The sequence below is a fragment of the Kordiimonas lacus genome, from assembly GCF_001550055.1.
Classification (GTDB): domain Bacteria; phylum Pseudomonadota; class Alphaproteobacteria; order Sphingomonadales; family Kordiimonadaceae; genus Kordiimonas; species Kordiimonas lacus.
The window spans coordinates 173,015-230,685 of record NZ_LRUA01000003.1 but is presented as its reverse complement, the minus strand read 5'-3'; the positions used below and the strand labels follow the sequence as shown (position 1 = coordinate 230,685).

Here is a 57,671-nt window from a genome sequence, read left to right as displayed (position 1 = left end):
GCCTCGACCTGATCGTTCATATCAATGAAGACGGCGTCAAAGAGGGCATCGGCCCCTTCACCCACGGCAGCCAGGTTCATACCGACGTTATGAAAACCCAGGCGCTGAAGGCGGCGCTGGATAAATACGGCTTCGACGCAGCCTTTGGTGGCGCGCGCCGGGATGAGGAAAAGTCCCGTGCGAAGGAACGCGTATTCTCCTTCCGCTCTGCCCAGCACCGGTGGGACCCGAAGAACCAACGCCCTGAGCTGTGGAGCATCTATAACGCCCGCAAGAACAAGGGCGAGAGCATCCGCGTGTTCCCGCTCAGCAACTGGACCGAGCTTGATATCTGGCAATATATCCACCTGGAGGGTATCCCGATCCCGGGGCTGTATCTGTCGAAGAAACGCCCGGTCGTGGAACGCGACGGCCAGCTGTTTATGGTGGACGACGAGCGTTTCCCGCTCAAGGACGGCGAAGAGCCAATGATGAAATCAGTGCGCTTCCGCACACTGGGCTGCTACCCGCTGACCGGCGCCGTGGAATCGACGGCCGACACGCTTGAAGAAGTGATCCAGGAAATGCTGCTGACCACAAGTTCAGAGCGTCAGGGCCGTGTGATCGACCATGACAGCGCAGCTTCCATGGAGAAGAAAAAGCAAGAGGGATATTTCTAATGTCGCACCAGTCTGACCTCATTGCTGAAGATATCTCGGCCTACCTGAAGGCCCAGGAAGAAAAATCCATGCTGCGCTTCATCACCTGCGGCAGCGTGGACGACGGTAAATCGACGCTCATCGGGCGCCTTCTGTACGACAGCAAGCTGATCTTCGAAGACCAGCTGAACGCCCTTGAGGCCGACAGCAAGAAGATGGGTACGCAGGGCCAGGAGATCGATTTCGCGCTTCTCGTGGATGGCCTGGCGGCTGAGCGCGAGCAGGGTATCACCATCGACGTGGCCTACCGCTTCTTCTCCACCGACAAGCGCAAATTCATTGTGGCCGACACGCCGGGGCACGAGCAATATACCCGCAACATGGCCACTGGTGCGTCCACTGCCGATGTCGCGATTCTGTTGATCGATGCGCGCAAAGGTGTTCTGACACAAACCCGTCGTCACAGCTTCATCTGCTCGCTTCTGGGCATCAAGCGTATCGTGCTGGCGGTCAACAAGATGGACCTGGTGGACTATAGCCAGAAGGTCCTCAATGACATTGAAGTCGAGTACCGCGAGTTCGCCAAGGACTTCGGTTTTAGCGAAATTGTCTCGATCCCGCTGAGCGCTCTCAAGGGCGACAATATTCTCGCAAAATCCGAGAACACTCCTTGGTATGACGGCCCGTCGCTGTTGCATTATCTGGAAACGGTTCAAGTGGGTGATGCCCGTCAGGCAGCGGATTTCCGCCTGCCAGTTCAGTGGGTTAACCGCCCGAACCTGGACTTTCGCGGTTTCTCGGGCACCATCGCTAGCGGCACCATCCGCCCGGGCGATCCGATCAAGGTTCTGCCAAGCGCGGTTGAAAGCACGGTCAAGTCTATCGTTACCTATGACGGCGACTTGGACGAAGCCGTTGCGGGCGAAGCGGTTACGCTGACGCTCAATGACGAGATTGACATCAGTCGCGGCGATGTGATTGCAGGCAAGGACCACCCCTGTGAAGTGGCCGACCAGTTCGAAGCCAAGATCATCTGGATGGCGGAAGAGCACATGCTGCCCGGTCGCCCGTACCTGTTCAAGACGGCGAACAAGACAGTCCCTGGCCTGGTGACGGACCTGAAGCACAAGGTGAATGTGAACACTATGGAGCATACGGCCGCCAAGCAGCTTGAGCTGAATGAGATCGGCATCTGTAACATCGCGCTCGATAGCCGTATCGCGTTCGACCCATACTCGAATAACCGTGAAACCGGTGCCTTCATTATCATCGACCGCATCACCAACTCGACCGTTGGCGTGGGCATGATCGATTTCGCGCTTCGCCGTGCGTCGAACATCCACTGGCAGGCGTTAGACGTTGACAAGATCGCGCGCGCCGACATGAAACACCAGCGCCCTGCGGTGCTGTGGTTCACTGGCCTGTCGGGTTCCGGCAAGTCCACCATCGCGAACATCGTTGAGAAACGCCTGTTCGCGCGTGGCCGCCATACATACACGCTGGACGGCGACAACGTACGTCATGGCCTCAATCAGGACCTTGGCTTCACCGACGCTGACCGGGTGGAGAACATTCGCCGTGTGGGCGAGGTGGCCAAGCTGATGGTCGACGCAGGCCTCGTGGTGATGACCAGCTTCATCTCCCCGTTCCGGGCAGAGCGCCGCATGGTGCATGACCTGATGGACGAGGGTGAGTTTATTGAAGTCTATGTGGATACGCCGATTGAGGTATGCGCCGAGCGTGACCCCAAGGGCCTCTACAAGAAAGCCAAGGCGGGCGAGATCAAGAACTTCACGGGCTACGATAGCCCTTATGAAGCCCCTGAGCGCGCCGACATCCATGTCAACACAGACAAGATGAGTGCCGAAGAGTGCGCCGATGTGATCATCGCGTACCTCGAGGAAAACGGCTACCTCAATGCTAACGGTAACGGCCAGCGCTAACCACCGTTTCATAGATAATCAGAGAGAAGGCCGGGCATGTCCCGGCCTTTTTGTTATTGACGTAAGTCATACACGGTCGCTACCGTCGAATTCCAATCTCAACTTGGGGGAGAAAACTTATGGGTTTTGGTAGTGCTGTCGCAACGGCATTCAAGAAATACGCGACTTTTTCCGGGCGTGCTTCGCGGTCGGAATACTGGTGGTTTTTCCTGTTCTATATTCTGGCCTTTATGGCGGCCAGCTTCATCGACGTGGCTATGGGGAATGTGGAAAGCGGTATCATGGGCTGGATCGTCCTGTTGATCCTGTTCCTGCCGACGATTGCCATTTCTGTGCGCCGGCTACATGACATCAATATGTCGGGCTGGTGGTATCTGGTTTTCCTGGTACCCATTGCGGGCATCTTCTTCATGGTCTTCTGGTTCACCAAGAAGGGCGACGAAGGCGACAACCGTTTCGGCAGTGACCCATTAGGCACGGACGTAGGCGAAGTCTTTTCTTAAGACAGCTTGAAAAAGTCGGAGGAAAAGGCTGGGATGTTCCCGGCCTTTTTTATGGGGAGATGGCGTGAATATTTTGCAGGCGAACAAGGCGGTGTTCAGGCGGGTGCTGGATTTCACCGGACGGTCCAGCCGATCGGAATATTGGTGGAGCCAGCTGACCGCCGTGCTTCTGGCTTATCTGGTGCTGTTGCCGCTTATGAAGGTGGGGCCGCCGTGGGCGGTCAAAATCGCCATGGTGCTGGTCGCCGTTTATGCGCTGCCGTTGCTGGCTGTGTCCTTCCGCCGCCTGCAGGATACCTCGATTTCCGGCATGTGGATGATGGCCTTCGTTGCCGCCGGGATCATGGGCGGGCTGATACAGGCCTTTGTCTGGCTGCTGTTTCTGGGGCTGATGTGCGTGGCGTCCACCGATGGCAGGAACCAATATGGGCCGTCACCGCTGGAGCCAGACGGGCCGGCAGGCGAGCCAGATGAAGACACCGAGCCAGCGTCTGAACGCTTGGCTGAAGCGGTGGTTGCGGCACCTGCCGCGGGGCCTGTGCTAGAAGATCAGCCCAAGCCCGGTCTGGAGCCACAGCCACAACCACAATACAGGGCACCGCGCCGCACCATTGGCTATACGCTCAGCCATGTCTTCGATTTCACCGGCCGGGCCCCGCGCCATGAATTCGTCGGGTTTTTCCTGGTGGCCATGTGGGGCTATCTGGCGCTGGTGGCGGTGGTTTATAACCAGCCCTCGCGGCTTGGGGTGGTGCTGCTTTATGTCTATCACTATCTGTTCATTTTTGCGTCGCTGGGCCTGCAGGTGCGCCGCCTGCATGACATGAACCTCTCGGGCTTGTGGCTGCTGCCTTCCTTCCTGCCGGCTGTGCTTATGCTGGTGCCGTTTCTGGGCCAGTGGTTGGACCCGGATTTCTGGGCCAGCGCACTTTCGCTTCTGTATTTCGGCTGTTTCGCGGCGCTTGCGGGCACTGATGGCCGCAACAGCTTCGGGGCTGATCCGTTGACTTCTGACACGGCGGCAGACATCGCGGTTGAAATGCAGACAACCACAGCAGAGGATTAATCGTGCGCTTGATTGGCAAGATTGGTTTTTACGTGGCGGTGGCAATAGCCATGTATCTCACTGCCCTCTGGGGATGGGGGATTTGGCTCTATGTTCTCGCAATTCCTGTTGGGTTAATAGCATTTTTGGTCGGCATCCTGTTACTTATTGTTGCGGTTGGCGGCACTAAGCACTTCTTTTCAAAACGCAAGACTCATCCCTTCATTCGGCAGCCTCAAAACGAAATGGAAGCCGCTATGCTTCTGCAAAAGATACTCAATACTGCGGAAGATCCAGCTTATTCCGATTGGCCGGTTTTTGAGCCGAACCACCTAGCGTGGGCAAGGTTCATCTGGGATCAGGGTGTTGACTGCTCTGGTCAAGTATTGAAAGCACTCATCCAAGAGGTCGCTGACATTGAAGCGCGATATGCCTATGAAAATGAAGACTATGATTATGAAACCGGGGCAGCATATTCCAGTGACGAAATTCGAACCGAGTTGTATGCTCTGGTCTCCACTTGGTTTGAAAGAGCATCAAAAGTAGGTCATTGCCCAAGTGGGCAGTTCGATTATCTGAGGCAGGATGAAAAGATACTGCCCTCGCCAGCAAGCCGGATAATGAACCGAATCCTTCAGCGACAACCGTAGTCTTAACCTTGCTTTCACCCTTTTCGCGCCATAGTGTCATGGACACAGCCTGTGGGGAGGATACATGGCCAGTTTGAAGTCGCGTTTGTTCGTGTTGATTTTGAAACTATTGGACCGGAAGGGGGACCTGAAGGACGGCCCTACAATCCGTGAGACCATCAAGAAGCGGCGTGCCAGCGTTGACTATCGCCCCGGCCCAAAAATCCACCAGAGGCTTGATGTTGAGGAGATGGAAATCGGCGGCTTCCCCACCTATGTGGTGAGCCCGAAGGGCAAGAAACCCGATCATCATGTCTTCTACCTGCACGGCGGCGCCTATGTGTTCGAGATCATCCCGCCGCACTGGTCTTTCATCGCCGACTTCGCCCATCAGGCAAACGCGACCATCATGGTACCCATCTACCCGCTGGCGCCCGAGCATGACATGGAGGCAGCCCTTGGCTATGCCGAGGCAGCCTGGAAGGCGTTCGAAGCCCGCGCGGGCGACGAGCCTGTTCATCTGATGGGCGACAGCGCAGGCGGCGGGCTTGGCCTTGCGTTGGTGCAAAAACTGGTAGCCGATGGTGCCCGTGTGCCCGAAAACCTGTTCCTGATTTCACCCTGGCTGGATGTCGCGCTGGACCGCCCAGAGATTGACCTTCTGGACGCGGATGACCCGTGGCTATCGATTGGTGGGCTGCAGGAAGCGGGGCGCATGTATGCGAACAAAGTGCCCATTTCAGACCCGCGCGTCAGCCCGGGCCTCGGACCTATCGAGGGCCTGCCGCCCTGCCATATCTTCATTGGCACGCGCGACATATTGATGCCCGACTGCAAACGATTTGCCGACCGGCTGACGGAAGCCGGGCAGGCCATGAGCTATCATCAGGAGCCCGGCATGTTCCATTGCTGGCCGCTGGTGAATATGCCCGAAGCGCAGCGTGCGCGGGCGTCGATCATTCGCCTGATGAAGGGGCTTCCCTGAAGCCTGCGGCGGTGAGCATGTCATCGCCCAGGTTTTCCACTCGCTTGCCGTCTTCGCCTTTGAGTGGGGCCTCGCTTGACCAGAGCAGATAATCAACCGCCTTGCCGTCTATGCCGTTTGCGCTGAACAGCTCGTGGAAAGCGGGCAGGTGGTCGCCGTAGAAGGCCATGGCGCGCGGGCGGTCGAGCGTGTCTTTTGCCCCAGGCCCAAGCCGGTCAAACAGGTCCAGCAGATGGTCCATATGCTGGCGGTAGAGCGCGAAGGAACGGTCCTTTGTCGGGTCGGCGGCCTGTGCCTCGGCTTCATCAATCCAGCCTTCCAGTCGCCCAGGCTGCCATGGGCCGTGACTTTCGATTGAAATCACAAACACAAACAGCGGTTGGTCGTTTTTGGCTTTATGGTCCGCAATCGTCTGTTCGATCACGTCCCCGAGCGCCTTGTCTGAGACATAAAGGCCGAACCGCTCGGCGTCCTCGAATGCTTCGAGGCCGATAAAGTCATCGAAACCCAGTTTGGGGATCACCGTGTTGCGGCGGAAGAATTCTTTCTTTGCCGGATGGATGCACAGTGTGCGGTAGCCCTGAGCCTTCAGCCGGGTGGCCAGCGTTTCCAGGCCCGAGTGGGCCGCGCGCTGGTAGGGGTTGATGCAGTCAATACCCAGGTCTTCATTTCTGGTTGCGGTCAGGAATGCAAACTCGCTTTGCATGGTTGAGGCACCCCAGGCCGGGACCTCCAGCGTGCCAGCTGCCACGCCCTTGTCCCGCAGCGTCGCAAGCGGCTGCCAGACATGGTTATGGTGGCCATCAAGCTTGCGGTAGAGCCGGTCGATATCAAAATAGCTTTCCGCCTGGATCGCGATCAGGTCGGGCTTCACCTCGGGCGCCTTCAGGGCAGGGCGCTGCTGCTGCAGGGCTGGGTTCTCGGCCTTGTCCATCAACAGAACGGCATAAAGCGGCATCAGCGGGAACAGGCCGAAGCGAGCTGTGTCCGTGTTGGTATCAAATTGCATGCCCCGCTTGCGGGCGCTGTCTTGCGTCAGGAAGCTTGCTGTGGCATGGGCCAGGAACCACAAGAACAAGATCCACACCATGAGCCCCAACACCCACGCCACAGGCGCGGGCAGCAGGCTTTGCTGGCTGGCGAAAGATGTTTCAAACACAAGCCCTGCGGCCAGGCCGATCAGGAAGGTGGCAACCACCAGCATCAGCCGCCCGCCACCCACATAGGCGACATAGAATTCCGGATAGATGAACAGGTGGCGCACGGTCTCCAGGTCCGGGGCATTGAGGGGTTCCCCCAGCACTTTGTTTTTCACATTCGAGACAATGGTAAAGCCGCCATAGACCAGGAACCAGAAGCCGAGGGCGATATAAGGGTGGCCCAGAAGCGCCGCCCAGCTGAGATAGACCAGCACGGAAACCACAGGTGTCAGCACATAAAACAGCCAGTGGCGCCGGACGGTTGGCCGCGTGAATCCAATGGTTACCATCGCTTCCAGAAGGAAGGGCAGAAGCACGAGGACTGCGGGTATCAGGAACATATCCAAAGGCGCCGGTTATCCGTTGTTTGAGTATGCCTGAAGGCCCAAGGCCTGTCAGGCAGTTGGCAGGCGGGGCAGGGCCCCGGCGATCACGCGGGCAGCTTCATGGCTTGCGCGTTCAATGCCGGCTTCCGAGAAAAAATCCCCCCTGACTTGCGTATATGTCTCTACAACGGTCAGGAATTCCTCCGCAAGCCTTTGTTGGGGCGGTTGGGGATTTTGCCAGAAGGCATCCAGTGGTTGTGCGTCTGTGAGGCCTTCGATGTCATAGACAGCAGTGCCGAGAGCCTTCAGCGGGCGTGTGAGCCGAAGTGTGGCAAAGCCCACTGTGCTGTTCACCAGCACTACGCCGCGAGCATTCGTGATGATACGGTCCAGGTCCCCACCCGCCGCAAAGGAGACCCGGCCCGTGATGCCGAGCGCTGCCGCCTTCTTCGCAATGATGCTGCGGTAGTCGATGATACCGTTATCCAGCGGATGGTTCTTGAAAAACAGATGGCACTCACCAGGTGCGTTGGCAGCGAAGGACTGCATGATCTCGTCAATGAAGGCAGGCATGCCGTCAAAGCGGGAATGAATGCGGATCTGGTAATCGCTGTTCAGCTGCAGGGGCACCAGGAAATAGGGCACCTGTGCGGCCTCAATATGGGCGATGGTGGCCTTGTTGGCGCTGCCGTGCATGACCGACCGCGCCCCGCGTTTGATCCAGCCGCCCGCTTCCTGCCAGATGGAGGCGGGTCGGTGGCTTTGAAAATGCGGGAAGCGACTGCGGTAAATGATGTTGGCGCCATGGGCCAGGATATCCATACGCGCGCGGCGGCCCATGTTGGTCTTGATCGGGGTGCTGGCCTCCTGCCTGGGGCCATCCGCCGCCAGCTTCGATATCACGTCTGCATCTTTTGGCATGTGCGAGTAGCCGTTGGTGCCGCCCGCTTCCATAGTCACGAAGCCCGGGCGGATATAGCCCTCGTCAAATGCGTACAGCGTAAGCCCGCGATCTGCTGCGATCTGCCGGGCGGGGGCATGTATAGGCCTGCAATCACCCAAAAGAATAATGGTGTCGATGCCGTGTTCGGTGATCAGGGCTTCATACCAATCCGGCAGGCTGTCCAGTGTGTCACCGTAAGCATGGTGGCTGACACCTGCCACCGTCCCGCCGCGGAAAGCCCAGTCCCCGCCGCAGAAATGCGCCCGGTGAACAGACGCGCCAGCGCGCGCGAGCTTGCATGCAAGTGTTTCGAAAAACGGAGTGGCCAGGCCCTGCAGGAACAGGATGGACCGGCCTTCTAGCGCCATGTCTGCCATGGATGCCGGGTGGTCGGTATCAGTGGCCGGTATGCCATTTTTCATGGTGTGTTCCGCCTGCTCGTGCGCCCTGATCCCTGCGCTCAGTTTATGGCCAATTCTGGGTTTCTGATGGGAAACAGAATTGTGACCTAGCAAATGCCCTTATGGCATTCAAATGCTTTTTAGGCGAAATAATTCGCTTTAGAGGTGCGGTTGGGCGGCAGGTGCGGCGTCTATTAACCAAGGGTTCATGTTTGGCCCGCTATCGGATGCCTGTGTTTTTCTGTTCTGACGGCTCTGGAAATCAGATAATAATTTGTTAACAAATTTGACGAACGGAAAAAGGCAGACTAATCATGAAGATACTTTAACGAAGGATAATCCGTTTGTTGACGTAAATTCATGTATGATGCTGAAAACCTGGGCCGAACCGGCCGTTTGTTTTGAGCATATGATGGGCGGCATGCAGGGACCTGCGGGGGCATGCTTCAAATGTTACGGGTTTGTTGAGAAGCGTTAGCGCATGTGCTAGCTTGCCGCGATTTTTTATGAATGCGAACTTGTTTGCACCAAAATTGCCACATTTAGGTCTTTAGTTCAGGGGCTTGGTACAGGTAGTTCACATAATAACAACGACGTAGCTTTGGGGATATTTTATGAAAAGCACGGCGGACGAGCAAGCAGCTCGCGAGAATATCCTAGACCTTCCCAATAGCGTGAAGGCCGACCTAACCGATACTCTGGAAAATATTGGCGGTAGCTTCCTCAAGCAGGGGCAAGCGCTGGAACGACTTTCCCAAACCTATGACCATGATGCCTATGCTGAAGCGATCCGTATCGCGCTTCAGACCCGTGGGCACCTGATCGTCATAGGTATGGGCAAATCGGGCCACGTGGCACGCAAGATTTCGGCAACGCTGGCATCCACCGGCACGCCGTCTTTCTTCCTGCACCCGGCCGAGGCATCGCACGGCGACCTTGGCATGGTGACGCCGGGTGATACGCTTCTGCTGATTTCCTATTCCGGTGAAACACAGGAGATCGTGCAACTGCTGCCATCCCTGAAGTCATTCGGCAACAAGATCATCGCTATCACTGGCGCGAAATCCTCAACTCTCGGGCGTGCGTCCGATGTGGTTCTGGAAATCCCGATCGCGGAAGAAGTGTGCCCCAACAATCTGGTGCCCACCACGTCGATCGTTGTAACTGTGGCGATGGGCGACGCGCTCGCTATCTCGCTGATGACGCTTCGTAACTTCCATGCCCGCGATTTCGCGCGCTATCATCCGGGTGGGTCGCTTGGCCGTCGCCTGCTGATGAAAGTGTCTGACCTGATGCTGACAACCAGCGTGCCTGTGGTAACGCCCAACATGGTGCTTCTGGAACTGGCGGCCGAAATGGCCGGCGGTGCGGCCGGTGTGGCTGTTGTGGTTGACGAAGACCGCAAGCCGATCGGGGTTGTCACCAAGGGTCAGCTTGGCGTGGCCCTCAGGGTTACCCGCCGGGTTCGCGAAGTGTCCGCGCACCAGTGCATGAGCAAGGAGTTCTCGGTGATCCGCAAGGATGTGATCGTGGACGAAGCGGAAAGCATGATGCGCGGCGACGAGGTGAAGTTCCTTGTTGCAGTAGACAGCGAAGGGCGTTACGCGGGGATCTACAAACACGAGGACGCCTAGGCGGCAGTTGCCACCATCAGGCGCTCGACAGGAGATAGAGCCGGCGCATGAGGGCCCGTTCCGCATTTTCCATCCAGAAGGATGTTATCTTTGCCATTTTTGTGCGGGAGATGAACGCGAAGTTCAGCTCCTACACATTTGGTAATGTCTGGCTGGTGCTTGAGCCGCTCCTGATGATCGTGATGTTCATCGTGCTGTTCGGCCTCAGGGGGCGTGGCGAGTTTGGCTATGTGGCGCCCCCGATTTTCGTGTTCGCGGCCTTCCTGCCTTTTAAAATCCTGTGGCAACTGACCATGCGGCAGAATATGGGGGCCGTTTCCGGCGCCCGGGGACTGATGGGTTTCCGGCAGGTCAGGCTGTTCGATGTCTTCATGGCCCACAGCTTTCTTCAGGGCTGTCTGTTTCTGGTTGTGGGTCTGCTCATGGGGCTTGCGCTCTATTGGTTCGGGTTTGACGCGACACCGCGCGATCCGCTGTTGCTTCTGGCCTGGTGCGCGGTTTTGTGGCTGTTCGCGTCATCGGTGGGCATTCTGGCCTGCGTGGCGTCCCAGTTCGCTCGCGAGATCGAAAAGGTGATCTCCATGATCCAGATGCCGCTCCTGTTCATATCCGCGGTGTTTTTCCCGATGACGATGGTCCCGGAACCCTACCGGACAATATTGGCCTGGAACCCACTGGTGCATGCGATGGAACTGATCCGCGAAGCCTGGTTCCCTGTTTATGTCAGCCCGGTTGCCGACGGTTTCTACCTGTTCCTGTGGACCATCGGGGCCATGGCGCTGGCTATGTCCAGCTACCGGCTTTCGTGGCAGAGGATACTGGCGCAATGATCCAGCTGGAAAATGTGTCCAAATATTATCCCACGCGTTTCGGCCCGAAATATGCGCTGAAGAATCTGAATATCGATATTCCGGATGATCGCGACGTGGCCATGCTGGGCGTGAACGGCGCGGGGAAATCAACCCTGATGCGCCTGATCGGCGGCATTGACTTCCCGTCGGCGGGCCGCATCAAGTCCGACCGGTTCATTTCCTGGCCGCTGGCGCTGTCCAGCGGGTTCCAGGGCAATATGACGGGGCGGGAAAATGTTCGCTTTATCTGCCGGATCCACGGTGTGCGCGGCACCCATGAAATTGAAGAGTTCGTAAAGGAATTCTGCGAACTGGGTGATATGTACGAATTGCCGGTGAACAGCTATTCAAGCGGCATGCGGTCAAAATATTCTTTCGCCGTTTCGATGGCTTTCGACTTCGACACCTATCTGATTGACGAGATCATGTCAGTGGGGGATGAAGGGTTCCGGAAAAAGTGCGAAAAGGCCATTTCAGAGAAGCGCGAAAACGCCAATATCATATTGGTTTCTCACAATATGGGCACGATCAGAAAGCATTGTAATGCCGCAATTTTGCTTGCATATGGTCGGGCGGAATTTTACGAAAGTGTGGATCGCGCCATTTTTAGATACCAGAGCCTTTAGGGCTCGTGGTTGCTCGGGGAAGCATGAAACAGATTTTGGAAAAACTCAGAGGCGCAGTAGCGCAGCGTCTTGACCAGCGTAAAGACCTGGCGATAAGGCAGGAAGGGATGCTGTCCGCAACCTATACTGATGTGCGGGCTGCTACGGTCAATTTCGGCAGCTACAAGTGGGTGCTGGCGATCACGCTTCTGGCTGCTGTCTATTATGGATTGTTCGCGTCTGACCGTTATATCACCGAAGCCCAGCTTTATGTGAAGTCCACAAAGAATGGCAGCGGCGCCTTGACCCAGCTGTCGATCCTGGCCGGTGGCGGTAGTGAAGCACGGGACGCCTTGCTGCTTAAAAGCTATATCCATTCCTCGGACATGGTTCGGTACCTGAACAAGGAAATCGCGCTGAAGACCCACTTTACGAACAGCCAGTGGGATATGATCGCGCGCCTTGGAAGTGAGCCGACCGAAGAAGAATTCCTCGATTACTACCGGGGTAAGGTGGGGGTTTCGATTGACCCTGAATCGGGCATTCTGACGGTATCCGGCGAAGCTTTCACGCCTGAATATTCCCAGAAGATGGTGAGTGCGATCCTGACCGAATCCGAGCGCTTCATCAATGGTGTCAGCCAGAAGATCGCAAGTGAGGAAATCCAGTTTGTCAGCCAGGAACTTGAGCGCGCACGCGACCGCGTAAACCTCGCGCGTGACGAGATGCTGGCTTTCCAGAATGAAAACGAGCTTCTTGACCCGGCGGCAACCGGAGCGGCCCTGCAGGCCACGGTCAACAGCCTTGAGGCCCGCCTGGTGGAACTGCAGACTGAACACAAGGTTCTTTCAAGCTATCTGAACAGCACGGCGCCACAGCTTGTATCCGTGCAAAACCGGATCGACAGCGTCGCCCAACAGCTTGAGGAAGAGCGCGCCAAAATTGCCAGTCAGGACAATGAAGCCATCAATGATGTGAACGCCCGATATCAGCAGTTGGAGCTTGAGTTCGATTTCGCCAGCAAGCTTTATCAGCTTGCCCTGCAAGGGCTTGAGCAGGCGCGGGTAGACAGCTACCACAAGATGAAGCACCTTGTAGTGCTGCAGACGCCGTCGTTGCCTGATGAGGCGCTCGCGCCACGAAAACTCTATAATCTGATCACGCTCTTCGTCTTGTTGAGCCTGGCCTACGGGATCGTCACCATGACACTCGCAACCATTCGGGAGCACCGCGATGTTTAATGCTTTGAAGAAAAAGCCTCTCGAAGCCCTGAAAGTGGGGCTCGCGGCCCTTGTGCTGATGGGCGCGTCAAGTTCGGTACTGGCGCAGGCCGTGCCGCCGCTCACCCAGAACGGTGCGCCGGTGGAGGAAAACACCAATGAGGTGATCGACCGCCATGAAGCTTTCGGTAACTGGATCTTTGGCGGCCAGTTCGCCAACCAGTCTTTCATCGGCTTCAATCCGTCCTATGAGATTGCTGTGGGCGACAAGATCAGTCTCAAGATGTGGGGCGGTTTCGAATTTACGGGTGAGCTGGTTGTCGACGCACAGGGCAATGTCTTTTTGCCGGAAGTTGGCCCGATCGCCGTGCAGGGTGTCAGGAATGAAGATCTCAACGCGGTGGTGACAGAATCGGTCAAGCGCGTGTTCAAGAAGAATGTTGGCGTCTATGCCAGCCTGGACGGTGCTGAACCAGTGAAGATTTTCGTCACCGGCTTTGTCGAGCAGCCAGGCCTTTATGCCGGGCACGCATCCGACAGCGTCTTGTTCTTCCTGGATCAGGCGGGCGGCGTTGACCCGAACCGTGGCTCCTTCCTGGAAATCAAGGTGCTGCGTGGCGGGCAGGTGTACCGCACCGTCAACCTCTATGACTTTATCCTGACCGGGATTATGCCGGTGTTCCAGCTGTCTGACGGGGACACGATTGTGGTGACGCCGGTCAAGGCACAGGCAGGCGTACTGGGGGACGTTCAGAACAGTAACCTGTTTGAATTCACGACAGAGACCGTTGCTGCCGGCAAGTTGCTGGCGCTGGCCCGGCCACAGCCGCAGGCAACCCATGTGCGTATCAGCCGCAACAGTCAGGCGAAGTCCGAAGTGGAATATATCGCCATCGCACAAGCGGCAAATGTACCGATCTATCCGGGCGACGTGCTGCATGTGATGTCTGACAAGTCCAACGGCACCATTTCGGTGCGCGTTGAAGGTGAAACCGATTCCGCGCGTGAATTTGTCCTGCCGTACGGCGCCCGCCTTGGCGACCTGATCGAACAGATCGACTTCGGCAAGAACGCACAGCGCAATGCTATCCAGCTGATGCGCAAAAGCGTGAAGATGCGCCAGAAGGAAATGCTGGAGGCCCAGTTGCGGGCTCTTGAAAGCAGCGTGCTGACTGCCCGGTCCAACACCACCAAGGAAGCCGAGCTCCGCAAAAGCGAGGCCGAGCTTATCCTGAAGTGGGTTGAGCGCGCGCGCAATGTAGAACCCAACGGACAGGTGGCACTTGCCGGGGCTTCGTCGGTAAACGATATCCTGCTGGAGCCAGGCGATGTGATCCGCATACCGCGCACCAGCAGCCTTGTGATGGTGCACGGGGATGTCTTGTTCCCAAGTGCCATGGCGTTCCAGGACGGCCGTACGGTTGAAGAATATATCGAGCAGGCGGGTGGTTTTACCCAATCGCGGCGCAATACCAATGTGCTTCTGCTGCACCGGGATGGCAGCTTCCAGAAAGTCAAAAACGGTGACCTGGACAGCAGGCGGGTACAGCTGGTGCCGGGAGATGAGATTTTCGTCCTGCCGCGGGTCGCAACCAAGCATGTTCAGATTGCGTCTGATATCATCAACATCTTCTACCAGCTTGCGCTGTCTGCCGGCGTGGTGCTCAGGCTCTAGGGCCGGTCGGAGACACCCATGACGCTTTTCATTCGACGGATGCGCAAGTTAGGCAGGGACCCGGTCGGGTATTTGCTGGATAGTACCCATGGCCCCTTGCGGGCACTGGGCGCGCGCCTCTATGCGAATGAGACTGAGCGTTTCCGAAAGCTGGGAAAAGCGGCCGCGGATCGCAAGATTACCGTCATCATGACAGCCTTCAACACAGGCCATCTGATCGAGCGGGCGGTCAAGTCCGTGCTGGCGCAAAGCCACAGGAACCTGGAGCTGATGGTGATCGATGATGCCAGCAGCGACGATACATCTGCCATCCTGGCAGCGCTGGCTGCAGAGGACGAGCGGCTTCGGGTTTTTACTTCGCCCGCAAACCACGGGACCTACTGGTCGAAAAACTGGTGTCTGACCAAAGCCACCGGCGAGTTTGTCGCCTTCCATGACAGCGACGACTATTCAGACCCCGACCGGCTGATGATCCAGATGGGTGCCCTTCTGGCAGACCCGGGCCTGATGGCCTGTACCTGCCGCTGGCGGCGCGTGGATGAAGCAGGTGACATGCAGTTGATCGACGGTGCGGAGGAGCGCATGGCGGCCATCAGTCTGATGATCCGCCGGGCGCCGGTGCTCAAGCAGGCTGGCTTTTTCGATACCGTGCGCATCGCTGCAGATACGGAATATATCCGCCGCCTGAAGGAAATATTCGGCTGGAAAGGTGTGCGTCATTTGCGCCAGTGCCTGTACATAGGGCTGCTGCGGGACGGGTCGCTGACCACTGACGTGGGTTCCGGTTTTGACTGGCAGCGTCAGGGAAACAGCCACAAGCGGGCCGTGGGCGGCAGCCGGGCAGCCTATTATGATGCCTTTACCAGCTGGCATAACGCCTGCGGCGGCGACCGTACCAAGCTGAGTATTTCATTCCCGGCTGAGCGCCGACCTTTTGATGTGCCCGCTGATATACTGCGAGGCTGCAATGATGATGATCTGACCCAGGTGATTGAGCTGGACGCCAGCCAACCACAGACAGCGAGAGGATAGCCATGAAGCCGCAGTCGAAAGTTCGCCTTGAGCGCTTCGTCCGCCAATCCAGGGCCTGGACCTGGCCACCGCTGTTTCGTGGGTTGCGCGAAAATGCGCTGGTGGTGATGGACGGTGACATCCTGCGGGCATTTGACAAGCAAATTGATGGTTTCCAGTGTCAGACAGCCACGCCGAATACGGTAGACGCCGCGATTATCAAATCCGTCAAACGTATCTTCGTTCTGTGCCGGGAAGGCGAGTTGGCGCTGGTACGCAGGCTCCGGCGCGCCTATCCGCGCAAACGGATCTTTTCCTGCACCTATGACATCGCCCCCAAAAGCCTGTTCGAGCGTCCCAAGCTTATGCAGCAGCCCGAGGCAGACAAAGCAGAGAAAAAGCAGCCGATCCTGATCGTCGGCGCACCCTATTCAGATGCCGAATTCCTGGCAGAAATTATACGCCTGAATGGTTTCGGAAACCCGATGGAGTACCTGGACCGGGCGCTGGGTGCCTGGCTTGCGGAACAGAAGGACTTCCAGATCGCGCGCTATATGGATGCGCTGGATAAGCTTTATCGCCAGGATGGTGTGTTTGACATGGTGCTGCATACCGATGTGATGAAGGCCCTGTTTGAGAACAGCCGGGCGAGCTGGAAGACTCTGCTGGAATGGATCCGCCGCAATGATGCCAGGGTGATCTATTTCACCCGGCGGGACAAGATGGCCCAGGCGGGTATCGCCGGGTCGCTTGATGGTTCCCGTTTCCGTTCAGTCTGGAACATGACCGACACTCAACGTAAGAATTTCAATCCGCCGACCCTTGGTTTCGCACAGAGCAACGCCTGGCTTCAGGACGTGCTTACGCAGGAAGCGCTCCTGGAGGATTTCCTGCGGGATGAAGTGGAAGATTTCCGGTCGGTGACGCTGGAAGAACTGGTGGAACAGCCGGTTGAGGTCCTGAAGGCACTGGCGATGTTCCTCGGTGAAAAATCACCAAAGGCTTTCTCTGTGCCGGACTATCGCGCGCCCTATCAGGCCATGCCACAATTGTGGGCTGACGCTGTGAAATTCCGACATGAGTTAATCGACCGGCTGGGCCTTCATGTGAATGCGGCCGGGTCATTGGTGACCTACACAGATGACCTGATCAAAGGCGACAAGAAAACCGCCAGTTAGGCTTTTTCAGCGGCTTTGTAATTTACCACACTGAGCGCCAGGCTGGCGTGGGTGTCCGGGCCCTTGTCGAAAGGTCTGATGCCACTTGTTTGCAGCCGCAGGATATGGAAGGGCCGACCAGCCAGCGCAGGAACACGCCCTTCAAAGCTCCAGCCATTGATGCCCTTGCGCACGGCCACGCCCTCAACGGGCATATTGTCCAGCCAGACAGTCAGGTCATCCACATAGCGGCGGCGCAGGTATCCCGTGCCGGTCAGGCGCACGATGCCGCCCCTGGTCGCATCTGCAGCGAACAGCAGCGTGCCGATACGCGCCATCCAGCGGCGGCCGATTCCCTTCTTGGTATGGTCAAGTTTGCCCCAACCGCTGCCAGCAAAGTCATCGCCTTCGGCCATAAGTTCCAGCCGCTCCGGCAAGGTAGGCCAGGCTGGCTCTTCTCTTGGTGTCGCGGCGGCTGCCAGCTCTTTTTCAAACCGTGTCCGCTCCACATCGAGGAGTGCGTCGATATAGTCGACCGCAGCTTTCGGGAAACGGCTTTCCGGTCCTTTCATTGGCAGATCAGCGGGCGTCGGGGATGTAGGTTTCTTCGTCATACGGCAGACCATTCCAGTAACAGGCCAGCTTGCGCAAGCTGTTTTCTCAAGTCTTCTGATGCCAGGGGTGTGCCCACGCTGTTGTCCAGCGCCATCAGTTTGAATTCAAGGAGGCCCAGTTGATCCGACGTCAGCGTGGCCGCCGTGCCGCCGCTGACAGCGGTACTGCAGTCGTGCCCGGCAACCATGAAGCATGTATCCGCCGCTCCGGCCTTCAAGCGGAACGTACCAAGCCTGTGGCCGACCACGATCACACACTGCAAGGCATGCCGTACCGTGTCGTGGCTCCAGAACAGGCCGTACTCTGGCAGGAAGCCCTGTGTGGGGGCATTCCTGTCCTTTTCATCATAGTCGATTCGCAAAGCCAGCTTCGGGGCTATGCCTGCGCCGTCCAGAAGATTGTCGCCGTCCACGCCTTCGTCCAGGCTGCAGCCGAAGCTGATGGCTGTCTTCGCCTTCAGGCCGTGCTTCAGGCTGCCGAAGGTGACAGGAGTGCGGTGGACAGCGGGTGTGCTTTTGCCGTCAAAAATAAGCGGTGCTTCATACCCGATCCGGGCCAACAGGCTGGCCGGGGCTTCGCCTGTCAGATCAGCAAGCCGGGATGCCAGTGCCGGGGTGCAGAAACGCGGGCACCGGTTGATGTCCAGTTGGGGCAGTAGCTCCTGCAGGATTGCCGGTGGTGGCACAGCACCGATCAGGGCGGCTGTCCGGGTGCTGCCTGCCAATGTGCCCGTGGTGCTGTTATCAGTATTCTCCACCGATTTTTGCCGCGGCGCTGAAAGGTCTGCGCTTGGCACCTCTGTGTCCTGCAGGCATTGGGCCAGTGAGGCGGCCCCTCCGGCTTTGGTCCGGTGGTCCACAAAATGGTTCATCAGCCCTGGCTGTGCCAGGAGGGCCGCCACGCTGGTGGCCAGCGTGTCATGGGCTTTTCCGTGAGGCAGGGCGATATGGCTGCCTGTGGGCAGGTGCTGCGCCCAGGGCTGCCTGGCGGTGATGATGGCCTTACCCATGCAAGCCGCCACGGCAAGGCCGGGGCTGCTGGCATGATCATGGCCGTCCAGAAAGGCGACGATGTCCGCCTCTGCGATTGATGCCGCCAGATGCCGCGCCGCCGGATGGACACTGAGGTGCGATACGCTTTCAAAGGCGGGAAACACCGACAGGCTTGCCCGACAGGTCTGGGCTGCGGCGGCTTCTTCCGTGACATATAGAATTACCGATGTGTCGCCCTTCGCCGTGGATGGCGTTTGCGGGGCTGGCGCCATGTCCAGGACGGCTGACGGCGTCAGGCTGGATGCTGTCATCATGCGGGCCATTGCCGGGCTCGCGGCCACAAGCGCAGTCGCCGGGGCCAGCAGCAGATCAAGGGCCGGGGTGATTGTGCCTTGGGCCAGTGATTCCCGCCTGTGGTGCACTCTTGCGGCATATAGGGCCTTGGCGTGCGCGCCTGTGCTGTCCTTCAGCCACTGCCAATAGGCGTCCGGCCAAAGGCCTGTGGCCCGGCAGGTCGATTCGGCCAGTGGAAACAGGGACAGGGTTGCCGGCATCACAATGCCTGGTGCCTGGCGCAACAGCTCCAGCGGGAACAGGCTGTCGCCGTCCGCGCCTGGAATGTATAGCCGGCGATGCGTCTCATATGTGCCCCAGTTTGCGCGAAGGTCCCGAATGCGGATGACCGAAAAGGTCAGGTCTGCAGGTGGGGCGGGCGCCAAATCATCAATGACGAAGGTGATATCATGATCTGCGGCCAGGGCTTCGGCGGTGCTCAGCCCCAGGGCAGCCGCAGCGCTGCGGAAAGGGGGCAGGGACCCAAAGACCAAAATGGGCAGGCGGCCGGTCATTGGTTTGCTGCCTTGGGCGCATCCACACGCGGGAACAGGAGGTCCAGCGTTTCAAACTGGGCCTTCAGGTAGGCGTTATAGATTTCCTGGCCGGACTGCTGCAGCACCGCTACTTCGCATGGGTCTGTGACGAGTGTCATAAGGCCGTCGCACAAGCCGTTGATGCTGGGGCAAGCGTGCAGCGGGTGTTCTGTCGGGATGCCAATCATGGCGTCGCTTGTGGCCACCAGGGGGCGCCCGAACCTGAGCGCCTCAACCGATTTGATCTTGAGCCCGGTGCCGCCCACATTGGGGTTCAGAACGATGTCCATGTCGGCGTAAAAGCCTTCGACGCTGGGGACAAAGCCCAGGCGATTATAGAAGGCTTCTTCGGCGGGCCCGGTGTTACAGATGGGGCCAGCCAGATTGAATTCGCACTGTTCCATCAGGGCCGGCCGGGCCTTGAGGGCGTCGCTCAGTCCCTTGAGCGCATTCACATTGATCGGGTTGTCGCTGGCGATATAGCCGACCTTCAGCTTGGCGCCTCGCTCTGGCGCTTTGGCCTTAAGGAAATTGGGCGGGTCAAAAAAGCCCAGAGTGCAGACGGGTGTATCCGTCAGGCCGCGGAAGGTTTTGGCTTCCTCATCCTGAATAGCAATTACATGGCTTGCGCGCGCCAGCGCCTTGGCTTCTTCCTTGGGGGTCGTATAGAACCATGACGGTTCAAGTCCGTCGCGCTTGAGTGCCTTGTGGCGATTGCCGAACACATCGTGGGTGTCAATATAGCGCGGCATATCGGCAGGCACTGCATCAAGCCAGGCGCTCTGCCAGACATAATTGGCCAGGCACAGCTTGATGTCCCAGATGTCCAGAATGCGGTTTGTCAGCTTGGTCACCGCCGGGGAGTGCCAATCATCGATCAGGTGATGACGGCGCTTGGAGCGTTTCTTGATCACCAGTTCACGCGGCAGGACATACACATGCTCCCATGCCTCGCGCATGGCTTGTTCCTGTTCCTCGCTCAGCCCTTCAAGGCCGGTATAGACATAATGCAGCTGGTAGCCCCGCGCCTGGATTTCCCGGCACACCGCATACACGCGGGCACGGTTGCCGTGATTTTGCGGGTGGCTGGGGATCGGGGCTGTGACAAGCGCGTGCATGGGTGCCTAATGGGTCCTTCTAGAAATCGAACGTGATCGCCGGGTCTTTGCAGTGCTCGGCAATCATGGTCTTTTCAGCGTCTGTCAGCTTGATCTTGTTGGCGCTGGTTTGGACCAGGCTTTTTTCACGCACCTCGGGCGGCAGGGTGGAAAGGTAATGTTCTTTGGTCAGGGTTTCAACTGGCGCCGATAAGCCCAGTTTCTCGCCAATGATGTCTGTCTGGGCAAAGTCCAGGAAGCCGGCAGTATTGTCGGCGACCGACTGATATTGCACCATCTTCAGCTTGGCCCGGTTGTCTTCAATGATCTGGACATATTCTGGCCAGCGTTTGCAGAAATTCTGCAGCATCTCGCGGCGCAACCCGAAGTCCGGGTCATCGAATTTTTCGTTGCGGTGGTCACGCATGTGGCGCATCAGCGATGCGAACACTGGGACCGCATGTCGATATACACAGACATTTATCGCTGCCGGGAAGGTGAAGGTAAGTTCCTTCAGGCGGAAGATATTGTGCGGTGATTTTTCAACGATGGCCACACAGTCATCAGGCACGGGCTTGCCAGCGAAAAAGAGGTGAAAGAAGATCTTCTGCTGCAGGAGCCTCAGTGAGCCACGGTCAACGGGCGGAATGCTGCCTAAGCCGTCATAAACTTCACGATTCACGACTTTGATGTTGCTGTTGAATTCTCTGACGAGATTAGTCACGCCGTGAAACATGAGGCGGAAATAGTCTTCCTCGCCCTTCGCATAAACACCATTGATTATGTCGAAGGCGCGGCCCACGAAGGTTGTGCCGCTCTTTGTATAGCCACCGACAAAAATCTTCTTACACCGAAAGCTCATATATCTGTCTCTGTTCTTCAGTTTGGCTGCCCAAGTAACGGATGTCGGGCAACTATTGTCAGGATTGGCCCATAAAATTCCAGGCGTGGGCGACCATGTCCTCAAGCGCTGGAATGGATGGCGACCATCCCAAAGTTGTTCGTGCCTTTTCCGCGTTGGCGACCAGTACAGCCGGGTCGCCTGGGCGACGTTCCTCTTCTTTTACAGTAAAATCGACGCCGGTCACCTGTTTCGCGGCATCGACCACCTCGCGCACAGAAAAGCCCTGACCGTTCCCCAGGTTGAAGGCATCATAGAAGCCACGCCGACCCCTGACTTTCGAATCGTCCTGGGTAAACAGATGCTCCAGCGCTTTCACGTGGGCATCTGCCAGATCCGCTACATGGATATAGTCCCGGATGCAGGTGCCGTCGCGGGTGTCATAGTCGGTGCCGAAGATGCTGATGGCGTCGCGCTGGCCACTTGCTGCCTGAAGCACAAGCGGGATCAGGTGGGTTTCCGGGTCATGCCGTTCGCCCAGGCGACCCTCAGGGTCTGCGCCAGCGGCATTGAAATACCTAAGCGCAATGGCCTGCAGGCCGTCGGCGGCGGCTGTATCCCTGAGCATGCATTCCACGGCCCATTTGGTCTGGCCGTACGGATTGATGGGGACCTTCGGCAGGTCTTCGGTCAGGGGCGCATCGGTCGAATCGCCGTACACCGCCGCAGTAGAGGAAAAGACCATCTTGCGAACACCGTGACGCACCATCGCCCTGACCAGGTTCAGGCTGCCGGCAACGTTGTTGTCGTAAAACTTCATTGGATCACGCACGCTCTCGCCTGCTTCAATGAAGGCCGCAAAATGCACAACAGCGTCGATGGCATGATTTTCGAACAGCTGGTCAAGAAGGGCTTCATCGCGGATGTCGCCTTCTATGAAGTTGGCATCCAAGACTGCGTCCTGGTGACCATTTGAAAGATTGTCCAGCACCAGGGGAGTATATCCAGCGGCTTTCAGGGCAAGCAAGGTATGGCTGCCGATGAAGCCGGCGCCGCCCGGTACCAGGATTGTTTTTGCCATGATCGCCCCCGACTGACAGTAATTAGAATTCTGAATGCGAGGCAGGCCTCGTCTCGCACTCTGTTAAAGTCTTCTCCGCCTGTGTCAAGCCATACAGTCACAGGCAGGCCAGTGCGACCTGTACAGACAACGCTTTCTTGCATCCGCCCCCTTTTTTGGCTAACAGCAGGGAAATCTTATTTTTTGGGGACTTGTCATACTCATGCGTATCCTTTTCATGCACAATAACTTTCCCGGCCAGTATCGCCGCATTGTCGATCATATTAAAGACAAGCCCGGCATTGAAATGGTGGCCGCGACGCTGGCGAGCAACGAACAGAAGTTTCGTCCGAAGCGCGTGAACTTCAAGCCGCACCGCGATGCGTCGACCAAGATTCATCCGGCCCTTCATTCCGTTGAAAAAGCGGTCCTGATGGGGCAGGCGGCATACAAGTCCCTGATGCCGCTTCAGGCAAAAGGCTACAAGCCGGATGTCATCCTGTCGCATTCCGGGTGGGGCTCGAACATGTTTCTGAAGGACCTGTTCCCGGATTCGAAACTGCTGACTTATTATGAATGGTATTACCACAGCCGTTTCTCTGACGGTGACTTTCTGCGAGGCGAGCCATATGATGCCAACGGCCAATTGCGGATACGTATGAAGAACACGCCGATCCTGCAGGACTTGGCGGCCATGGACTGGGGGCAGTGCCCCACGCAGTTCCAGCACAGCAAGTTTCCCGACATCTTCAAGGACAAGATCAGCGTTCTGCATGACGGCGTGGATACCGATTACTTCAAGCCAGACCCGGATGCGAAGGTGACGATTGGCGATCAAACCTTCACCGCCGAAGATGAAGTCATTACCTATGTCGCTCGCGGCATGGAGCCCTATCGTGGTTTCCCGCAGTTCATTGAGACGGTTGCCAAGCTGCAGAAGATGCGGCCCAAGCTGCAGGTGGTCGTTCTTGGCAACGACCGGGTGGCCTATGGCGCTGAGCGCCCCGATGGAAAAACCTGGAAAGAATGGGCACTGGAAGAGTTCAAGCCGGACATGAGCCGACTTCATTTCCTAGGATTGCAACCGCTCAAAGCCTTCCGGACCCTGATGCAGATTTCATCGGCGCACGTCTATCTGACTGTTCCGTTCGTCCTGTCGTGGTCTATGCTCGAGGCCATGAGCACCGGCGCGCTGATTGTTGGATCGGATACCGACCCGGTGAAGGAACTGATCACCGATGGCGAGAATGGTGTCCTTGTTCCGTTCAAGGAGCCTGGGGCGATCGCAGAGAAACTGAATCATATTCTGGAAAACCGGAAAGACTATACGGAACTCAAAAAAGCGGCCCGCGAACACATTGTTGCCAAATATTCGGTGAAAGATCTGTTGCCGCAATATTGGCAGCTGATAGAAAGTGTTGCAAACGGGTCACAGATTTAGCCCCTTTAGAGGTTTTATTGCAGCGACATAAAAAGCACGGTTGAATTGACAGGCCCGTAATGGTGTTCTGTCCGCTGTGTAGAAGTACGGACGAAACTTTGTAATTTATATTGACTATATAAATGTCTAACACGATTATGCGGTTGACATCATTGGCATTCTCTCGCTAGAGAGTGTGCAGGGGGCTATAAGACCTACGTTCGTGCCTCACAATTAAACGATGTGTTTGCTTTTTCAGGAGGAAAGCTATGGCAGACAAGATTTTTGGTACATCTGCGGATGAGAACATTGCTGGCACGGAACTAGATGACTTCATCAATGCCGGCGGTGGTCAGGATACAGTTGCAGGTGGCGATGGTAATGATACGCTGAAGGGCGGCTCTGGCGACGGAACCGGTCTTTCGGCTAACGACATTCTCGACGGCGGCAACGGCGATGACAGCCTTGTTGGCGGCGATGGCGACGACCAGTTGATCGGCGGCGATGGTAACGACGACCTGCTCGGCGGTACTGGTGATGACGTAATCACTGCCGGTTCCGGTAATGATGATGCTTCCGGCGGCAACGGCGACGACAGCATTGTTGGTGGTTCTGGCGACGACACGCTGTCCGGCGGCAACAACAACGATACGCTCGTTGGTGGTGACGGCGACGACATGCTGATTTCTGGTGGCGACGACGGCTTGACCGAAGAGCGTCTGTTCGGTGACGACGGCAACGATACGCTCGATGCTTCCGATAACGACACTGGCGCCAACCTCGACGGTGGGGCGAATGATGACCTGCTGATCGGCGGTGGCTGTCACGATACGATTGATGGCGGTGCAGGCACTGACGTTATTCGCATTTCTGGCGAAATCAACGATGCGGGTACTACTGATTTCAGTGGTGACGGTACTTTGGCTGCTGCTAACGTCGATGGCGATGACCAGTTGTCCAACTTCGAATCCATCGAGTTTGACAACGTAACGCTCGATATGACTGTAACGACCGAGCAAGTCTTCACTGCATCCGAGACGATCGATGTTGATGATGCTGAGGGTGCAGAGTTTGCTAACGCTGACCTGAACGACAACATCCTTGGCTACAACACGGATGGTGATCAAGTTTACCTCGCCGGTGGTGAGAACGAAGATGGTGTGGTTGCTGCAGACTTTGCTTGGACCATCACGCACATCAACGGTACTGCAGTTGACGACGGAGACAATGATACCTACACGCTGAGCACTGGCTCAACCGTGGTGGTTGATGAATCCACTATTATCGTTGGCACGCCAGATGATCACCTTGTTTACACGCCAGACGAAAGCCTGGGTAATGATGTAGCGGGTGGTGCTGACGAAAGCATTACCGTTACAGTTACTGATGCTGACGGTAATACACGCGACATCACTGTGAACCTGACAGTTAGCCAGGATGACAATGTACTCTTCGCTGATGAAGGCGGTTCAGTTCTTCAGGGCGGCGACGACAGCAATGATATCCTTAATGGTGACGATGGTAACGATCGCCTGAAAGGCGAAGGTTGTAATGACCAACTGTTCGGTGGCAACGGCGACGACACCCTTGTTGGTGGCGGCAACGATGACATTGGGCAAGGCGGTAATGACGACGACGTTATTTGGGCTGGTGCTGACGATGCGGGTGCCGACTCCTTGTCTGGTGACTCGGGTGACGACACCATCGGTGGCGGCGCAGGCAATGACGTTATTGTTGGTGACGGTACCGATGCATTCGGTACGGTAGACCAAACTGACCAGGCTTCTGGCAGCGACGTGATCTTCGGCGGTGCTGGCGATGACACCCTGATCGGTTCCACTTGGGATGACGCTGGCGTAGCAGGCACTGTTGAAGCTGGTGAAACCGGTAACGACTCCTCTGACGGTGCTGACCAGATCTGGGCCGGCGCTGGAGCCGATGACGTATATGGCGGTGGCGCAGGCGATGTGATCGGCGGCGGCACTGGCGATGACGATATCGACGGCCAAGGTGGTGATGACACTATCTACGGTGGTGCCAATGGTGAAGAAACGATTGACGGCGGCGACGGCGACGATTTGATCTTCGGTGGTGCTAATAATGACATCATCAACGGTGACGACGGTGACGACGTAATCTTCGGTGGTTCCGGCGATGACGATGTGTCTGGCGGTAACAACGCTGACGAAATCTACGGCGGTACTGGCGATGATGCCCTTGACGGTGACGCAGGCGTTGACACCATTCGCGGTGGCGACGGCGACGACACCATGGACGGTGGCACAGGCGACGACATTCTGTTGGGTCAAGACGGCGAAGACTCCCTCATTGGTGGCGACGGTAACGACGACATCGACGGCGGTGCTTGTGACGACGTGATCAGCGGTGGCCTTGACGATGATACTATCGAAGGTGGCGACGGTTGTGACGATCTGAGCGGTGACGATGGCGATGACGTAATCTCCGGCGGTGCTGGTTGTGACGACGTCGACGGCGGTGTTGGTGACGACGTTCTCGACGGCGGTGCTGATAATGATACCTTCATCATGGCAGCTGACGACGATGACGACACCATGACTGGTGGCGACGGTGCTGACACCTTCGCTTACGGTGGAACGTCAGGTGACTTCGATGCTACAGATGACACCGGTAACGATGTGATCACAGACTTCAACACTGATGAAGACACCTTCCTGGTTGATGAGGACCTCGTAAGCGGTACGATCAACGACTGGGCTGAAGAGACTACGCAAGGCGGCGTTGCTGGTGTACTCGTTACCTTTGAAGGTGGTGGCACGGTATTCCTGCAAGGCATCACGCTTGGTGACTTCTCTACCGCAGTTACGGTTGAAGCTGACATCTAAGTCAGTTACCTACAAGAAATTCGGAAAGGGAGGCTTTGGCCTCCCTTTTCTTTTGGCCTGCTGGCGACTTGAGGAAGCCGGTCAGGCCAAATCTGGGGCACAATAACGTTGACTGAACACTAATGAAAAAGTTCAGCTTTGATGCGGCCTTCCGGCGCACGATGAATTTGATCAAAATATCGACACAGTCCTAGCCATATGCTACCACTTCGCCCATAAGGGTCGTCTTGCCGGATAACCCTTGTTGTGCGGGGGCGAGATTTATACCATTTTGGATTTCTCCCAGTTTGGGATTCTGACCAGAGCAAGGTTTTTGCTGAATGTCACTTATTGAAGATTACAAGGCTGAAGAAGAGACTCTTAAGAAGTCGCTGAAGAAGGCCGCACTCTATTCCGTACTAGCCAGCTTTTCCATGTTGGCAGTGCCGATGTTCCTTTTCCAGGTTTACGATCGCGTGCTTCAGTCACGCAGCATGGAAACTCTGGTGGCCATGGCTATTTTCGCCATTGTCGTGCTGATTGCCTATGGCGTGTTTGATTCCGTCCGCAACAGCCTGCTCACCAAGGCCGGTGTGGACATGGAAGCCAAGGTTTCCGGTCTGTTGCTGGCTGGCGAGCTGTCCCGGCAACATGGGGCAAATGCCCAAAGCTTGCGTGACCTGGCGGCGATCCGCCAGGCTGTGGCTTCGCCGGCATTTGGCGCCCTGTTCGATCTGCCCTTCATACCTGTTTTCATGCTTCTGATCTTCATGATCCACCCGGTTCTCGGGGTCGTGGTGATTATCGGTGCATGCATCCTGGCCTTTATGGGGGTCTGGGGTGACCGCGCCACAGCCGCGGAAAACCAAGAGCATATGCAGGCGATGGTGAAATCCCACCAGGTGCTTGAAATGCATATGAACTCGCAAGAGATCATCCGCGCACAGGGCATGTACCGTGAAGTTGTGGAGCATTGGGGCGAGCACCAGGGCAAGGCGCTGGACCGCTATATCAATTCTGCCCTGAGCATGACCAATTTCAGTTCCGCAACAAAGGCGATTCGCCAGGTCATTCAGGTGTTGATGATTGGCAGCGGTGCGCTTCTTGTGCTGATGAACCAGGCAACAGCCGGTGTCATCTTTGCTACGGCCATGATCGGTGGCCGTGCCCTGTCGCCGGTTGAACAGATTGTTGGCGGCTGGCGTATTCTGAAGCAAGCGCACGGCACGCGCGCGCGTTTGATGACACGCCTTGAAGAAATGTCTCTTCCTGAAAACCGTACAATGCTGCCACGCCCGAAAGGGGAGCTGAGGCTTGAGCGTGTGGTTTATGTTCCGCAGCCTGGCGTGCCGCCTATTATCAAAGGCGTAAACGGGACGATCCAGGCAGGTGACAGCATCGCAATCATTGGCCCCTCAGGGGCGGGTAAATCGACCCTGGCGCGGCTGATAGTCGGCTATCTGCTGCCAAGCGCGGGTGTTGTGTCCCTTGACGGGCAGGACCTGAAGGTCTGGGACCCGGTCGCGAAGGGCCTGCATATGGGCTATATGCCGCAACAAAGCACCTTCTTTGAAGCCACAGTGCGGGAGAATATCGCGCGGCTCAGGAAAAACGATCCCGAGGAGCTGGCCATTGAGGCGGCAAAACGCTGCGGTGTCCATGAACTGCTGCTGAAGCTGCCGCAGGGTTACGATACGGTTATTTCAAAGAACGGCTTCTACCCATCTGGCGGCCAGGCGCAGCTGATTGCCCTCGCGCGCGCCTTCTATGGCAACCCGGCGGTACTGGTGCTGGACGAACCGAACGCGTCCCTTGATACAGCAGGCGAAAAAGTATTCCACCGGGCGCTTCATACCGCGACGAGCAGTGGTATCACCACCATTGTGGTTACTCAGCGCCCTTCCGTGCTGCAGCATGTGTCCAAAGTGATGGTCATGCAGGATGGCACCATTAAGGAATTCGGGCCGAAGGAAGAAGTAATGAAAAGTGGGGTCGTCCAGGCTGTACCGGGCAAGGCTCCGCCAAAAGCAGCCGCCAAACCTGGCACGGCTGCGGCGGGGCAATCGGCTGCTGCGGACAAGCCGAAAACAGATGCGGCTAAGCCGCGCAAGGTGGCTGTCAAGGTAGACGCCAACAACGCCAAGAAGAAGGAGGCGTAAATGTCTAAAGAACTTGCGCCCGCGTCCGGACCACAGCTGCCGGCTCTGGCCAATGACCGCTTCGAGCGCGAATCCCTACAGGCATGGCATGACCAGGTAAACACTGATGCAACGCCGATCCTGAAAAGGGCGATGTTGGTTCTAATCCTCGTGTTCGGTTTTGGTGGCATGTGGGCTGTTTCTGTCGATATTGGCGGCGCTGTTATTGCAAGCGGTCGTGTGATCGCGAAAGACCGCAATCGCGTGGTGCAGCACCTGGAGGGTGGTATCCTCAATGAAATAATGGTGCGCGAAGGTGACAGGGTGAAGAAAGGCGATGTCATCGCCCGCCTCGATGATACCCAGATCAAGGCCCAACTGGACGCCGCCGAACTGCAACGTGCTGTGTTTGACGCTCAGCTTGCGCGTCGGCGTGCTGAAACCCAGTTTGCCGACAGCATCAATTTCCCGGCCGATGTTCCTCCCAGCATCCGCAATGCGGAACGCTATAAGGAAACGGTGGAAAGTGAGCGCCAGGAGTTTGACGCACAGCGTCGGTTCTACTTGGCCAAAATGGATATCCTCGATACCAAGATCGAAGGCCAGAAGGTCAATATCAAGGGCACGGAAGCCGTTCTTGATGCTTATGAGCGTCAGTTGGTGTCCTACCGGCTTGAGCTCAAGGACTTTCGCGAGTTGCTCGAACAGGGGCTGATCAAGCGGACACAGGTCTTTGCCACAGAGCGTAAGGTCGCTGAAGTTGAAGCCCAGTTGGCCAATGCCAAGCTCGATATCGAGAATGCGCGGAACAACATCGACAACCTGACCCGTGAAAAACGTCAGACCAGGCTGTCTTACCTGAAAGACGCCAACTCGATCCTCGTTCAGATTCAGCAGCGTATCAACCAGGCTGAAGCGCAGATCACGCGGTACCGCGACATGGCTGCGAGAAGCGAAATCAAATCGCCAGTGGATGGGACGATCTTCCGGATTGCCACCCGCACGCTGGGTGCCGTGGTGCGGCCGGGTGAAACGATTATGGAGGTCTTCCCCCATAATGATGCATTGACCATCGAAGCAGCCGTTCAGTTGAAGGATATTGAACAGGTCCAGATCGGACAGGAAGTTCAGGTGGTGTTCCCGTCTGACCGGGAAAAGAGCATGACGCCCATCCCGGGACATCTGATCTATTTGTCGGCTGATGCTGTCGTGTCTGAACAGAACCCGATGGGTAGCTATGTGGCACACATCACCATCAACCCGGGTGAAGATACCACAGACCTGCTTCCGGGTAATTTCGCCGAGGTTTACATCAAAACCGAGCCAAAAACCTTCCTGGAGCATATCTCACGGCCATTCACGCGCTTTGCGTTCCGTATGTTCAAAGGCTAGTCTGGCACGGACATCGGGGGAGAAAACACGGTGAAGATTGAGCTGACGGTCAGTGCGTTCAGGACGGCCTACTCTGGAGCATCTTTGTTCCTTGTGGGCGAAGATGTACTGCCTGCGCTCCAGGATATGCTGGGGAACGACATCCGCTTCCTGCTTCTGGGGGCCGACGGCTGCATCTATAGCGCTGGCGAAGAGCGTGGTGGATTGGACACGCGACGTGCGCCAGTTGGCATGGCCATCGGTGTGCGCGGTATGTTGGTAGGCAAAGCGACCCATGCCGCCGCCAAGGCCTGGGACGAGCACGCCCGCCGTCAGCAAATGTTTACCCCGGCGCCGATCAGGCTGCTGACCGGTATGAAAGGCCGCATGAGGCTGGATGGTGCCCGCTTCATGCTGGACTGTAAAACCAGCGAAGCAGCAGACCTCCAGGCCCAGATGGCCGACAAGGAAGCCGGGATGTCCTATCTGCGGCGGAAAAACGAAAGCTTGCTGCTGAACCTGGAAAAAGCCCGCCGCATGATCCGGGGCGCCGGCTTTGGCCTGCAGCATATTGCCGCTGAACTGCCCGTAGGGGATGAAACAGTCGGTCCTGGCGGCACCGTGAACACTTGTCACTTCAGCCAATTCCTGCCCGCAGACGCGTCAGGCCTTTGGGCTGTAGCGCTTTATGTGATGTCTGCCGATAGCGAGACTGCATCCCCCGATGGCTATCTGGAGGTGCGGGTGTTACGGGCAAGCGATGGAAAATGCCTCGCCCAGGACGCAAAACCTTATGTTCTGTCAAAAGGCTGGTTGCAGTTTGACCTGAGCGGTGCCTGCAGTGCCGTCTTTGGCGACGCCGTACTCGAAGTATCCTGGAGCAGCGATGCGGATAACGCGCCGCTGCTGGCGCTTGCGGGCGTCGACGCGGACCGTTTTGGCGATGACGCCGGGCAGACATTGGCGCTCCGTCTTATGAAAGGCCTTGCAGACCCCATGGGCGATGTAGGAACCGGTGATGGCTATGACCTGTCGCCGTTCAGGCATTGTCCGGTAGCGCCGCATGTCCTTCGGCGCCGCGCGGCTTGGGCATTTGGCGACCTGCTGACTGACATCCCTTACGGGGAATCGCTTGTCAGTACAGGTGCTGACGGGGACAATTGGGTGCAGACGCACCCGCATGAAAAGGGCCCCTCGGGTGTCAAGGTCCGCGGCGCATTGGCCGCAGGTGTTGCTGAAGTCAGTATCTCCGTTCTGACGGACCATGAATCGGGGCCAAACTGTCTCTACAGCATTCTGGCCGTTGAGCACCTTGAAGGCGAGGACGATGCCGCGCGCAGCCGCAAGGTCCTGGCGTGTCTGGCGGGAAACACGGCCAACCAGGACAACGGAATTCATGCAGCCCAGGCCATGGTGGCCCCCAAGCAGACGAAAACCCTGACGCTGAACCTGGAGGCACCGCTGGAAAATCGCGCGGACCTCTATCTGGTGGTGGAAGTGCCAGGCGGGAAAGCCACATACGGCTGGTGTCGTTGGTCCGGGCTTGAAATCGGCCTTGAATGGGGCGCGCTTGAGGTCAGGGAAATGCCGACACCAAGTAACAGTGCCGCAGCGCTACGCATGCGGTCGCTTAAATTCCCGGCTTTGGCAGGACGGATTGAATTCGTGTCTGGCGCCAAGAAATTGGACGAACTGTCGAAGAGCCTTGGATTTTCACCGCTCCTGGTAAGTGAGGAAACGGGCAGCTTGCAAACGCACCCCCTTCAGGACGGCCTGTCAGCAGCGATTTTCGAGGGTGGGGTGCCGACCACGACCCTAAGGGTGGCGAGCGAGGTTGAAACCGCGCATGATGCTGCACCAGCATTCTTGTATGTGTTGGCTGTGGTTTCTCCGTCTGTGACCGAAAAGGCTCGTGCCATTCGCAATGTCATGTCCCGGATAGACCCGCAGAACCCGGCAACCTGGCAGGGCATTAATGGCCGCAAAACGGTCCAGTGGCAGGCCAAGGTGCTGTATGCCCGGCAGGCGGCCACCATCGAAATCGAACTGGCGCTTGCCCTTGACGCCCCTGGCGATGCAGTTTTTGCCGTTAAACCTGCGGGTCAGTCTGTAAGCTATGGATGGTGCCGCTGGTATTCGCTGAATATAACCACAGCGCCTGAAACACCGCTTTTGGCTGGTCCCGTTGATCATGGCTGAACTGCTGCCAGATAGGGCTGCAGATGCGCCCAAAGGGCAGGGGACGATTGGTGTCGTGATCCCAGGCTATGGCCATCCGCAGTTTTTGTCCGAAGCCATCATCAGTGCCTGCACGCAGGAAATTGACCAACCGCTGCAGGTGGTTGTCGTGGATGATGGATGCCGGTTCCCCGAAACCGGAAAGGTTGCGACAAACCTGATGGAACGGTTCCCGGGCATGCTCTATTACCTTCGCCAGGAGAACACCCGCCTGCCTGGTGCACGTAACGCCGGTGTGCGGTTCCTGATGTCGATGGTGCCAGACCTGGATGCCGTCTTCTTCCTGGACGCAGACAATCGCTTGTCACCCTATTCACTGCAGCGCTACCGTGAAGTGCTGGGTGATGACCCTCTCGTTGGTTGGGCTTACCCTGATATCTCTTTCATGGGGTTGACGTGGGGGGAGGAAGGCTTCGATACCCGCGAAACAGCCCCTGATTACAGCAAGCTGAAGCATCTGGTGGGGAACATCTCTGAAGCTGGGTCGCTGGTGCGGGCAGACATGTTGCGCCAGGGCGTGCTGTTTGACGAAACCATGCGCTATGGCTTTGAAGACTGGGATTTCTGGCTGACGGCGCTTGATGCCGGCTATGTGGGGCGCCGCGTGCAGCATGCCGGGTTCCTTTACCGCCGCCGTCCGGAAAGCATGCTGGCCGATTCCCGGCGACAGGAAGACGAGCTGATTTCAAAGATGCGGCGCAAGCATGCGGCACTGTTCAAGCCTCGCAATGTGATGGCACTTGAGCACCGCGAAGCGCCTTATTTTGCGCTGGTGCTTGCAGGCACTGGCGACATATTGCTTACAAGTGATCCACAGGCGGATGGCCACTGCCTGACGCGGGAGGAGTTTGTGGCACTTGTCCGGCGCTGGCACCATAACCGGCGCGAATTCTTCTTCCCAGATAGCCTGATCATCCTGACCCAGGAGCAATGGGACCAGATGAAGGCTCAGCCGCAGTACTTGCGTTGGCTTTTCTGGGCCGTCAAGGAGCAGCCCGGCAATTATCATCGTTGGCTGTTTGAGGCGCGTCCGCGGCCCTATTTTGAAGGCTTGCCCGCAGACACGCCAGATATGGTCAACAGTATCCTTCATGTCAGCGCCGAAGGCTTTTCTGATCTCTTGCGTGACGCCGCGAGTGATGACGAAGCTGGCCCTGTAGAATTTGCGCCCGCGGTATTCCAGACGCCTGAGCCGCTTGTGTCAGGCCAGACCGCACCACGCTACCAAAGCCTGTTCGCCAGCCTGGAGAAGCTGGTTGAAGAGGCCGCACCCAAGCGGCCACGAGTTCGCCATGCCGGCCGTAGGTTTGCTGGCCCAGGTGCTGCGGCCTGCCGCCTGAACCTGGTTGACGAAGTCTGCGCTGAAGAAGGGCGAAAGCCGTTCCCCGTTGCCACAGGCACCAAGCGAACCCTGGTTGCCGTAGATCAGGATATTCTGGCGAATAAAGCTAAATGCAGTCGCTTTGTCTGGCTTTTGGAGCAATTGCGCGAAGCGGCTGAGGAAGTCCTGCTTGTGATTGAGCGCGGCAAGAAGCAAGACCTGGCGGGATTGCATCCAGAAACATGGCTGCCGCTGGTAAGCGATATGGTGATGTTGGACCGGGTACCAAGTGGCCTTGAGTATCGCATCTATCTGGGACGTCGCATATACAGCCTGTTCACACTCAAATCGAAAGAAGACGGAGCCATTCTGGCCCGGTCGGTTGATCGGGTTATCACCGTTGGGGCCGCCGCATTTCTTGAAGTTCTGGGTGATGCGCGCCAGCAGGGTGTGAAGGGCTACGTGTTTTTTGATAGTATTTTTGCTGACGCAGGGCCGCTTGACTCAGAAGATAGTGCGAAAATTCTGGCATTTGAGCACGCTGAAGAGCTGGTTGTATGTGATAATGACGAAATGGTCAGGGCGCTGGCGGCACAGGGCTTCCCCCCCGCCAAATTTATCGGGCCTCAGAATTTCTTCGATATGTTGCAAAACCAGTGAAACCCGTGTGGTATTTGGATATATGCGGCATATATTGAAAAGCTGCTATTTAGCTTTTATAGAAGGTCAGTCTCAGTCGCCCATTGGGCGCTTTTTTTAGGGTACTCATTTGTCGACACCATACCGCATACATTGCCTTGTGCCTGATCTTCCGACCCCGGAAGCGGTCTTGCCGTTTCTCGAGGAAATGCATGAAAACCGATGGTATTCAAACTTTGGCCCTCTGGTGAAGCGTTTCGAGGCTGAACTGACGGCTTTTCTGGGGCGTGAAAACGGCGCTGAAGGCTGCCATGTTGCGACTTTTTCTTCGGCAACCACGGCAATGGAACTGGCGCTTAAGGCGATGAAGCTTCCGGCCGGGGCCAATGTTCTGGTGCCCGCTGTTACCTTCCCGGCGACGGCACTGGTGGCAATGAATGCCGGATTGACGCCGGTGCTGGCTGATGTGGATTTGGAGAGTTGGGAGTTGACGCCTGATATTGCGCGGGCAGCTCTGGCGCAAGGTGAATACGCTGCAGTTATTCCTGTTGCAGCATTTGGCCGGCCTGTTGACCCGGCACCCTGGGTGGCTTTCCAGAAGGAAACCGGTGTGCCGGTTATTCTGGATGTTGCGGCGGCGCTCGGCCAGCAGGATATCCACAAGGATCTGACCTATTGTTTCAGTCTGCATGCTACCAAGCCGTTCGGCGTGGGTGAGGGCGGTCTTCTGGTTAGCAGCGATGAGGCAATGATTACCCTCAGCCGATCCCTGTCCAATTTCGGGTTCCAGGGGCCTGCAGGTGTGGTGCTGGAAGCCGGAACCAACGCTAAGTTCCCAGAATATTTTGCATCAGTGGGCCTTGTACAAATTGCGCGCTGGTACGAAGTATCAGAACGTCGTCAGGCTGTTTTGGATAAATATCTGACGGGGCTGAAGAAAGCGGGAAACAGCATTGTCCTGCAGCAAGGCACGGGTGACTTCATCCCGGCTGTCTTCCCCATCTATATGCCCGGCAAGGCCGAAAAACTGGTGGCCCGTATGGATGCTGCGGGTATCCAGACCCGCCGCTGGTACCTGCCGCCACTTTATGACCATCCTGCGCTTGGCCACCTGCCATACGCAGACAAGACATCAGATATGCCGTTTGCAGGGTGCGAGAAGCTGCGGACCGGCCTTGTGGGACTGCCGTTCCACGCCTTCTTAAGTGACGAAGATATCAAGGAAATTTGCGACATAGTCGCGGGGGTATATGTGTGAGTAAAGAAGCTGAACTGAAGCTGATCGAGCGGATCAAACGCTTTGACCATAATGTGCGGAACAAGAAGTTCGAATCTGCGAATAAGTCGCTGGAAGGCATCCTGAAGATACTGGAACGCGGCAGCGAAGGCTTTGGGGGCGCGCTGGTTGCCCGCGGTCCCTTGATGGAACGCGAAGCGACGATGCTTGCCTCGGCTGTTACATCCCTGCTCGCGGATCCCGACTTCAAGATGACCAACCTGACGTTCCGCCTGTTCACTCAATTTAAGCGGGCCCTGATGCAGGTTTTTGAAGTGAGCGGCTATCGCGGCACAGACCACTTGCTGGATGTGATCGGAACTCGCGACAAGGACGGCAAGGTCAGCTTCAAAGGCTATGAACTGCCCAAGCTGTTCGCTGGCCTGTCCATCAATGCCCTGACATCACAGCTTGTGGCATTGCTGAAGCGTCAAAAGCCGGAAATTTCCTGGCCGCTGGTGATTGGTTATCTTTCTGAACAACTCCTGTGGTCCCAAAAGGCCGAGGACGCCCGTTCGGAAATGCTGACGTGGAGCGACACTTGGAAGAATGTGCCCGGGTCGTTGCAGGCCATCCGCAACCTTGGGCCTGCCTATATGGGCTGCAGTTATGCGGATGCACGCCATAAGCATCAGATAAAGTACGCTATGAACCACATGGCGCGCAGCTATCTGGAAAGCAGAGGCGTGACAGACGCCGATCTGCCTGCTAAACGTCGCGCGGTCAAGCGTCGTCCGACGGTGATCGTGATGGCGGAGCTATATGATTCCCGCCATGCAATGCACCGATGTTATGGCGGGGCGATCCGGTCTCTCAAGCGGGATTTCAAGACGATCTATATGTCGCCGTCAGGCGAGTGCGACGAAGTGATCCATGACATGTTCGACAAGGTGGATAACACCAAGTTCAACGCCAACACGCCGGAGATTTTCATCAACAAAATGAAGTCCTACCGGCCTGACATCGTCTACTACCCGAGCATTGGCATGCGCCTGGTCAGCATTCTGGCCTCCAATGTTCGCATTGCGCCTATTCAGGTCATGACGTTTGGTCACCCGGCAACCACATTCTCTGAACATATTGACTACAGCATCCTGGTGGAGGGCCAGTTGGGGGCCGAAGATGTTGTCAACGAAACCATACTATATCGCCCGTCTGCACCGCGCTGGCATCGCCGCCGTGATGCAGAAGACATAAAACCAAATATCCGCAAGAATCCTGAAACGGTGCGTATCGCGGTTCCGGCCTGGTCCCGGAAAGTGACGCCCCGCTTCCTTGCGACGTGTGACGAAATAGCCAAGCGCTCGAAAGAAGCTGGTCGATCCGTTGAATTTCATTTCTTCCCCAACGGGGTGGGAGCGCTTTATCAGGCGGTTGCACGCCGCGTTGAGGAAATGCTGCCAGCAAAGGTTTGGCCGCGGACTGGTTACAACCAATATATCAATCGGTTGAACCAGTGCGATATCTTCCTCAGTTCATTCCCCTTCGGTGCCACCAACGGCATTATTGACGCTGCGCTTCAGGGGCTGCCAGTTGTGAATCTGCGGGGAGATGAAGTGCATGCAAGAAACGACTCAGACATTGTTGCCAAGTTCGAGCAGCCGGAATGGCTAAGCACCGATACTGTCGAGGATTATGTCAAGGCTGTGGTGCGGTTGGTAACCAATGACGAAGAACGGGTAGAGATCAGTGAAGCTATTGCGAACTTTGATCATGAGGTGGGACTTCTTGTGCCTGACGATGATCATAGTGAAGAGTTTGCAACTGTTATGAATGCGGCTTATAAAAACCATGAAGTAATCCAGCGGTCGTCTGATCATAGCTGGTCGTTCGAACGATTGAGAGCAAGCCTTACTCCTGCGGCATAGACCGGGGAAGTTGGGAGGCCCTAGAGGCCAGAGACAATGTGGCGGTGCCAAAAGTGGACGTCGCGGCACAGGACCCGGGAGCGCTTATGAAAAATGCATCTGACTTTCCGGAGGGGCTTGTTATTGAGCATGCGAATTCGAAGACTATCTTCGAAAGCGATAACAATCTCTTCTGCCTTCTGACGATGAATAACCACCCGGTTCATACCAACGTGGTCCATGCCGAAGCGTCGCCTTTTGGCAAGGTTCTGGTGGTTGGCACGCTGGTGTTCAGCCTTAGCGTCGGTTTCACCGTTCCTGAGTTCAGCTATCATTGCATTGCCAATCTCGGATATGACAAGGTTGTTCATCATGAGCCGGTCTTTGTTGGGGATACTTTGCGCGCTCGCACGATCGTGACCGGAAACCGGGTCAGCAATTCAAATCCGGAAAACGCAGTGGTTTCAGTCAAGACCGAAGTCCTGAACCAGGATGATATAGTGGTGTTGAGTTTTGAGCGCAGCGCGCTTTTCAAAGCGGGTTAGCTGCCAAAGAAAAAGGGGGGAGTGCCATGCGCAGTGTGCTTTTTGTTCCGGCCCATCGGTATGACTATTTTGCCAAGGCCATCGCGACAGCGCCGGACATTATTGTTTTCGACCTTGAAGACTCTGTACCCGCCGGCCAAAGCAAGATCGACGCCAGAGAGAATATCGCCCGCTTGCTTGAAGAAACCGGGGCGGACATTCGGAGCAAGGTTTACGTGCGGATCAATGATATTGATTCCAACCTGATGTTCGATGAGCTTGAGTTCTTCGTTGGTACTGCCGTAGACGGCTTTATGGTGCCCAAGTCTTACCGGGCGGAAGACGTTGAGACAGTGGCCAAGATGTTGACTACTTTTGAACGACGCAAGAGCTGTGAACGGCGCTACGCCTTGATGCCTCTCATCGAGACTGCAGACGCTGTGGTGAATGTGCATGAAATTGCCCGCGCATCGGACCGGGTTTCGGGGCTTGCGCTCGGCTCGGAAGACCTCCTGGCGGCTCTCGGTGCGGTGGCGTCTCCGCATTATTACAATGTCATCGACCACGCTCGTTTTTCCATGCTGCTGGCTTGCCGGGCCGCAGGTATCATTGCGATCGATACAGTCTATATCGCTGTACATGACTATGACGGGTTCAAGATCGTTGTCACCAAGACCAAGGAATATGGCCTGGACGGGGTGCTGTGTCTTAATCCTCGGCAGGTGCAGATTGCAAATGACACCCTTACACCGTCGGACGAAGAATATGCCTCTGCGCTGGCCATCCTGCGGGCAGGCGAAGACAAAAGCGATGGCACGCCGGTGAAGATGGCAGACAAGAAGTTTATTGGTCCGCCAATCATTCTGCAGGCGAAGCGGGTCGTGGAAAAATACCAAAGATACAGGGGCCAGAAGAATGGCTGACACCAAACGCAAACTGGTTATCTTTGGCGGCAACGGTGCAGGTATGATTGCTGCCTCCATCGCCGAACGCTTCTATGATTATGAAATCCTAGGGTTTCTGAACGACAAGCTTGATAAGGGTGCTTTGGTTGGAAACCACAAGCAGTTCCCTGTGCTGGGGGGTATTGCGGATTATGCCGACTTCCTGAGCCTGCCAGACGTGGACTTCTTTTTCGCGATTTTTGGCATGTCCAATCCTGCCGGTACATGGCAGTTGCTGCGGTCACTGGAAATTCCTGAAGACCGATTTCCAACCTTCATTCATCCGCTGGCCGAAGTGCCCGATGGTTACTGTAAGGTCGGCTACGGCAGCCTTGTATGCGCCCATGCCGTCCTGTCGGCCGATGTTACGCTGGCACCTCACGTTTGCCTGATGGCGGGCAGTTTTGTAGGGCACGATACTTCCGTGGGTTCTTTTACGCATTTTGCCACTAATGCAGTAGCGGGCGCCAGTAATGAGATTGGCTCGGGCGTTCATATGGGGTCGAATTCGACAACGCGAGAATTCGTCCATATCGGCGACTGTTCCATGATTGGCGCCGGTAGTGTCATTCTAAAGTCCGTGGATCCTTATTCGGTGATGGTGGGTAACCCTGCGCGGATGATCCGTAAGAACAGCGCTGGCAACGCTTAATTTGAAGGCTTGTAACCTACGCGGGCCATAAATTCTGCCAGACATTCCTCAATTTGGCTGATTTGCTCTTTTGTGAGCAGATCTTTATAGGAACCCGTGCGTTTCGTGGTAATGGGGGCGCCGCGCATCAGGTCAGAAATCCAAGGCTGGACCGGTGCTTCGTCCTTGGTCCTGGCCGCCATCAGTGTCGGGTGAATTCTTTTGGTGGGGCTCTCAGGGTCAAACTCGGCCAGCTTTAGTCCGGTAAAGGCGTGCAATTCTTCCATAACCGCGGCTGGTTGTGAGACTAACTCTTCATATCTAACCCATTTGGTTGCCGCTTTGAATTCCTTACTGAGGTCGCTTGCGAGTAGAACCTGACTATAGAAACCACGCATATGTTTGGCTATTTCAGGAATCGAATGGGTATTGAATGGATGGTTTTGTCCTTGTGCCGCCATCTTTTTGCCGACTTGAAGCATGGAGGCGATTGTGTCTCTCGGGTCCCGGATTGCTATTACGAACTTGCTTTCCGGGACGAGATTCCAGAGGGTTGGGAACAATAATGTCAGGTGTGGCTGCTTCAGAACCAGAGATGTGGCTGGCGCGTTTGCTGTGAGCACGTGGCTCAAATAGCCGCGAATGATGGTGGAGTGGTATTCCTTCATGGCGGCTTTTGAACCGAAACTGAGCTCATTTTCGCCGTCGAAGTTCTGTTCCATAAATTGGATAGCGAGCAACAATTGCCGCAGGCTTCGGCATTCACCCAAATACATGTTGGTTTCTTCACCAGCACAAAGCGATGCCGTTAGAAGGGACGTACCGGACCGTTGCGAGCCGCCCACAAATATATATGCCATAAGGGTTCACCTGACTTGTTGTTTCCGGTTCCTTAGCAGTGAAAGGCTCCCCGTGCAACTACCCGTGCAATACCAGCCAGCGCACATAGGCCCTTGGCAGGCTTGGCAAAATACGCGATAAGAGCGCGGACCAGATCAAGGAACAAGGAAACCATGACGGACTGGCAGCCAAAAGACGGATATGTGTTTGTCGTCACCTACGGACGCTCGGGATCGACCCTGTTGCAGACAGTGCTGCAGTCGATTAACGGTTACTTTTTCCGGGGTGAAAACAATAATGCCATCCTACCGCTTTTCCGCAGCTTCAAGCGTATCAAAGGGGCGCTGGAAGAACATGGTTACCGCGAAATTCCTGATCATGGCCCCTGGTTCGGTGCCGACAAGTTCAATCCGGACCGTTACGCACAGAAGCTGCTGCAGGTATTTCTTGAGGAGGTGATCCAGCCGCCCAAGGATGCGCGCGTCGTGGGTTTCAAGGAAATCCGTTTCAATGAAACCGGCCCGATCGAGTTTGTCGATCTGCTGAATTTCATGGCAGACCATTTCAAGCCTGCAAGGTTCATTTTCAACATGCGCCGCTGGGAGGATGTGTCCCAATCGGGCTGGTGGAAGGATTATGAACCGGAAAAAGTGCGCCGCGAGGTGGAAAAGAACGACCGCCAATTCATCGCCTATGCAGAAGCCCACCCGGAAAGATCCTACCTGATGCGCTATGAGGATTATTCGGGCAAGCCGGAGCAGTTCGAAGGGCTGTTCGATTTCCTGGGCGAGCCGTTTGACCTTGAAAAGATGCGTGCGATATCTGAGCGGCGTCTCAAGCATTAACGCGGCCACATAGCAGCCTTACCCCTTTGGGGCTGGCCAATCTAGGCGATGTTGGTGCGTTTTTCCTGCGCCGCCCTGGAAAGGCGATAAAGCTCAGGCAGCTTGATGCGACATGGAAAACCTTCAGGTTTCAGAACATGCTGCAGGTATCGGCCTTGACACCAGCCAGATAGCCCTTCAAACGGGCTTCGTTCAACCGGTGGCGGGCTTCGATGTCTTCTGGAGCAACGCCGTTTGCTTTGCCCCAATGGCTGTCGTTGGCATTGATGCCCGCGAGCGTTTTTTCCAGTTGTGTTTCATCCTTGATCAGCTCGTAGCCGAAGAAGTGCTTGAAGAAGGCGCTTTCTGTCATGTTGCGCTCAAAGGTTTCCTCGGCCCCGAAGTCATGGGAGTGGAAGACAATTGCCTGCGGCGCATAGACCTTGCCGTATCCGGCGTCGATAACGTCAAGAGCCCAAAGCTGGTCCTCGCCGAATTTCGTCGGGCGGTAAGGAATGTCTTTCCAAACCGACCGGCGCATGCAGCTGTTGTTGTCACTGTAAAAGTGCAGCAGCTGCATCCATTGTGGGTCTTTGTCGTTGAACCTGCGGCGGTTGGTATCGCGCGATAGATAGATGGGCTGGGTTCCCAGCATATCGAAATGGCCGTTGAGGTCTCGCTTGGTGAAGGCGCAGGCGTCCGGCCAGGGCAGATGTTTCCCGAACGCACCAGCTGCATTCGGGAAATGCTCGATCGACGTCACAAGATTAAACAGCCAACGGTCATTCGCGGGCAGGGCGTCGTGGGTCAGGAAGGCGATAAATTCACCTGATGTCAGTTCCACCCCCAGGTTACGGGTGTCGCCGTGATTGAAGTCTTTCTTGTCAATCTGGTGCAACTTCACATCCGGATACCGCGCCACGATCTCCAGTGTTTCGTCGGTGGAGCCGCTATCGATCACCAGCACCTCATAGGGCCATGGCGCGCGTTGGGTCGTGGCAGCCGCCAGTACCTCGTCCAGAATGGGCCCGGCATTCAACGTTGGAATCACCACCGAGGCCCTGATTTTTAGGGCGGCGTCCTTCTCTTTGTCGGAGACAGTATCCGTACCAAATTCGCGTAGCCGTTCAACCAGCGCTTCTTCCACCAGGTCGGCGGACGCGGCCCAGGAAAATTGCGATACCCATTCCTGTGCAGCTGCCGCCTGTGCTTCACGTTTTCCAGTGTCACGCAGCAGCGCTTCAATACTGTCAGCAATTTTGACCGGGTCAGGTTCCGCCAGTGTGACGGTTTCCACTGGGAAGATACAGCTCGTGTTATCGCCCTTCAGTTCCACAATCGGCAGCCCACAGGCCATCATCTCCTGAGGCACCAGCGAATAGTTGGTTGCGGAAAAGACAACGCCCACGTCGGCCTGCTGGAAAAGGTCGGCCAGCTGCCGCGGTGTTGCGACGCCATGGTCCACGAACGGGAAGGGCGCTACACCGAAGGTCAGTTTGGCGCCGAAGAAGTCTACCGCGAACTCAATGTCGCGAGTTGCCAGTTCCTCAAGCGCAAGCATGGCCAGCTCCACAGCCCTGCGGGCCGTGAAGTGGCGGGCATAAAAGGCGATGCGTGGTACCGTATTCGCGCGCGGCTCTTTCGGCGGTGCGTAGATGTTCTGGTCAGCCGCCAGCCAGAAATGGCGTGCCCAACGACTGTATTTTTCCTGCATCAGGCCGGAAAGCCAAGGGCCGGCGCAAATACAGTCTATATCTTCCCGGTAGGTGGCTTCCGCCGCCAGATAGGATGAACCCATGGGGTGGAAGCTGGGTTCGAAATCCTGAACAAAATAGAAACGTCGCTTGAAATTGGTGGGCGTCAGTGTTGGCCAGACGGTCCAGCAATCGGTGGCGATGATTGCATCACCGCTGGCGTCTCTGAAGCTGTCGTCGAGAAGCTTCACTGTGCCGGCGAAATGCTGGAAGTGTTTGACGATATCGTCATAGGCACCTTCGGCTGTCTTGTGAACAGTCGGGTCGTTGATCCAGATGGTCTGCCTGTGGCCTTTCAGCTCCAGGAAGTGCGCCATTCGGAAGATGGTCATGTGGCCACCGGCGCCGGCGGAAAAGTCAGGGATCACCCAGTGGATATCCATGTTGGACGAGTCAAAGTCCGGACTGTCGGGCGCCAGCACATTGCGTTCAAAATCCAGCATGTTGCGCAGCTGTTGCGGCAGCGGCAGTTTGACGGACTTCTCCTCGGTCCCGGAGATGGAAACCGACCCATTGGGCGACGGAAGTCGACGCTTTTCCTTGAGGCCGAAATGCAGGTAATGGCCCAGGGCATCTACCTTATCACGCATAATGTCGTCATTTTCGGCGAAGTAAATCTCAGGCGAAAAATCTGGCGCAGGCCAATGACCTATCTGCGCGCCCTTACGGATATAGAAAGCCAGAGGGTTCTCATCGCCGACAACGTCACCATAGGTATCCATGTACCAGCGGGTATTGAAACACGGGTTCGGGTTGCGGCCCTGGCGTGCCCCTTGGCGAATGAAGTGCATCAGGGGGTCCTGATTCTGGTGCCAAAGGTCAGTATGGAAGGTCTTGTACCAGTCAGCAAAGAACAGCCCCGATTTGGCGATCAGGTCCATGTCCGCAGCCATGGAAGAGAATTTTTCCCGCTCGAACATCCGGGGCATCGCAATGCGCCCCTTTTCTGCCCCGCCTTCAAGGAAATCCCTCAGGGGATCGCGTTTGGCTTTGGCGACGTCCGGGTTGAATTTCAGGTAAAGCGGTACGGAAAAAGCTTCTGACGGGCTGCGCCCTTTGCGCCAGCCATTTACCGCATAATGGACGGCCGCAGGTGCCGGGAAACGAACTGCTGCCGGCGATCGTTTAGTGTACCAGACCTGATCGAAATAGGGGTTGGGATTATATCCCTTCTTTTCTCCAATGCGGACAAAATGCTCGATCGGGGAATAGCCTGACGCGCTGACATCGTCATAGGTGGCAACGTACCAATCGGCCTGAAACAGGCCTGTTTCCTCAAGCGCTTTGATGTCTCCCTTCACTGAGCGCAGCAGGGATTTAACATGTTTTTTCAAAGCTGGTGACATTTGTTGACCATTTGTCTGTGAGGAACACCTTCGATACGCGACCTAGCGGATTCTAGAGGGAAATACAAGCAGTCTGTGGCCGTTGGGCCTAGTCAACGGCTACGATGGATTGGCTGATTCCAGTATGGGTGGTGCGAGGCATGTGAAGGGGCTACCAGTGCGCGCAAAAGCCCTGGGGTAAAAGGGGTCTCCGTGGAATTGGTGCTGCCACCGACCTGCCATCAGGGACGCTTCCTTAAGCGCCCGTGCCCGCTTGGCTTCGTCTCGGGCATCATTGCCCCTGCTTTCAGACTGGAAATGCTGGAAGGTGATTTGGGGTTCATAAAGCACCCGGAGGCCCTGCTGGCGCATCTTGAAGCAGAAATCCACATCATTGTAGGTAACGGCGAACGCCTCATCAAAGCCGCCAACAGCGTTAAAATCTGTGCGGCGGCAGGCCAGAAATGCGCCGGTCACAGCAACGCAGGCATGACACCGCCTTGTACGGTGCATTGGGTGGGGTGCATTGCATGGGTCGCCCATGCCCTCGTGGCGCACATCATCAAGCCCATAAAGCACCATGCCGCCATGCTGCAGCGTGCCGTTGCGGTAAAGAAGGCGGGCGCCAACGGCTCCGACACTGTTGCGCGCCAGCTGGCCACGCAGAACTGTGTCCCAGCCCTTGTCCATAGCCAACGTATCGTCATTGAGGAACAGCAGATAAGAAGCATCTGTCGCAGCAGCACCAATATTATTCAGGTGCGACCAGTTGAAGGCCGTGTCAGACCGTACCACGGTGACGGTGCCGTTTTCCTGCACGTCAGCAAACCACTGCAGGACAGCCTGGTCATCAGATCCGTTGTCGACAATGATGATCTCTGTGCGGTCAGGATGGTCGAGCGTGGCTAGCAGGCTTTCCACACACGGCTTGATCAGTTCAATCCGGTCTTTGGTCGGGATGATGATGCCCAGTTTGGGCAGGCTTTTGTCCACTGGCCAGGACAGCATGAGCGTGTCATCCACCGGCCCGGCATAGGGGTCGTTCATCGGGACGGCGGTGGCTGTAATACCGCGCCGCTTCAAGTGGCTTTGGCAAACTCGAATCTGGTCTTCTTCAAGCAGACGTTGCCGCTGTGGGTCAGCGGGGCGCTTCTCCAGGTGCCAGAGCATGCGCGGAATATGATGAAAAGCCTTGTCGCCGAACATTTCATAGTGCCGCATGAGCAGATACTGGTGGAAACACTGGCCGGCATTCTCGTCGAATGCTCCCAAGCTCAGCAACTGCTCCCGTTCTATGGCGAAGGCACGGCTGAAACTATTGTGTTGCAACAGCATGTCATAGTCGAACGCATGTTGGAAGCAGGGCTCCAAATGAGGATGTGCGCCGATTTCATAATGGTCATAGTCGGCATAAAAGACATGGGCGCTTGCATGGTCTTCCACGCTGCGGGCAATCCAGGCCAGGGCATGCATGGCCAGTTTATCGCCCGCTTCCAGCATCAGGATGTGGGTGCCCTCCAGTCCGGGCACGGCGCTGGTGTAGGCGGCAGCCGGGTTCTGCGTGCCTTCCTTGCCGACAATCACGACAGACTGTGCCGGGAAAGACTGACGCCTCGCACTGGTAAGGGTTGCCTGCAGTGCATCGGCGTCGCCAGTGTCATACACCAGAATATCAAAGCGCACATCGCACCGCGCCAGCCACTGTGGCGGCGCCAGAGGGAAGGTTTCCTTGAACAGGGCATATTGCGATAGTGGGAAGGATGCATATTGCTGCAGGCGCGGCAATTGCGCTTCTATCTGGTCGAGGCGGGCCAGGACGGCATCACTGCCATGGGCATGGTCCCGCAATCCAGCCAATTCTGCGGACAGTCGCTGCATCACCTCCACGCCGAGAGTTGGGCTGATCACCACCTCGCGTGCGCCAATAACGGGTGCGCCGCTTTCTTTCTCGAAGATGGACAGGGTCAGGCGGTCGCAGGTTTTCAGTGCGTCAGGCACGGTAAATTGGTGGCGGAAGCCCCAAGGGGTCAATCCGCCGAAGTCACCGGCAAACTGGTCGCACGGTAGGTCAGCGTGGGTTGTGCCCGCATACAGGCCGTTGAGGTAGAAATCCAGCACCAGTGGCGTATCAGGCGTCAGGCGATTGATCACCTGGCCAACCACTTCCTGCCCGACCACGCGGGTGATCCGGCCTTTGATGTCGACATCTGCCTTGCCCTTAAGGCCTTGAAGCCCTTGCCGGAAAGCATCCAGTCGCAAGTGGCTGAAGTGCGAGAGAAAGGCCTTTTCAAAGCGCGATGTGTTGGCGGTCGCAATCAGGATGTCCAGCCAATGCAGGGGTTCCTTGAAGGCCTCCAGGCCGAAATGCGCCTGCAGGCCCGCGGCCAGGTCGCATAGCTCAAGCTCGGAAAGGCTGGCATGCGGTGGTTGTTTGCCAAGCTCCAGCCGAGCCAATACAGAAAGGCGTGTTTCCTGCTTACCAAGCAAAAGCTTCAGGGTTGCGAAAAAGCGGGCCCCAACAAGCGGTGAGATTTCATCACCGTCCAGCGGCGCGCGACCAAGACACAGCAGATAGAGGAAGTGGACGTCCTCGGCCGTGCATTCAGTCGGTTTGCGTTTGAACCAGTGCCCAATCAAATGCCTGTATCCCATGCTTGACCCCGGGATGGGGCAGTTGCGCCAGTGGTATCGTGCGGTCAGGCCTACAGATAGCCGTCAGCACCAAACTTCAAGATGCCCTTCAGGTAGGTGCCGTAGCTATTCTTGTAGCCAGCGGCGACTTCCTCAAGCTGGGCGTCGGTGATAAAGCCGCCCCGCCAGGCCACCTCTTCGGGGCAGGCGATTTTGAGGCCCTGACGGGCTTCAATGGTCTGCACGAAATGGCTGGCCTGAAGCAAGCTGTCCACTGTGCCGGTATCAAGCCAGGCCGTGCCACGCTGCAGCTTGATCACATTCAGGTCGCCGCGCTGCAGATACACGTCATTGACACTGGTGATCTCCAGCTCGCCGCGGGCGGAAGGCTTGATCGATTTCGCAATATCCACCACATCTTTATCGTAAAAGTAGAGGCCGGTAACCGCAAGGTTGCTTTTTGGGTTTTCCGGCTTTTCTTCAATCGACAGCGCCCGGCCGTCCTTGCTCATTTCCACAACGCCGAAAGCTTCGGGGTTGCCCACTGGATAGGCAAAGACATACGCGCCATTTTCAACGCGCCCGGCTTGTTTCAGGTAGGTCGAGAAACCGGCGGCATAATAGATGTTGTCGCCCAGCGCCAATGCGGATGGTTGCCCCCCCACGAACTGTTCGCCGATCAGGAAGGCTTGTGCCAGCCCGCCCGGATCAGGTTGTTCGGCATAATGAAGCTCAATGCCCCACTGCGATCCGTCACCCAACAGGCTTTGATAAAGGGGAAGGTGTTCAGGGCTTGAGATGATCAGGATTTCCCGTATGCCAGCCAGCATCAGTGTGGTCAGCGGATAATAGATCATCGGCTTGTCGTAAACCGGTAGCAGCTGCTTGCTGATGGCTTTGGTGATCGGATAGAGCCTTGTGCCCAGACCACCTGCCAGAATGATACCCTTCATGGTTTCCCCCGTTTAATAAACTCGTTACCCCGTCTGGGGTGTTTCGCCAGAGCCTAGCTCAGTTCCCCGGCTTCGGAAAGCCTGTTCAAACAACTAAGCATGCTCTGCTCCCACGACGGCAGATGGACATCGAATGTCTCGCCCAGCTTGCTACAGTCCAGGCGCGAATTGGCCGGCCTTTTGGCCGGTGTTGGATACTGGTCTGTCGTCAGCGCATTCACCTTTGGGCGCTTGAGGCCGTATGCGGTACCCGCCTCAAAGATCGCGTCGGCAAAGCCGTGCCAGCTGACATCGCCGGTTCCCGCCAGGTGGTAGATGCCTGCATAATCGGGTTTCCAGCCACCGGCATCAATACGCGCCAGTACCGCGAGAAGCGCGTCGGCGATATCAGGCGCGTAAGTGGGGTTTCCAATCTGGTCCGCCACCACACCCAGCTCATCGCGGGTTTTGGCCAGCCACAGCATGGTCTTCAGGAAGTTTTTGCCAAACGGGCTATAGACCCACGCGGTGCGGAAGACCAGGGCGTTCGGGTTGGCAGCCATCACGGCCTCTTCGCCCTTCAACTTCGACCGGCCGTAGGCGCCTGTGGGGCCTGTAGGGTCGTCCTCCACATAGGGGGCTTCTTTCCCGCCAGCAAAGACATAGTCGGTGGAGATATGCAGGAAAGGGACATCAAGGTCAGCTGCGATGGCCGCGAGCGCTGCGGCACCATCTGCATTGATGGCAGTGGCCAGGGCTTCTTCCTCTTCCGCTTTGTCGACAGCCGTGTAAGCTGCTGCATTGATGATGGCGGTAGGGCCATAAGCCTCCATCGCTGCCCGCATCCCGTCAGTGTCTGTCAGGTCAAACTCTGGCCGCCCGGCACAGATAAGGTCAATGCCTTGGCGTACTGCCGCTTCCTTGAGCGAGAGCGCCACCTGTCCAGACGATCCGGCAACGAAAATTCGCATCATTTGCCTTTCAGCACGCCCTTGCGTTCGCCAGCGTGCTCGCGAAGTGGCGCCCACCACCATTCGTTATCCAAGTACCATTCAATGGTTTTCTTGATGCCGCTTTCGAAGTTTTCTTCCGCTTTCCAGCCCAGTTCATCCTCAAGCTTGGTGGCGTCGATGGCGTAGCGCGCATCATGGCCCGGGCGGTCGGTCACGAACGTGATCTGGTCGCTGTAGGGCGTATTCTTGGGGCGTAGTTCCTCAAGAATGGTGCAGATGCGCTCGACAACCTCGAGGTTGGTGCGCTCGTTCCTGCCGCCCACGTTATATTTTTCGCCCAATCGGCCTGTGGTCATGATGGTGAACAGGGCCTTGGCGTGGTCGTCCACATAGAGCCAGTCGCGCACGTTCGAACCGTCGCCGTATACAGGCAAAGGCTTGCCGTCCAGCGCATTCAGGATCATCAGCGGGATCAGCTTCTCGGGCAGGTGGTAGGGCCCATAGTTGTTCGAGCAGTTGGAGATCACCACTGGCAGGCCGTATGTCTCGAACCAGGCATTGGCCAGATGGTCGGCTGATGCCTTCGACGCCGAATAGGGCGAGGAAGGGTCATAAGGCGTGGTTTCTTCAAACAGGCCGTCAGCGCCCAGCGAGCCATAGACTTCATCGGTGGAGACATGCAGGAAGCGGAAGGCTTTTTTGCCCGCGTCATCGAGCGAATTGAAGTGGTCGCGTGCGGCCTCCAGCATCTGAAATGTGCCAACGATATTGGTCTGGATAAAGTCAGCCGCCCCGGTGATGGAGCGGTCCACATGGCTTTCTGCCGCCAGGTGCATCACCGCGTCCGGCTTGTGGCGCTTAAACACATCATCCAATGCAGCGCGGTCGCAGATGTCGACCTTCTCGAAGTGATAGTTGGGGCTGTCCTCAATTTCCTTCAGCGTCGACAGGTTGCCGGCGTACGTCAGCTTGTCCACATTGATTGCGGTGTGCCCCAGTTCGCCCACCAGATAGCGGCAAACCGCCGAACCGATAAAACCCGCGCCGCCTGTTACCAAAACTTTCATGGAATTGCTGCCTTATGCTTTGTCGTCATATGTGAAGGGCGATTCGAAATCACGGAACGCCTGCAGGCCTGCGTCCTTGCCCGAAAGGGTGGCGCTGTTGCGGTCAAACGGCCAGTCGATCCCGAGGTCCGGGTCATCAAAAGCAATGCCGCTGTCGCAATCAGGTGCGTAATAGTCGGTCACCTTATAGAGGAACTCTGTGTCCGGCTCCAGCGTGCAGAAGCCGTGAGCGAAACCTGCAGGTACCCAGAACTGAGTCCAGTTATCGGCACTCAGTTCCACGGCCACATGTTGGCCATATGTGGGCGAGCCCTTGCGGATATCCACGGCCACATCCAAAACCCGGCCGCGGGTTACCCGCACCAGCTTGCCCTGAGCATGCGGTGGCGTCTGGAAATGCAGGCCGCGGATCACACCCGGATCGCGTGACAGAGAGTGGTTGTCCTGCACGAAGGTGACACCCGGCACGACTTCTTCAAAAGCGCGCGCGTTGAAGGTCTCCGAGAAAAAACCGCGGTCATCGCCAAACTGCTTCGGCGTAAAGGCATAAAGCCCCTTGATCGGGAATTCTTCAACTTTCATCGGGCCCCCTAAACACAGACTGCTAAAATAGATGTGGTATCAATATGGACGCCTTTATATTAAAAGGATAAGGCCTTGCAAAGGCAGAGTTTCGATAATCAGGAATTGCGGCATATATGCGCGGTATCAGGCAGCACGGATTGGGGCGATCTCTTTACGAGGAATGCACGGACGGCATGGATGCCCTTATGGCAGCAGGCTTCAGCGGAAGTGCCGGAAAACTGTTGGCTTTCTTCCCGCATGCCAGCCGTAATCCTTATCAGCGCATGCTCTATGCGCGCGGGTTTGATCATGGGTTTGCCTGTTTTCCCCTGAAAGCCATAGACGACGTGGAAGACCTGCCTGCAGATATGCAGCTGGTGCTGCACTATCATTGGCTGCACCGGGTGTTTGACACGTCAGGTAACAAGAACACCGCGAAAAAGGCGGCTGATCATTTCCTCGAGAAGCTGAAACGGCAGAAAGACGCTGGCCATAGCATCGTCTGGACGGCCCATAATATTCTGTCCCATGCCGCTCTGTTTCCTGAAGAAGAACAAGCGCTGCGTGCCGGAATGGCGAGGATCGCGGATGTGATTCACGTGATGAACCCAGAGACGCGCGGCTTGTGTCAGCAATATTACAGTATCGATGAAGCCAAGACCATTTCGGTGCCGCATCCGTCTTATCAGGGTGTTTATGGTGATTATATGTGTGCCCGTCAGGCGCGCTTTAACCTGAACCTGAACCCGGACGACAAGGTCTTCCTGCTGTTCGGGTCGCTCGGGCCTCACAAGGGCACGCGCCAGTTTCTGGCTGCGTTTGACAGGCTGCAGGCCCGGCTTGAAGGCAAGGGCAGGGTGCTGATTGCGGGCATCCCGGGCAAACCGGCATTCATGGAAGAAATCTTGGCGCTGACATCGGGGCGCGCGGACATGCGTTTGTTCCAGACACATGTGGATGACCAGGCGGTGCAAACCTTCTTCAAGGCGGCAGACGTGGTGGTATGCCCATACCCGATTGGCCTGAACTCAGGCGTCATGGCGACAGCAGCCACGTTTGGCAAGCCCTCGGTGGTGCCGGATATGATGGCGCGGTCCCTGCCAGGGGCGGAAAATTGTGTGCTGCCGTTCGAGCTGGGAAACATGGATAGTTGCCATCAAGCGTGCCTGTCTGGCCTTGCATTGGCAAATGACGCCGGGGTGGTGACACGTCTGAACGACTGGGCATTGGCCAACAGCCCGACCCGCCTTTCGGATCGCTTTTTTTCGGCCCTTTCTGCCCGGCTAAAGGGAACGGTATGACAGCGCTACAAGGATATCGGGAGCTGGGACGGCGCGATTTTGCCGCGTCACGTTTTGCTGCCTTCGGCGTCGGAGGCCACCAAAGGGTTGTGCTGAAGAAGCGGCCAGTAAGGCGGGTGTTCGCGCTGCCGGTGCGGGGCGCGCGCTACCTGGATATCAGCTTCGTGACGGACGCCCGCGAAATGGCGCGGGGGGCAGTGGATGTCACCATTCGTTATCGTGGACTGCGTAAAGTTGCGCTCCGGCAGCCGGTGATTCACCGCCTGTTTGCAGACCCGGCCCCCAATGCCGGCGTTCAACGGTTGTGGCTGGATCCGCCAAGAGGGGCCATGTTTGTTGAAATTTCCTTCGCTCGTGCAGTGAAGGGGCAGAAGGTTGCCCTTGATGGCCAGTTGAAGCTGGCGCGCGCGGATAGCCGACCAAATTTGGCTGATTTTGCCCAGGTGGTGGGCTCCCGCGATCTGACAGCCATGACCCTTCTGCTGGCGGACCTGATAGCCGAACAGGACCGGGTGCGGGCGCGTACGCTGCTCGCGCGCATGTGCTTCCTCAGTCATGACCCGAAATTCGCACAAGCCCTGTCGTCCCTGGACGATGCAGAACGCATTCTGGCCTTTGGCCCCAATGACACAGCACCTGCAGCCCCGCTGGGGCAGGGCATTTACAGGTATGTCCGGTCGCATCTGGATGCAAACCTGACGGCGTTGCCGCTTGGCAAGGCGCTCAGGCGTGAGGCGCGCTGCCTGGTACGTGATCTACGTGCGGGCGACTATAGCACGCTGCACATCCCGGCGGGTGAGCATCACCTGGGGCGGCTATTGGCTGCAACAATGGTGAAACGCAGTACGCCGGGCCTGAAGATTGATATGGATTGGGAAGCCTTCAGCGGTGCGCCGCAACAGCTGGGGGATTGGCTAAGTTTCGATACTGGCGCAAGTTTCCTTGAAACCGAAGGCGGTCGGGCGGTACAATCCGGGTATACGGCATAGTTTTTTATTAAATGTAATAATTTCAAAGCGTTAAGAGATTTGGTGACTTCGTGAAAAAAATTAAACCTGTCATACTTTCCGGTGGTTCCGGGTCCCGTTTGTGGCCGCTTTCCAGGTCCAAATACCCAAAGCAGTTCCTGCCGCTATTGGGAAGCAAAAGCCTGTTTGCCCAAACACTTGAGCGTGTTGGTGTCGATTATGGTTTTGATATGCCACTTGTCGTGGCCAACGAACATCACCGTTTCATTGTCAACGAGCAGGCTGAAAAGGTAGGCATATCCATGCCCCAGATATTGCTGGAGCCGCTTGGGCGCAACACCGCGCCAGCGATTGCTGCAGCGACGCTGTTGGCCGCAAAGGATGACCCGGAAGCACTTCTGCTGTTCCTGCCGTCTGATCATGTGATCATGGACACACCGGGTTTCCACAAGGCGGTCAAGAAGGCGGCTGTAGCGGCTGCGGCAGGCCACCTGTGCTGCTTCGGTATGGCGCCCACGCGCGCAGAGACCGGCTATGGTTACATTGCAGCAGGCAGTCCGCTGGATGGCTGTGACGGCACATTTCGCGTTGACGCCTTCAAGGAAAAGCCCGACGCAGCCACCGCGCAAGCCTATCTGGATGCCGGGACCTACAGCTGGAACAGCGGCATGTTCCTGTTCCGCGCCGATGTGATCCTTGATGAATTCCGGCGCCACCAGGCAGAGATGCTGGCGGCCACAGAAAAGGCGCTGGCTGGCGCACGTGAAGACCTGAACTTCCTGCGCATGGCTGAGGCGGACTTTGGGGCTGTACCCGCCGAATCCATCGACTATGCCATCATGGAGCCCACTGATAAGGCGGCTGTAGTGCCGGCTGAGTTCGGCTGGTCGGATGTTGGCAGCTTCACGGCCCTTGCAGATGTGCAGAAAGCCGATGCATCCGGCAACGTGACCTACGGCGATGTGATGCTCGAGGACACATCAGACAGTTTCATTCACCAGGGCGACGGCATGCTTGTGGCCACGCTGGGGGTAAAGGACCTGATTGTGGTCACCTCTGATGATGCAGTGCTGGTGGCTGATAAAAGCCGAGATCAGGACGTGAAAAAAATTGTCGACCGGCTGAAGGGTGCGGGCCGGGAAGAAGCACATTTCCATTCCGTCGTCTACAGGCCCTGGGGCAACTATAAGACGCTGGCGCTTGGTGACCGCTATCAGGTCAAGGAAATCGAGGTGTATCCCGGCAAGAGGTTGAGCCTGCAGAAACACCATCACCGGGCAGAGCACTGGGTGATTGTGGAGGGCTCGGCGGTCGTGACGCGTGACAAGGAAACCCATCTTCTGAGCGAAAACCAATCCATCTACCTGCCGCTTGGCGCCGTGCACCGGCTCGAGAACCCGGGCAAGATTCCGCTCAGGCTGATTGAAGTACAGTCGGGCTCGTATCTGGGTGAGGACGATATCGTCCGGCTGGAGGATGATTTTCACCGCGAAGGCGAGAAATAGTATGAAAAGGAGCCGGCCCAAGGGTCGGCTCCAAATCTATTAGGGGTTGGCCTATTTGAATTCGCTGATCATCGCCTTGACGCCCGCGGCCATGTGCGGGTCTTCCGCTGCCATCGCGAGGTTCGCCTGAAGCCAGCCAAGCTTGCTGCCGCAGTCAAAACGGCGGCCATCAAACTCAAGCGCATGGAACGGCTGTGTGCCGATCAGCTTCGCCATGGCGTCTGTCAGCTGAATTTCGCCACCCGCGCCGGCCTTTGTCTCGCTCAGGATATCCATCACCTCTGGCTGCAGGATATAGCGGCCCACCACAGCGGACGTGGAGGGTGCTTCAGCGGGATCCGGTTTTTCAACCAGGCCCCTGACCTCAATGCGCTTGCCGTCTTTGGAGCCGGGCGTGATCACGCCGTATTTTGATGTGTCCTCGCGCGCGACATCCATGGTGGCAACCATGTTGCCGCCAAGCTCATCATAAGCCTCGACCATTTGTTTGAGTGCACCGGGCCTGCCTTTGATCAAGTCGTCGGGCAGGGCGACGGCGAACGGATCACCATTCACAAGGTGGCGGGCGCACCAGATGGCGTGCCCAAGCCCCAAGGGACGCATCTGCCGCACGTACACGATGCGACCTTCTTCAAGCAGCATGGAGCGCGCCACATCAAGCGCGCTGTCCTTGCCTTTTTCATGCAGGATGTTTTCAAGCTCATAGGCGTGATCGAAATGGTCTTCCATCACCTGCTTGTTGCGGCCGGTCACGAGGATGATTTCCTCAATCCCGGCTTCAACGGCTTCCTCAACCGCATACTGGATCAGCGGCTTATCAAGGACCGGCAGCATTTCCTTTGGAATTGCCTTTGTCGCCGGCAGGAAGCGGGTGCCAAGCCCCGCAACTGGAAGAACGATCTTCTTGATCGGCCTGTGCATGAAAGTCCCCCGTTATTCAGGCAACTCCGATAGATATTGCCTGGTCAAAATCTTGCCTTCTTCAACGGCAGGCTGATCGAAGGCATTTACGCCCATCAGGTGCGCCGTTACGACCGTTTCAAGCATGAAGGAAACGAAAAGGCCACCCAAATTTTCTTCAGAAAGAGAATCGATCACGATTTCCCTGACCGTCCGGCCTTTTTTCCTGAGCGTTTCCTGCGTCGCACGCGACTGGCAGGTAACCGTGTCACCGATGGTGCGGTCTGCCATATAATCGAGGCCATAAGCCTTTGCTTCTGCCGCATCGATGCGCGGGCCTTTGCCGAAGCTTGGGATGGTGATGAAGGTACAGAATTTGTCGTTCGGTCCATCGAGGAACAGCTGCAGCTGGCTGTGCTGGTCCACAGGGCCCACGGCGCGGATCGGCGTGGTGCCAAGGCCTTCTTTGCCCAGGCTTTCGGCCCAAAGTTGGCCATGCCAGCGGGTGAAGGCGCGCAGGCTTTCGGCATAAGGCATTACCAGGACCTGGGTGACGCCTTTTTCCTGCTCCAGCGTGTGCGTGAGCGCGGCGCCCACTACAGCCGTAGCGGTAGCTGGGTCTGATTTGAACTGGTCACATACGGCTTCAGCGCCTTTGCGGAACGCTTCGACCGAAAGGCCAGAGACGGCCACCGGAAGCATGCCAACGTTGGTGAGTACACTGAAGCGCCCGCCGACATCCGTGGGGTGATCCAGGATCGGGGATCCCAGCTTTTCGCCGTAGGTGCGCAGAGGGCGCTCACCCGGCTCAGTGATGAAAGTGAAATGGTCGCCCGGATTGTCACTGTGGTCGCCAGCCTCAAGCCACGCGCGGCACGCCAGAAGCTGCGCCAGCGTTTCAGCCGTGGTGCCGGATTTGGAAATGGCCAGCACGTGGGTGCGGGCGGTGTTCAGTTCCTTGAACAGCAAGTCCATCTCGAACGGGCACAGGCTATCGGGCGTATGGATGCGCACAGGGCCCTTGTTGAAGCGGGCGAGGGCGATGGCTGCCTGAGCGCCCAGGCTGGAGCCTCCGGTCCCGAGCACGATCAGGTCGTCGCAGGACGCCTTGATGCGGGCCGCTGCGGCTTCAATCGGGCCAGCGTCGGGGCCATTATGGGCCTGGCGGGCGAACGGCAGCAGGCCGTCAGCCGCAAGTGCCTTTGCATAATCCACTGCGCTGTCGAGATTTTTCTGGAATGCCGCGGTGATGCCCAGGGCATCCAGCTGGCTGTTGAGGCTTTCATTTCCAAACGAATAACTGAACATGACTTTTCCAACTCTTTGATTCTGACCAATGCTTCCAATAAATGACAACGTTGCCATTTAGACCAAGGAGTGCCGGAGAATCAAGCTTTTCCTGATGTTTGTCGTAATCTGGCACCCAAAATGACAGCGCTGACAATTTTCGCAAGTGGTTTTGCAGCATTACAGACGCAATTATTTCGTTCTCGTTGCAGCAGCTTTTCTTTTTGGCGTGCGCATCAGTCTCGGCGCTTTTCCGCCCGAAACCACAAGTTGAAGGCCCATTTCTCGCCTTCTTCCACCGGGCAGCCCGCGTGCAGCGACATTGGATGGCGCACGGTGGTGCCGGCGTTGCAGTTGTGAAAAACCAGCAGCTTGCCCTTTTCCGGCGGTACCGTGATTTTAAGTTTCGGAAATTCGGTCGCGCCGCCTTTTTTGACGTTGCTCAGATATCCCAGCACAGTAATGATACGCTGGCCGCCGCCCTCCCAATTCCGTTTGCCTGCCTCCGTATCCGGGTCGAATGCGTCAAAATGCGGGCGGTATTCCTCGCCCACCCCGTAGCGGATCACCTGGAAATGCTCAGCATGATTGAGGGGCATGCCTACAAGCCCGGCAACCCGCTCTGCAATCCGCCGACACGCAATATCTGCTGTGTGGTCCACCCAGCAGACATCATTGGTACGCCCCTGTGACAGGACACCCTCTGCGCCGCCAGAGACCTTGGCGCGTTCCATGGTTTTGGTTTTGGCGCGCGCAATCAGGTGCGAGCACTCGGCATCGCTTACGAAATCTGCAATCGTGTAGACGCGCGGGTCCAGATGAAGGTCAATGATGGCGCGTTTCATAACTAAAGTCCGTTTGCCTATGCCTGGTCGTGGTTCTTTTGGCCCCAGACACAGAAAATCCTGTGCGGTACCATCAGCTTGGCTTCACCATACGTCTGCTCAAGCATGGCTGCCAGTTCCAATTTAAAAGAGTTTTGCTTCTCGCAAGCAAGCGACACCTTTTCAGGCTGCCACTTTCCCCCCTTCGTTCAGGTAAGAAGTTTATATCACGTCTAATTCAGCTGCCTTTTCATTTTTTTCCATTGTGTCGCCCCGTCACTCTTTACTACAAGTAGATATGTATAACGCGTCGGTTGGCTATAGACCGGGCGAAAGAATATTTAGGGAGGGCGTAAATGGCACAGTTGAAGGCAGGCATCTTGGGAGCCTTTCTAATTCTTGGTGTTGGTGCTTGCGGCACGGCAACGAATGCAATGGATGACGGTGTGCCCAAAGTGGCCGAAGACATGTCGCTGCCGAGCGGTGAGATGATCGGCGATATCGTGATGCCAGCAGGCTCCGCGATGGACGCCAAGGAATCCATTATCCTGGGCAATGGCGCCAA

The 57,671-nt window shown here is 56.7% G+C and carries 46 protein-coding genes (2 of these 46 running past the window's edge); 29 read left to right on the top strand and 17 right to left on the bottom strand.

Annotated elements, in window-relative coordinates:
* The 6 genes from cysD to KORLAC_RS04490 all read left to right on the top strand — a co-directional run.
* Positions 1 to 659: the 3' portion of a sulfate adenylyltransferase subunit CysD gene (gene cysD, locus KORLAC_RS04515; protein WP_068303740.1), read on the top strand. Its footprint begins 247 nt before the window's first position; 659 of the gene's 906 nt are visible here — the last part of the coding sequence; its start codon lies off the left edge, out of view; it ends in the stop codon at positions 657 to 659.
* Positions 659 to 2,581 (top strand): sulfate adenylyltransferase subunit CysN, encoded by a 1,923-nt coding sequence (cysN, locus tag KORLAC_RS04510; protein ID WP_068303737.1) that lies wholly within the window; start codon positions 659 to 661, stop codon positions 2,579 to 2,581. Before cysD ends, cysN begins: the two co-directional genes overlap by 1 nt.
* Positions 2,582 to 2,700: 119 nt before the next feature.
* On the top strand, positions 2,701 to 3,084 hold the full coding sequence (locus KORLAC_RS04505) for a DUF805 domain-containing protein (RefSeq protein ID WP_068303734.1): 384 nt from the start codon (positions 2,701 to 2,703) through the stop codon (positions 3,082 to 3,084).
* 64 nt (positions 3,085 to 3,148) lie between these two features.
* Positions 3,149 to 4,150: a DUF805 domain-containing protein gene (locus KORLAC_RS04500; protein ID WP_068303731.1), complete on the top strand. Its 1,002-nt coding sequence runs from the start codon at positions 3,149 to 3,151 to the stop codon at positions 4,148 to 4,150.
* Between the two features lie 2 nt (positions 4,151 to 4,152).
* Positions 4,153 to 4,779: a hypothetical protein gene (locus KORLAC_RS04495; protein WP_068303727.1), complete on the top strand. Its 627-nt coding sequence runs from the start codon at positions 4,153 to 4,155 to the stop codon at positions 4,777 to 4,779.
* A gap of 64 nt (positions 4,780 to 4,843) precedes the next feature.
* Positions 4,844 to 5,743, top strand: a complete 900-nt coding sequence (locus KORLAC_RS04490; RefSeq protein WP_068303724.1) for an alpha/beta hydrolase — start codon at positions 4,844 to 4,846, stop codon at positions 5,741 to 5,743.
* Here the strand turns inward: KORLAC_RS04490 and KORLAC_RS04485 are convergent.
* Together KORLAC_RS04485 and KORLAC_RS04480 are read right to left on the bottom strand one after the other, a co-directional pair.
* Complete coding sequence (locus tag KORLAC_RS04485) at positions 5,715 to 7,283, bottom strand: LTA synthase family protein (protein WP_068303721.1); 1,569 nt, start codon at positions 7,281 to 7,283, stop codon at positions 5,715 to 5,717. The two genes, KORLAC_RS04490 and KORLAC_RS04485, sit on opposite strands and share 29 nt — an antisense overlap.
* Before the next feature lie 54 nt (positions 7,284 to 7,337).
* Positions 7,338 to 8,633 carry a capsule biosynthesis protein gene (locus KORLAC_RS04480; RefSeq protein ID WP_068303719.1) on the bottom strand — a complete coding sequence of 432 codons (1,296 nt, stop codon included), beginning with the start codon at positions 8,631 to 8,633 and terminating at the stop codon, positions 7,338 to 7,340.
* A gap of 593 nt (positions 8,634 to 9,226) precedes the next feature.
* Between KORLAC_RS04480 and KORLAC_RS04475 the strand changes: the two genes are divergently transcribed.
* The 7 genes from KORLAC_RS04475 to KORLAC_RS04445 are packed head-to-tail and all read left to right on the top strand — an operon-like array spanning position 9,227 to position 16,786.
* A complete protein-coding gene (locus KORLAC_RS04475; RefSeq protein WP_068303716.1) occupies positions 9,227 to 10,246 on the top strand; it encodes a KpsF/GutQ family sugar-phosphate isomerase in 1,020 nt (339 codons plus the stop codon).
* 47 nt (positions 10,247 to 10,293) lie between these two features.
* Positions 10,294 to 11,076, top strand: a complete 783-nt coding sequence (locus KORLAC_RS04470) for an ABC transporter permease (protein ID WP_068303712.1) — start codon at positions 10,294 to 10,296, stop codon at positions 11,074 to 11,076.
* On the top strand, positions 11,073 to 11,723 hold the full coding sequence (locus KORLAC_RS04465; RefSeq protein WP_068303709.1) for an ABC transporter ATP-binding protein: 651 nt from the start codon (positions 11,073 to 11,075) through the stop codon (positions 11,721 to 11,723). The genes KORLAC_RS04470 and KORLAC_RS04465 overlap by 4 nt, the downstream gene beginning before the upstream one ends.
* Positions 11,724 to 11,746: 23 nt before the next feature.
* Positions 11,747 to 12,943, top strand: coding sequence for a KpsE/RkpR family capsule polysaccharide export protein (locus KORLAC_RS04460; RefSeq protein ID WP_068303706.1), 1,197 nt, complete (start codon positions 11,747 to 11,749; stop codon positions 12,941 to 12,943).
* Positions 12,936 to 14,597 (top strand): polysaccharide biosynthesis/export family protein, encoded by a 1,662-nt coding sequence (locus KORLAC_RS04455; RefSeq protein WP_139167697.1) that lies wholly within the window; start codon positions 12,936 to 12,938, stop codon positions 14,595 to 14,597. Before KORLAC_RS04460 ends, KORLAC_RS04455 begins: the two co-directional genes overlap by 8 nt.
* Before the next feature lie 18 nt (positions 14,598 to 14,615).
* Positions 14,616 to 15,629, top strand: coding sequence for a glycosyltransferase family 2 protein (locus KORLAC_RS04450; protein WP_068303703.1), 1,014 nt, complete (start codon positions 14,616 to 14,618; stop codon positions 15,627 to 15,629).
* A 2-nt stretch (positions 15,630 to 15,631) separates the two neighbouring features.
* Positions 15,632 to 16,786 carry a hypothetical protein gene (locus tag KORLAC_RS04445; RefSeq protein WP_068303701.1) on the top strand — a complete coding sequence of 385 codons (1,155 nt, stop codon included), beginning with the start codon at positions 15,632 to 15,634 and terminating at the stop codon, positions 16,784 to 16,786.
* On the opposite strand, the gene KORLAC_RS04440 is transcribed toward KORLAC_RS04445, so the two are convergent.
* The 5 genes from KORLAC_RS04440 to galE are packed head-to-tail and all read right to left on the bottom strand — an operon-like array spanning position 16,783 to position 22,260.
* Positions 16,783 to 17,379 (bottom strand): hypothetical protein, encoded by a 597-nt coding sequence (locus KORLAC_RS04440; protein ID WP_139167696.1) that lies wholly within the window; start codon positions 17,377 to 17,379, stop codon positions 16,783 to 16,785. The two genes, KORLAC_RS04445 and KORLAC_RS04440, sit on opposite strands and share 4 nt — an antisense overlap.
* Positions 17,376 to 19,220 carry a hypothetical protein gene (locus KORLAC_RS04435; RefSeq protein WP_068303698.1) on the bottom strand — a complete coding sequence of 615 codons (1,845 nt, stop codon included), beginning with the start codon at positions 19,218 to 19,220 and terminating at the stop codon, positions 17,376 to 17,378. Before KORLAC_RS04435 ends, KORLAC_RS04440 begins: the two co-directional genes overlap by 4 nt.
* On the bottom strand, positions 19,217 to 20,359 hold the full coding sequence (locus tag KORLAC_RS04430) for a glycosyltransferase (RefSeq protein ID WP_068303696.1): 1,143 nt from the start codon (positions 20,357 to 20,359) through the stop codon (positions 19,217 to 19,219). Before KORLAC_RS04430 ends, KORLAC_RS04435 begins: the two co-directional genes overlap by 4 nt.
* A 19-nt stretch (positions 20,360 to 20,378) precedes the next feature.
* A complete protein-coding gene (locus tag KORLAC_RS04425) occupies positions 20,379 to 21,200 on the bottom strand; it encodes a sulfotransferase (protein ID WP_068303694.1) in 822 nt (273 codons plus the stop codon).
* 58 nt (positions 21,201 to 21,258) lie between these two features.
* Positions 21,259 to 22,260: a UDP-glucose 4-epimerase GalE gene (gene galE, locus KORLAC_RS04420; RefSeq protein ID WP_068303692.1), complete on the bottom strand. Its 1,002-nt coding sequence runs from the start codon at positions 22,258 to 22,260 to the stop codon at positions 21,259 to 21,261.
* 202 nt (positions 22,261 to 22,462) lie between these two features.
* Between galE and KORLAC_RS04415 the strand changes: the two genes are divergently transcribed.
* The 11 genes from KORLAC_RS04415 to KORLAC_RS04365 all read left to right on the top strand — a co-directional run bounded on the left by KORLAC_RS04415 (position 22,463) and on the right by KORLAC_RS04365 (position 39,452).
* Complete coding sequence (locus KORLAC_RS04415; RefSeq protein ID WP_068303689.1) at positions 22,463 to 23,680, top strand: glycosyltransferase family 4 protein; 1,218 nt, start codon at positions 22,463 to 22,465, stop codon at positions 23,678 to 23,680.
* Positions 23,681 to 23,928: 248 nt separating this feature from the next.
* Positions 23,929 to 26,523: a calcium-binding protein gene (locus KORLAC_RS04410; RefSeq protein ID WP_068303686.1), complete on the top strand. Its 2,595-nt coding sequence runs from the start codon at positions 23,929 to 23,931 to the stop codon at positions 26,521 to 26,523.
* Positions 26,524 to 26,843: 320 nt separating this feature from the next.
* On the top strand, positions 26,844 to 28,661 hold the full coding sequence (locus KORLAC_RS04405) for a type I secretion system permease/ATPase (RefSeq protein ID WP_068303683.1): 1,818 nt from the start codon (positions 26,844 to 26,846) through the stop codon (positions 28,659 to 28,661).
* Positions 28,662 to 30,032, top strand: a complete 1,371-nt coding sequence (locus KORLAC_RS04400) for an HlyD family type I secretion periplasmic adaptor subunit (protein ID WP_068303681.1) — start codon at positions 28,662 to 28,664, stop codon at positions 30,030 to 30,032.
* A gap of 30 nt (positions 30,033 to 30,062) precedes the next feature.
* Positions 30,063 to 32,210 carry a DUF6212 domain-containing protein gene (locus KORLAC_RS04395; RefSeq protein ID WP_068303680.1) on the top strand — a complete coding sequence of 716 codons (2,148 nt, stop codon included), beginning with the start codon at positions 30,063 to 30,065 and terminating at the stop codon, positions 32,208 to 32,210.
* Positions 32,203 to 34,230 carry a glycosyltransferase family A protein gene (locus tag KORLAC_RS04390; RefSeq protein WP_068303677.1) on the top strand — a complete coding sequence of 676 codons (2,028 nt, stop codon included), beginning with the start codon at positions 32,203 to 32,205 and terminating at the stop codon, positions 34,228 to 34,230. Before KORLAC_RS04395 ends, KORLAC_RS04390 begins: the two co-directional genes overlap by 8 nt.
* A 109-nt stretch (positions 34,231 to 34,339) precedes the next feature.
* Positions 34,340 to 35,467, top strand: coding sequence for a DegT/DnrJ/EryC1/StrS family aminotransferase (locus tag KORLAC_RS04385; RefSeq protein WP_139167695.1), 1,128 nt, complete (start codon positions 34,340 to 34,342; stop codon positions 35,465 to 35,467).
* Positions 35,464 to 37,353, top strand: a complete 1,890-nt coding sequence (locus KORLAC_RS04380) for a hypothetical protein (RefSeq protein WP_068303673.1) — start codon at positions 35,464 to 35,466, stop codon at positions 37,351 to 37,353. Before KORLAC_RS04385 ends, KORLAC_RS04380 begins: the two co-directional genes overlap by 4 nt.
* 86 nt (positions 37,354 to 37,439) lie before the next feature.
* A complete protein-coding gene (locus KORLAC_RS04375; protein ID WP_068304643.1) occupies positions 37,440 to 37,877 on the top strand; it encodes a MaoC family dehydratase in 438 nt (145 codons plus the stop codon).
* 26 nt (positions 37,878 to 37,903) lie between these two features.
* Positions 37,904 to 38,779, top strand: a complete 876-nt coding sequence (locus KORLAC_RS04370) for an HpcH/HpaI aldolase/citrate lyase family protein (RefSeq protein WP_068303668.1) — start codon at positions 37,904 to 37,906, stop codon at positions 38,777 to 38,779.
* Positions 38,772 to 39,452 (top strand): PglD-related sugar-binding protein, encoded by a 681-nt coding sequence (locus tag KORLAC_RS04365; protein ID WP_068303665.1) that lies wholly within the window; start codon positions 38,772 to 38,774, stop codon positions 39,450 to 39,452. Before KORLAC_RS04370 ends, KORLAC_RS04365 begins: the two co-directional genes overlap by 8 nt.
* Here the strand turns inward: KORLAC_RS04365 and KORLAC_RS04360 are convergent.
* Positions 39,449 to 40,291, bottom strand: a complete 843-nt coding sequence (locus KORLAC_RS04360) for a sulfotransferase family protein (RefSeq protein ID WP_074519554.1) — start codon at positions 40,289 to 40,291, stop codon at positions 39,449 to 39,451. The two genes, KORLAC_RS04365 and KORLAC_RS04360, sit on opposite strands and share 4 nt — an antisense overlap.
* A gap of 153 nt (positions 40,292 to 40,444) precedes the next feature.
* Here KORLAC_RS04360 and KORLAC_RS04355 point away from each other — a divergent pair, with 153 nt between their 5' ends.
* Positions 40,445 to 41,116, top strand: a complete 672-nt coding sequence (locus tag KORLAC_RS04355; protein WP_068303659.1) for a sulfotransferase — start codon at positions 40,445 to 40,447, stop codon at positions 41,114 to 41,116.
* A gap of 130 nt (positions 41,117 to 41,246) precedes the next feature.
* Here the strand turns inward: KORLAC_RS04355 and KORLAC_RS04350 are convergent, their stop codons facing one another.
* From KORLAC_RS04350 to rfbC, 6 genes are all read right to left on the bottom strand, one after another.
* Positions 41,247 to 44,183, bottom strand: coding sequence for a glycosyltransferase (locus KORLAC_RS04350; protein WP_160328595.1), 2,937 nt, complete (start codon positions 44,181 to 44,183; stop codon positions 41,247 to 41,249).
* 111 nt (positions 44,184 to 44,294) lie between these two features.
* A complete protein-coding gene (locus KORLAC_RS04345; protein ID WP_082714508.1) occupies positions 44,295 to 46,826 on the bottom strand; it encodes a glycosyltransferase family 2 protein in 2,532 nt (843 codons plus the stop codon).
* 50 nt (positions 46,827 to 46,876) lie between these two features.
* Positions 46,877 to 47,758, bottom strand: coding sequence for a glucose-1-phosphate thymidylyltransferase RfbA (rfbA, locus tag KORLAC_RS04340; RefSeq protein WP_068303650.1), 882 nt, complete (start codon positions 47,756 to 47,758; stop codon positions 46,877 to 46,879).
* A 53-nt stretch (positions 47,759 to 47,811) separates the two neighbouring features.
* Positions 47,812 to 48,711, bottom strand: coding sequence for a dTDP-4-dehydrorhamnose reductase (gene rfbD, locus KORLAC_RS04335; RefSeq protein ID WP_082714507.1), 900 nt, complete (start codon positions 48,709 to 48,711; stop codon positions 47,812 to 47,814).
* The gene (gene rfbB, locus KORLAC_RS04330; RefSeq protein ID WP_068303644.1) at positions 48,708 to 49,757 is read right to left on the bottom strand and encodes a dTDP-glucose 4,6-dehydratase; all 1,050 of its coding nucleotides are present in this window, start codon (positions 49,755 to 49,757) and stop codon (positions 48,708 to 48,710) included. Before rfbB ends, rfbD begins: the two co-directional genes overlap by 4 nt.
* A gap of 12 nt (positions 49,758 to 49,769) precedes the next feature.
* Positions 49,770 to 50,339, bottom strand: a complete 570-nt coding sequence (gene rfbC / locus KORLAC_RS04325) for a dTDP-4-dehydrorhamnose 3,5-epimerase (protein ID WP_068303642.1) — start codon at positions 50,337 to 50,339, stop codon at positions 49,770 to 49,772.
* A gap of 116 nt (positions 50,340 to 50,455) precedes the next feature.
* Here rfbC and KORLAC_RS04320 point away from each other — a divergent pair, with 116 nt between their 5' ends.
* From KORLAC_RS04320 to KORLAC_RS04310, 3 genes are read left to right on the top strand one after another with little or no spacing between them, the layout of a single operon-like run.
* Positions 50,456 to 51,622: a glycosyltransferase gene (locus tag KORLAC_RS04320; RefSeq protein WP_082714506.1), complete on the top strand. Its 1,167-nt coding sequence runs from the start codon at positions 50,456 to 50,458 to the stop codon at positions 51,620 to 51,622.
* Entirely contained in the window at positions 51,619 to 52,611 is a 993-nt protein-coding gene (locus tag KORLAC_RS04315) for a hypothetical protein (RefSeq protein WP_068303635.1), read from the top strand. The genes KORLAC_RS04320 and KORLAC_RS04315 overlap by 4 nt, the downstream gene beginning before the upstream one ends.
* A gap of 50 nt (positions 52,612 to 52,661) precedes the next feature.
* The gene (locus KORLAC_RS04310; protein WP_206594857.1) at positions 52,662 to 54,095 is read left to right on the top strand and encodes a mannose-1-phosphate guanylyltransferase/mannose-6-phosphate isomerase; all 1,434 of its coding nucleotides are present in this window, start codon (positions 52,662 to 52,664) and stop codon (positions 54,093 to 54,095) included.
* Between the two features lie 51 nt (positions 54,096 to 54,146).
* On the opposite strand, the gene galU is transcribed toward KORLAC_RS04310, so the two are convergent.
* From galU to KORLAC_RS04295, 3 genes are all read right to left on the bottom strand, one after another.
* Entirely contained in the window at positions 54,147 to 55,016 is an 870-nt protein-coding gene (galU, locus tag KORLAC_RS04305; protein ID WP_068303633.1) for a UTP--glucose-1-phosphate uridylyltransferase GalU, read from the bottom strand.
* A 12-nt stretch (positions 55,017 to 55,028) separates the two neighbouring features.
* A complete protein-coding gene (locus tag KORLAC_RS04300; protein ID WP_068303630.1) occupies positions 55,029 to 56,303 on the bottom strand; it encodes a hypothetical protein in 1,275 nt (424 codons plus the stop codon).
* A 215-nt stretch (positions 56,304 to 56,518) separates the two neighbouring features.
* Positions 56,519 to 57,127 (bottom strand): 2OG-Fe(II) oxygenase, encoded by a 609-nt coding sequence (locus KORLAC_RS04295; protein WP_068303627.1) that lies wholly within the window; start codon positions 57,125 to 57,127, stop codon positions 56,519 to 56,521.
* Between the two features lie 335 nt (positions 57,128 to 57,462).
* On the opposite strand from KORLAC_RS04295, the gene KORLAC_RS04290 reads away from it, so the two are divergent.
* Positions 57,463 to 57,671: the 5' portion of a hypothetical protein gene (locus tag KORLAC_RS04290; protein ID WP_068303619.1), read on the top strand. Its footprint extends 217 nt past the window's final position; 209 of the gene's 426 nt are visible here — the first part of the coding sequence; its start codon is at positions 57,463 to 57,465; its stop codon lies beyond the right edge, outside the window.

Bases quoted from the DNA above. Each gene is read 5' to 3' on its own strand.
- KORLAC_RS04505 (WP_068303734.1), top strand. From the start codon at position 2,701: ATGGGTTTTGGTAGTGCTGTCGCAACGGCATTCAAGAAATACGCGACT.
- KORLAC_RS04465 (WP_068303709.1), top strand. From the start codon at position 11,073: ATGATCCAGCTGGAAAATGTGTCCAAATATTATCCCACGCGTTTCGGC.
- KORLAC_RS04360 (WP_074519554.1), bottom strand. From the start codon at position 40,291: ATGGCATATATATTTGTGGGCGGCTCGCAACGGTCCGGTACGTCCCTT.
- KORLAC_RS04485 (WP_068303721.1), bottom strand. From the start codon at position 7,283: ATGTTCCTGATACCCGCAGTCCTCGTGCTTCTGCCCTTCCTTCTGGAA.
- KORLAC_RS04370 (WP_068303668.1), top strand. From the start codon at position 37,904: ATGCGCAGTGTGCTTTTTGTTCCGGCCCATCGGTATGACTATTTTGCC.
- KORLAC_RS04490 (WP_068303724.1), top strand. From the start codon at position 4,844: ATGGCCAGTTTGAAGTCGCGTTTGTTCGTGTTGATTTTGAAACTATTG.
- KORLAC_RS04470 (WP_068303712.1), top strand. From the start codon at position 10,294: ATGAGGGCCCGTTCCGCATTTTCCATCCAGAAGGATGTTATCTTTGCC.
- KORLAC_RS04355 (WP_068303659.1), top strand. From the start codon at position 40,445: ATGACGGACTGGCAGCCAAAAGACGGATATGTGTTTGTCGTCACCTAC.
- KORLAC_RS04450 (WP_068303703.1), top strand. From the start codon at position 14,616: ATGACGCTTTTCATTCGACGGATGCGCAAGTTAGGCAGGGACCCGGTC.
- galU (WP_068303633.1), bottom strand. From the start codon at position 55,016: ATGCACAGGCCGATCAAGAAGATCGTTCTTCCAGTTGCGGGGCTTGGC.
- KORLAC_RS04425 (WP_068303694.1), bottom strand. From the start codon at position 21,200: ATGAGCTTTCGGTGTAAGAAGATTTTTGTCGGTGGCTATACAAAGAGC.
- KORLAC_RS04400 (WP_068303681.1), top strand. From the start codon at position 28,662: ATGTCTAAAGAACTTGCGCCCGCGTCCGGACCACAGCTGCCGGCTCTG.
- KORLAC_RS04475 (WP_068303716.1), top strand. From the start codon at position 9,227: ATGAAAAGCACGGCGGACGAGCAAGCAGCTCGCGAGAATATCCTAGAC.
- KORLAC_RS04415 (WP_068303689.1), top strand. From the start codon at position 22,463: ATGCGTATCCTTTTCATGCACAATAACTTTCCCGGCCAGTATCGCCGC.
- KORLAC_RS04435 (WP_068303698.1), bottom strand. From the start codon at position 19,220: ATGACCGGCCGCCTGCCCATTTTGGTCTTTGGGTCCCTGCCCCCTTTC.
- rfbC (WP_068303642.1), bottom strand. From the start codon at position 50,339: ATGAAAGTTGAAGAATTCCCGATCAAGGGGCTTTATGCCTTTACGCCG.
- KORLAC_RS04445 (WP_068303701.1), top strand. From the start codon at position 15,632: ATGAAGCCGCAGTCGAAAGTTCGCCTTGAGCGCTTCGTCCGCCAATCC.
- KORLAC_RS04300 (WP_068303630.1), bottom strand. From the start codon at position 56,303: ATGTTCAGTTATTCGTTTGGAAATGAAAGCCTCAACAGCCAGCTGGAT.
- KORLAC_RS04295 (WP_068303627.1), bottom strand. From the start codon at position 57,127: ATGAAACGCGCCATCATTGACCTTCATCTGGACCCGCGCGTCTACACG.
- KORLAC_RS04315 (WP_068303635.1), top strand. From the start codon at position 51,619: ATGACAGCGCTACAAGGATATCGGGAGCTGGGACGGCGCGATTTTGCC.
- galE (WP_068303692.1), bottom strand. From the start codon at position 22,260: ATGGCAAAAACAATCCTGGTACCGGGCGGCGCCGGCTTCATCGGCAGC.
- KORLAC_RS04440 (WP_139167696.1), bottom strand. From the start codon at position 17,379: ATGACGAAGAAACCTACATCCCCGACGCCCGCTGATCTGCCAATGAAA.
- KORLAC_RS04375 (WP_068304643.1), top strand. From the start codon at position 37,440: ATGAAAAATGCATCTGACTTTCCGGAGGGGCTTGTTATTGAGCATGCG.
- KORLAC_RS04405 (WP_068303683.1), top strand. From the start codon at position 26,844: ATGTCACTTATTGAAGATTACAAGGCTGAAGAAGAGACTCTTAAGAAG.
- KORLAC_RS04430 (WP_068303696.1), bottom strand. From the start codon at position 20,359: ATGCACGCGCTTGTCACAGCCCCGATCCCCAGCCACCCGCAAAATCAC.
- rfbD (WP_082714507.1), bottom strand. From the start codon at position 48,711: ATGATGCGAATTTTCGTTGCCGGATCGTCTGGACAGGTGGCGCTCTCG.
- cysN (WP_068303737.1), top strand. From the start codon at position 659: ATGTCGCACCAGTCTGACCTCATTGCTGAAGATATCTCGGCCTACCTG.
- KORLAC_RS04365 (WP_068303665.1), top strand. From the start codon at position 38,772: ATGGCTGACACCAAACGCAAACTGGTTATCTTTGGCGGCAACGGTGCA.
- KORLAC_RS04390 (WP_068303677.1), top strand. From the start codon at position 32,203: ATGGCTGAACTGCTGCCAGATAGGGCTGCAGATGCGCCCAAAGGGCAG.
- KORLAC_RS04345 (WP_082714508.1), bottom strand. From the start codon at position 46,826: ATGGGATACAGGCATTTGATTGGGCACTGGTTCAAACGCAAACCGACT.
- KORLAC_RS04320 (WP_082714506.1), top strand. From the start codon at position 50,456: ATGCGCGGTATCAGGCAGCACGGATTGGGGCGATCTCTTTACGAGGAA.
- KORLAC_RS04480 (WP_068303719.1), bottom strand. From the start codon at position 8,633: ATGAAAAATGGCATACCGGCCACTGATACCGACCACCCGGCATCCATG.
- KORLAC_RS04410 (WP_068303686.1), top strand. From the start codon at position 23,929: ATGGCAGACAAGATTTTTGGTACATCTGCGGATGAGAACATTGCTGGC.
- rfbB (WP_068303644.1), bottom strand. From the start codon at position 49,757: ATGAAAGTTTTGGTAACAGGCGGCGCGGGTTTTATCGGTTCGGCGGTT.
- KORLAC_RS04460 (WP_068303706.1), top strand. From the start codon at position 11,747: ATGAAACAGATTTTGGAAAAACTCAGAGGCGCAGTAGCGCAGCGTCTT.
- rfbA (WP_068303650.1), bottom strand. From the start codon at position 47,758: ATGAAGGGTATCATTCTGGCAGGTGGTCTGGGCACAAGGCTCTATCCG.
- KORLAC_RS04455 (WP_139167697.1), top strand. From the start codon at position 12,936: ATGTTTAATGCTTTGAAGAAAAAGCCTCTCGAAGCCCTGAAAGTGGGG.